The organism is Pseudomonas syringae, assembly GCF_021606685.1.
Lineage (GTDB): Bacteria > Pseudomonadota > Gammaproteobacteria > Pseudomonadales > Pseudomonadaceae > Aquipseudomonas > Aquipseudomonas syringae_R.
In genome coordinates this window covers 1-55,796 of sequence record NZ_WKCB01000024.1, presented here as the reverse complement: position 1 = coordinate 55,796, position 55,796 = coordinate 1, and the positions used below count along the sequence as shown (strand labels likewise).

At 61.5% G+C, this 55,796-nt stretch carries 54 protein-coding genes (1 of these 54 running past the window's edge); 25 read left to right on the top strand and 29 right to left on the bottom strand.

Translation table 11 applies throughout. The features are described 5' to 3' along the window. Positions 1-50, top strand: partial view of a mechanosensitive ion channel domain-containing protein gene (locus GIW02_RS12095; RefSeq protein WP_236410886.1) — the final stretch only. Its footprint begins 2,056 nt before the window's first position; 50 of the gene's 2,106 nt are visible here — the last part of the coding sequence; its start codon lies beyond the left edge, outside the window; its stop codon occupies positions 48-50. Between the two features lie 111 nt (positions 51-161). Here GIW02_RS12095 and GIW02_RS12090 read toward each other — a convergent pair whose 3' ends face one another. Beyond that, entirely contained in the window at positions 162-4,409 is a 4,248-nt protein-coding gene (locus GIW02_RS12090; RefSeq protein ID WP_236410887.1) for a DEAD/DEAH box helicase, read from the bottom strand. A gap of 167 nt (positions 4,410-4,576) precedes the next feature. Between GIW02_RS12090 and GIW02_RS12085 the strand changes: the two genes are divergently transcribed. Continuing rightward, positions 4,577-5,461 carry a sugar nucleotide-binding protein gene (locus tag GIW02_RS12085; protein WP_236410888.1) on the top strand — a complete coding sequence of 295 codons (885 nt, stop codon included), beginning with the start codon at positions 4,577-4,579 and terminating at the stop codon, positions 5,459-5,461. Positions 5,462-5,586: 125 nt separating this feature from the next. Here the strand turns inward: GIW02_RS12085 and GIW02_RS12080 are convergent, their stop codons facing one another. The 5 genes from GIW02_RS12080 to GIW02_RS12060 form a co-directional block, all read right to left on the bottom strand. Continuing rightward, entirely contained in the window at positions 5,587-6,285 is a 699-nt protein-coding gene (locus GIW02_RS12080) for an OmpW family outer membrane protein (protein WP_236410889.1), read from the bottom strand. Positions 6,286-6,505: 220 nt separating this feature from the next. Further along, on the bottom strand, positions 6,506-7,027 hold the full coding sequence (locus tag GIW02_RS12075) for a DUF3299 domain-containing protein (protein WP_236410890.1): 522 nt from the start codon (positions 7,025-7,027) through the stop codon (positions 6,506-6,508). Between the two features lie 11 nt (positions 7,028-7,038). Further along, on the bottom strand, positions 7,039-8,304 hold the full coding sequence (locus GIW02_RS12070; protein WP_236410891.1) for an ABC transporter permease: 1,266 nt from the start codon (positions 8,302-8,304) through the stop codon (positions 7,039-7,041). A 1-nt stretch (position 8,305) separates the two neighbouring features. Continuing rightward, entirely contained in the window at positions 8,306-9,016 is a 711-nt protein-coding gene (locus GIW02_RS12065) for an ABC transporter ATP-binding protein (RefSeq protein ID WP_236410892.1), read from the bottom strand. Positions 9,017-9,166: 150 nt separating this feature from the next. Next, positions 9,167-9,763 (bottom strand): DUF2796 domain-containing protein, encoded by a 597-nt coding sequence (locus GIW02_RS12060; protein WP_236410893.1) that lies wholly within the window; start codon positions 9,761-9,763, stop codon positions 9,167-9,169. Positions 9,764-9,895: 132 nt separating this feature from the next. Between GIW02_RS12060 and GIW02_RS12055 the strand changes: the two genes are divergently transcribed. Then, positions 9,896-10,243: a hypothetical protein gene (locus tag GIW02_RS12055; RefSeq protein ID WP_236410894.1), complete on the top strand. Its 348-nt coding sequence runs from the start codon at positions 9,896-9,898 to the stop codon at positions 10,241-10,243. On the opposite strand, the gene trxA is transcribed toward GIW02_RS12055, so the two are convergent. The 3 genes from trxA to GIW02_RS12040 all read right to left on the bottom strand — a co-directional run bounded on the left by trxA (position 10,240) and on the right by GIW02_RS12040 (position 12,346). Continuing rightward, positions 10,240-11,112 carry a thioredoxin gene (gene trxA, locus GIW02_RS12050; RefSeq protein ID WP_236410895.1) on the bottom strand — a complete coding sequence of 291 codons (873 nt, stop codon included), beginning with the start codon at positions 11,110-11,112 and terminating at the stop codon, positions 10,240-10,242. The two genes, GIW02_RS12055 and trxA, sit on opposite strands and share 4 nt — an antisense overlap. A 125-nt stretch (positions 11,113-11,237) precedes the next feature. Next, the gene (locus GIW02_RS12045; protein WP_236410896.1) at positions 11,238-11,894 is read right to left on the bottom strand and encodes a 50S ribosomal protein L11 methyltransferase; all 657 of its coding nucleotides are present in this window, start codon (positions 11,892-11,894) and stop codon (positions 11,238-11,240) included. Beyond that, on the bottom strand, positions 11,891-12,346 hold the full coding sequence (locus tag GIW02_RS12040; RefSeq protein WP_236410897.1) for a YbaY family lipoprotein: 456 nt from the start codon (positions 12,344-12,346) through the stop codon (positions 11,891-11,893). Before GIW02_RS12040 ends, GIW02_RS12045 begins: the two co-directional genes overlap by 4 nt. Positions 12,347-12,485: 139 nt before the next feature. On the opposite strand from GIW02_RS12040, the gene nrdR reads away from it, so the two are divergent. The 11 genes from nrdR (at position 12,486) to GIW02_RS11985 (ending at position 20,423) form a co-directional block, all read left to right on the top strand. Next, positions 12,486-12,956 carry a transcriptional regulator NrdR gene (nrdR, locus tag GIW02_RS12035; protein WP_236410898.1) on the top strand — a complete coding sequence of 157 codons (471 nt, stop codon included), beginning with the start codon at positions 12,486-12,488 and terminating at the stop codon, positions 12,954-12,956. Next, a complete protein-coding gene (gene ribD / locus GIW02_RS12030; protein WP_236410899.1) occupies positions 12,953-14,089 on the top strand; it encodes a bifunctional diaminohydroxyphosphoribosylaminopyrimidine deaminase/5-amino-6-(5-phosphoribosylamino)uracil reductase RibD in 1,137 nt (378 codons plus the stop codon). Before nrdR ends, ribD begins: the two co-directional genes overlap by 4 nt. A 48-nt stretch (positions 14,090-14,137) precedes the next feature. Continuing rightward, positions 14,138-14,800 (top strand): riboflavin synthase, encoded by a 663-nt coding sequence (locus GIW02_RS12025; RefSeq protein ID WP_017135994.1) that lies wholly within the window; start codon positions 14,138-14,140, stop codon positions 14,798-14,800. A 15-nt stretch (positions 14,801-14,815) separates the two neighbouring features. Next, complete coding sequence (gene ribBA, locus GIW02_RS12020) at positions 14,816-15,907, top strand: bifunctional 3,4-dihydroxy-2-butanone-4-phosphate synthase/GTP cyclohydrolase II (protein ID WP_236410900.1); 1,092 nt, start codon at positions 14,816-14,818, stop codon at positions 15,905-15,907. 88 nt (positions 15,908-15,995) lie between these two features. Continuing rightward, positions 15,996-16,472 (top strand): 6,7-dimethyl-8-ribityllumazine synthase, encoded by a 477-nt coding sequence (ribH, locus tag GIW02_RS12015; RefSeq protein ID WP_003176356.1) that lies wholly within the window; start codon positions 15,996-15,998, stop codon positions 16,470-16,472. Further along, complete coding sequence (gene nusB / locus GIW02_RS12010) at positions 16,469-16,969, top strand: transcription antitermination factor NusB (RefSeq protein WP_101273191.1); 501 nt, start codon at positions 16,469-16,471, stop codon at positions 16,967-16,969. The genes ribH and nusB overlap by 4 nt, the downstream gene beginning before the upstream one ends. An 18-nt stretch (positions 16,970-16,987) precedes the next feature. Next, positions 16,988-17,953 carry a thiamine-phosphate kinase gene (thiL, locus tag GIW02_RS12005; protein ID WP_236410901.1) on the top strand — a complete coding sequence of 322 codons (966 nt, stop codon included), beginning with the start codon at positions 16,988-16,990 and terminating at the stop codon, positions 17,951-17,953. 156 nt (positions 17,954-18,109) lie between these two features. Then, positions 18,110-18,727: a GTP cyclohydrolase II gene (gene ribA, locus GIW02_RS12000; RefSeq protein ID WP_236410902.1), complete on the top strand. Its 618-nt coding sequence runs from the start codon at positions 18,110-18,112 to the stop codon at positions 18,725-18,727. Continuing rightward, positions 18,724-19,143, top strand: a complete 420-nt coding sequence (locus GIW02_RS11995; protein ID WP_236410903.1) for a nuclear fragile X mental retardation-interacting protein 1 — start codon at positions 18,724-18,726, stop codon at positions 19,141-19,143. The genes ribA and GIW02_RS11995 overlap by 4 nt, the downstream gene beginning before the upstream one ends. Beyond that, positions 19,140-19,943: a cobalamin-binding protein gene (locus GIW02_RS11990; protein WP_236410904.1), complete on the top strand. Its 804-nt coding sequence runs from the start codon at positions 19,140-19,142 to the stop codon at positions 19,941-19,943. Before GIW02_RS11995 ends, GIW02_RS11990 begins: the two co-directional genes overlap by 4 nt. A 120-nt stretch (positions 19,944-20,063) precedes the next feature. Next, positions 20,064-20,423: a lipoprotein gene (locus tag GIW02_RS11985; RefSeq protein ID WP_236410905.1), complete on the top strand. Its 360-nt coding sequence runs from the start codon at positions 20,064-20,066 to the stop codon at positions 20,421-20,423. 13 nt (positions 20,424-20,436) lie between these two features. Here the strand turns inward: GIW02_RS11985 and GIW02_RS11980 are convergent, their stop codons facing one another. From GIW02_RS11980 to GIW02_RS11955, 6 genes are all read right to left on the bottom strand, one after another. Next, complete coding sequence (locus GIW02_RS11980) at positions 20,437-22,332, bottom strand: TonB-dependent receptor domain-containing protein (RefSeq protein ID WP_236410906.1); 1,896 nt, start codon at positions 22,330-22,332, stop codon at positions 20,437-20,439. A 141-nt stretch (positions 22,333-22,473) separates the two neighbouring features. After that, positions 22,474-24,372, bottom strand: a complete 1,899-nt coding sequence (gene dxs, locus GIW02_RS11975) for a 1-deoxy-D-xylulose-5-phosphate synthase (protein ID WP_236410907.1) — start codon at positions 24,370-24,372, stop codon at positions 22,474-22,476. Positions 24,373-24,482: 110 nt separating this feature from the next. Continuing rightward, positions 24,483-25,370, bottom strand: coding sequence for a (2E,6E)-farnesyl diphosphate synthase (ispA, locus tag GIW02_RS11970; protein ID WP_236410908.1), 888 nt, complete (start codon positions 25,368-25,370; stop codon positions 24,483-24,485). Then, positions 25,367-25,609 (bottom strand): exodeoxyribonuclease VII small subunit, encoded by a 243-nt coding sequence (locus GIW02_RS11965; RefSeq protein WP_003176346.1) that lies wholly within the window; start codon positions 25,607-25,609, stop codon positions 25,367-25,369. The genes ispA and GIW02_RS11965 overlap by 4 nt, the downstream gene beginning before the upstream one ends. A 176-nt stretch (positions 25,610-25,785) precedes the next feature. Further along, positions 25,786-26,145, bottom strand: a complete 360-nt coding sequence (locus tag GIW02_RS11960; RefSeq protein ID WP_236410909.1) for a MerR family transcriptional regulator — start codon at positions 26,143-26,145, stop codon at positions 25,786-25,788. Further along, positions 26,084-26,728: an NAD(P)H-dependent oxidoreductase gene (locus GIW02_RS11955; protein ID WP_236410910.1), complete on the bottom strand. Its 645-nt coding sequence runs from the start codon at positions 26,726-26,728 to the stop codon at positions 26,084-26,086. Before GIW02_RS11955 ends, GIW02_RS11960 begins: the two co-directional genes overlap by 62 nt. Before the next feature lie 190 nt (positions 26,729-26,918). On the opposite strand from GIW02_RS11955, the gene GIW02_RS11950 reads away from it, so the two are divergent. Beyond that, entirely contained in the window at positions 26,919-28,001 is a 1,083-nt protein-coding gene (locus tag GIW02_RS11950) for a PDDEXK nuclease domain-containing protein (protein ID WP_236410911.1), read from the top strand. Positions 28,002-28,187: 186 nt separating this feature from the next. After that, the gene (locus GIW02_RS11945; protein ID WP_236410912.1) at positions 28,188-29,501 is read left to right on the top strand and encodes a GAF domain-containing hybrid sensor histidine kinase/response regulator; all 1,314 of its coding nucleotides are present in this window, start codon (positions 28,188-28,190) and stop codon (positions 29,499-29,501) included. 50 nt (positions 29,502-29,551) lie between these two features. Here the strand turns inward: GIW02_RS11945 and ycaC are convergent, their stop codons facing one another. The 10 genes from ycaC to exaC all read right to left on the bottom strand — a co-directional run bounded on the left by ycaC (position 29,552) and on the right by exaC (position 39,947). Beyond that, on the bottom strand, positions 29,552-30,184 hold the full coding sequence (ycaC, locus tag GIW02_RS11940) for an isochorismate family cysteine hydrolase YcaC (protein ID WP_236410913.1): 633 nt from the start codon (positions 30,182-30,184) through the stop codon (positions 29,552-29,554). A 414-nt stretch (positions 30,185-30,598) separates the two neighbouring features. Then, positions 30,599-31,369 carry a S24 family peptidase gene (locus GIW02_RS11935; protein ID WP_236410914.1) on the bottom strand — a complete coding sequence of 257 codons (771 nt, stop codon included), beginning with the start codon at positions 31,367-31,369 and terminating at the stop codon, positions 30,599-30,601. A 214-nt stretch (positions 31,370-31,583) separates the two neighbouring features. Beyond that, positions 31,584-32,111 carry an inorganic diphosphatase gene (ppa, locus tag GIW02_RS11930; protein ID WP_003219382.1) on the bottom strand — a complete coding sequence of 176 codons (528 nt, stop codon included), beginning with the start codon at positions 32,109-32,111 and terminating at the stop codon, positions 31,584-31,586. A gap of 109 nt (positions 32,112-32,220) precedes the next feature. Then, the gene (locus GIW02_RS11925; RefSeq protein WP_236410915.1) at positions 32,221-33,036 is read right to left on the bottom strand and encodes a M90 family metallopeptidase; all 816 of its coding nucleotides are present in this window, start codon (positions 33,034-33,036) and stop codon (positions 32,221-32,223) included. 6 nt (positions 33,037-33,042) lie between these two features. Then, positions 33,043-33,699 carry a DedA family protein gene (locus GIW02_RS11920; RefSeq protein WP_236410916.1) on the bottom strand — a complete coding sequence of 219 codons (657 nt, stop codon included), beginning with the start codon at positions 33,697-33,699 and terminating at the stop codon, positions 33,043-33,045. A 364-nt stretch (positions 33,700-34,063) separates the two neighbouring features. Beyond that, complete coding sequence (locus GIW02_RS11915) at positions 34,064-34,522, bottom strand: GNAT family N-acetyltransferase (RefSeq protein ID WP_236410917.1); 459 nt, start codon at positions 34,520-34,522, stop codon at positions 34,064-34,066. 92 nt (positions 34,523-34,614) lie between these two features. Continuing rightward, entirely contained in the window at positions 34,615-35,448 is an 834-nt protein-coding gene (gene eutC, locus GIW02_RS11910) for an ethanolamine ammonia-lyase subunit EutC (RefSeq protein ID WP_236410918.1), read from the bottom strand. Then, positions 35,445-36,839, bottom strand: a complete 1,395-nt coding sequence (locus GIW02_RS11905) for an ethanolamine ammonia-lyase subunit EutB (protein WP_236410919.1) — start codon at positions 36,837-36,839, stop codon at positions 35,445-35,447. Before GIW02_RS11905 ends, eutC begins: the two co-directional genes overlap by 4 nt. Positions 36,840-36,892: 53 nt before the next feature. Continuing rightward, on the bottom strand, positions 36,893-38,326 hold the full coding sequence (eat, locus tag GIW02_RS11900) for an ethanolamine permease (RefSeq protein WP_236410920.1): 1,434 nt from the start codon (positions 38,324-38,326) through the stop codon (positions 36,893-36,895). 100 nt (positions 38,327-38,426) lie between these two features. After that, complete coding sequence (exaC, locus tag GIW02_RS11895; RefSeq protein WP_236410921.1) at positions 38,427-39,947, bottom strand: acetaldehyde dehydrogenase ExaC; 1,521 nt, start codon at positions 39,945-39,947, stop codon at positions 38,427-38,429. 274 nt (positions 39,948-40,221) lie between these two features. Here exaC and GIW02_RS11890 point away from each other — a divergent pair, with 274 nt between their 5' ends. The 6 genes from GIW02_RS11890 (at position 40,222) to GIW02_RS11865 (ending at position 49,290) form a co-directional block, all read left to right on the top strand. Next, entirely contained in the window at positions 40,222-42,132 is a 1,911-nt protein-coding gene (locus tag GIW02_RS11890; protein WP_236410922.1) for a sigma-54-dependent Fis family transcriptional regulator, read from the top strand. 120 nt (positions 42,133-42,252) lie between these two features. Further along, positions 42,253-45,612, top strand: a complete 3,360-nt coding sequence (locus GIW02_RS11885) for a hypothetical protein (protein ID WP_236421874.1) — start codon at positions 42,253-42,255, stop codon at positions 45,610-45,612. 159 nt (positions 45,613-45,771) lie between these two features. Beyond that, a complete protein-coding gene (locus GIW02_RS11880; protein WP_236410924.1) occupies positions 45,772-46,803 on the top strand; it encodes a hypothetical protein in 1,032 nt (343 codons plus the stop codon). A gap of 234 nt (positions 46,804-47,037) precedes the next feature. Next, on the top strand, positions 47,038-48,387 hold the full coding sequence (gene mpl, locus GIW02_RS11875) for a UDP-N-acetylmuramate:L-alanyl-gamma-D-glutamyl-meso-diaminopimelate ligase (RefSeq protein WP_236410925.1): 1,350 nt from the start codon (positions 47,038-47,040) through the stop codon (positions 48,385-48,387). Further along, a complete protein-coding gene (gene ubiX / locus GIW02_RS11870) occupies positions 48,384-49,013 on the top strand; it encodes a flavin prenyltransferase UbiX (protein WP_003219402.1) in 630 nt (209 codons plus the stop codon). Before mpl ends, ubiX begins: the two co-directional genes overlap by 4 nt. Beyond that, positions 49,006-49,290 (top strand): YceK/YidQ family lipoprotein, encoded by a 285-nt coding sequence (locus GIW02_RS11865; RefSeq protein ID WP_236410926.1) that lies wholly within the window; start codon positions 49,006-49,008, stop codon positions 49,288-49,290. Before ubiX ends, GIW02_RS11865 begins: the two co-directional genes overlap by 8 nt. A gap of 147 nt (positions 49,291-49,437) precedes the next feature. Here GIW02_RS11865 and GIW02_RS11860 read toward each other — a convergent pair whose 3' ends face one another. The 3 genes from GIW02_RS11860 to GIW02_RS11850 form a co-directional block, all read right to left on the bottom strand. Next, complete coding sequence (locus GIW02_RS11860) at positions 49,438-50,079, bottom strand: oxidoreductase (RefSeq protein ID WP_236410927.1); 642 nt, start codon at positions 50,077-50,079, stop codon at positions 49,438-49,440. A gap of 30 nt (positions 50,080-50,109) precedes the next feature. Then, on the bottom strand, positions 50,110-51,828 hold the full coding sequence (locus tag GIW02_RS11855) for a C13 family peptidase (RefSeq protein WP_236410928.1): 1,719 nt from the start codon (positions 51,826-51,828) through the stop codon (positions 50,110-50,112). A gap of 219 nt (positions 51,829-52,047) precedes the next feature. Next, complete coding sequence (locus GIW02_RS11850; RefSeq protein WP_236410929.1) at positions 52,048-52,503, bottom strand: MaoC family dehydratase; 456 nt, start codon at positions 52,501-52,503, stop codon at positions 52,048-52,050. Between the two features lie 164 nt (positions 52,504-52,667). Here GIW02_RS11850 and GIW02_RS11845 point away from each other — a divergent pair, with 164 nt between their 5' ends. Genes GIW02_RS11845 through GIW02_RS11835 form a run of 3 tightly spaced genes read left to right on the top strand, consistent with a single transcriptional unit; the run spans position 52,668 to position 54,349 of the window. Further along, positions 52,668-53,021: a CidA/LrgA family protein gene (locus tag GIW02_RS11845; protein WP_236410930.1), complete on the top strand. Its 354-nt coding sequence runs from the start codon at positions 52,668-52,670 to the stop codon at positions 53,019-53,021. Continuing rightward, positions 53,018-53,734, top strand: coding sequence for an LrgB family protein (locus GIW02_RS11840; RefSeq protein ID WP_236410931.1), 717 nt, complete (start codon positions 53,018-53,020; stop codon positions 53,732-53,734). The genes GIW02_RS11845 and GIW02_RS11840 overlap by 4 nt, the downstream gene beginning before the upstream one ends. A 21-nt stretch (positions 53,735-53,755) precedes the next feature. After that, the gene (locus GIW02_RS11835; protein WP_236410932.1) at positions 53,756-54,349 is read left to right on the top strand and encodes an LON peptidase substrate-binding domain-containing protein; all 594 of its coding nucleotides are present in this window, start codon (positions 53,756-53,758) and stop codon (positions 54,347-54,349) included. Here the strand turns inward: GIW02_RS11835 and GIW02_RS11830 are convergent. Continuing rightward, positions 54,343-55,659 carry a bifunctional DedA family/phosphatase PAP2 family protein gene (locus tag GIW02_RS11830; RefSeq protein ID WP_236410933.1) on the bottom strand — a complete coding sequence of 439 codons (1,317 nt, stop codon included), beginning with the start codon at positions 55,657-55,659 and terminating at the stop codon, positions 54,343-54,345. The two genes, GIW02_RS11835 and GIW02_RS11830, sit on opposite strands and share 7 nt — an antisense overlap. Positions 55,660-55,796: the final 137 nt, after the last annotated feature.

The following is a 55,796-nucleotide window of genomic DNA, read 5'->3' as shown; positions in this document are numbered from 1 at the left end:
AGGAATTGCCGGCGTCAGTGGTGTTGACGGAGCAACCCAGGCCTCAATGATGAGGTTGGCTGTTCGGGCGTCATCGGGGGCAAGCCCCCTCCCACAGTTGGAATGCATTTCCAGTGTGGGAGCGGGCTTGCTCGCGAAGAGGCCCTCAACGTCACTCCACTTCAATGCCGGATCAGTTTCTCCTGCACCGCCTGCTGATCCACCTCCAGCAACACCTGCTGCTTGCCTGCCACCCTCACCGCTGCCGGCAAGCCATCCCGATACACAATCCGATTACCGCTCACCGCCGGCACCTTGTTGCCCGGTAACAACGTGCCCACCAGGTTCAGCGGATCCGCCCCACACACGGCAATCAAACTTCCGTCATGCGGCCTGCGTCGCACTTCGCGCAACAACGGGATCGCTTCCGGCAACGCAAACTGTTCCCCCGCCAAGCCACTGACAAAGCGCCCGCCGCGAATTTCGCCGCGTGCTTCCAGACGATGGAACGTACGCAGCAATTCGCGCCAGCTCGGCAGCCAATCCGCCTCGCGCTCCAGCAGGCGCCAGAACACCACGCCGTAGCGGCGCAGCAAGGTCATTGCCACATGTTCCAGGGTCTCTGCCGAGTGTGGCGCCGCCGCGGTTGGCGAGCGGCGAATCAGCGCCCAGCGCCCGGCGTCATCCATGCCGCCCACAAACGCGCCGCGCCCACGGCGGCTGCTGCGCGCCTGGCGTTTGCTGGCCGGCGTGGTCAGTGCGCGCAGGCCGGCAAAGCTGTCGGCATTCACCAGGCCTGCGCCCACCAGTTCCTGCAACGCGCTTTCCAGTTCGCTGCGCAGCAGGTGGGCTTCGTGCACCAGTTCATCGAAAAACAGCGCGCCCTGTTCGCGCAAGGCTCCGTGGACTTTCTGTGCCTTGGGCGACAGCGTGCTGCTGTCGGTCTGCTCGGTCAGCCCCACCCACAGCGGCACCTGTGCGCGGGGCAGCAGTACCACCGGCGTGCTGCGCAGGGCGATGGCGCTGGCCTTGTTGCTCAAACGCGTCCACACCAGCTTGCCGCTGCGGCACAGCTCATCGAGCCAGGTGGATGAATAGTCCTTGAGCCGCGCGCTGAGCAAGTCACTGTCCCAGGCGGAGGTGGCGGCCGCATAGCCTTCGAACTGCCCGACGATCTGCGCCAGCATCGCACTGCCCTGGCCACGGGTACCGTCGGACAGGTGTTGCCAGTCGAACAGGAAACGCATGAAGTCCTGCAACGCCACCGGCTCGATTTCCCGCCGCAGGCGCTTGACCGTGTAGCGATGAATGCGCGCGAGCAAGTGGCGTTCGCACCATTGCTCTTCAGTGGCGTCGGGGCTGAAACGACCGCGCAGCACATAGCCTTCCTGCTCCAGGCGTGCGAGTGCCTGGGTGACGTCGGCCACCGGCAAGGCCAACGGCGCGGCGATCTCCAGCAGGCTCAGCGGGCCGAAGCCACCCAGCCGCGCGCGCAGCACGTCCACCAGCGCCTCATCGTAAGTCCAGGCCTCATCGAAACCCGGCAGCAGCGGCAGGTCGTTGGGATAAATCGCCTGCAGGCAACTCAAGCGTTCCACGGCCACCCATAGCCCGTTACTCAGCTGATGGGCGCGCCCACCGTTGGCCAAGGCGTGCAGCCACTTGGCCCATTGCGGCGTGACTTCGTGGTGAGCGATGCATGCCAGGCTCATCAGTGCTTCATGCATTTCATCCAGGCCATTGGGTGCAGGCCAGGCTTCTTCGCGTACGCCGGCGATGGCTGCGGCATCCAACGCGCCAAGGTCGTCGCCGCTCTGCGGGTCGCTCCAGCGCCGGTTGAGCACGGCCTGGGTGCGGCGCTCTTCCAACGGGGCATCGTCGAGAAAGGTGTAGGGCCGCGCGCTGAGAATTTCTGCAGCCATGGGCGAGGGCGCGGGCAGGTCGCGGCTGATCAGGCGCACGTCGCCCGCTTCCATGCGCCGCAACAGGGCCAGCCAGCCGTCGCTGTCCATGGCTTCGTGCAGGCAGTCGTCGAGGGTTTGCTCCACCAGCGGGTGCTCGGGGATTTCGCGCTCGCCGGCGAGGTTTTCCAGGCAGGCGATCTGGTCGGGAAACACGCTGGCGATCAAGTCTTCGCTTTTCATGCGCTGGATCTGCGGCGCCACCTTGCGACCGCCGGTAAAGCGCGGCAATGCCAGGGCCACACCGGCGTTCCAGCGCCAGCGCACGCCGAACAGCGGCGCGTCCAGCACGGCCTGGATCAGGATGTGTTCAGCGCTGTGGCTGTTCAGATAGCGCCATACCTCGTCCAGCTCGAAACTGTGGCTGGTGGACAGCGACAGCACGATCGCATTCTCACTCGCCGCCGCCTGCAGTTCGAAATTGAACGTACGACAAAAACGCTTGCGCAGGGCCAGGCCCCAGGCGCGGTTGATGCGGCTGCCAAACGGGGTGTGGATGATCAGTTGGGTGCCGCCGGACGCGTCGAAAAAACGCTCCATGATCAACGTGTCCTGGGACGGCAACGCGCTGAGGGCCAGGCGCGCGCGGGCCAGGTAATCGACGATCTGTTCGGCGCTGGCGCGGTTCAGGCCGAGGGTGTCGCTGAGCCAGTCAAGTGCCGGTTGAAGCTCACCGGGGCTGGCGCTGAGCAGCGCGTCCAGTTGCCCCTGCAAACGCGCCACGGCCGCCGACAGTTCGTGACTGCGCCCCGGCGCTTCGCCCATCCAGAACGGGATGGTCGGCGGCTGGCCGTGAGCATCCTCGACGCGCACTTTGCCGGCTTCGATCCGCAGGATCCGGTAAGAGGTATTGCCGAGCTGGAAGATGTCCCCGGCGATGCTTTCCACCGCAAAGTCTTCGTTGACGCTGCCGATGTTCAGGCTTTGGGGCTCCAGCAACACGCTGTAGTCGGCATTGTCGGGGATGGTGCCGCCGCTGGTCACGGCCGTCAGCTTGGCGCCACGGCGGCCGCGCAGGGTGTGGGTCACGGCGTCGCGGTGCAGGTAGGCACTGCGAATGCCCTGGCGCCCGTTATAGCCCTCGGCGAGCATCTGCAGCAGGGCCTGGTAGTGGCGCTCATCCAGCTCGGCGTAGGGCGCGGCGCGGCGGATCAGCGCCAGCAGGGCCGACTCTGACCATTCCCGCGCGCTGACCTCGGCGATGATCTGCTGGGCCAGCACGTCCAGCGGCGCGAGTGGTATGTGCAAGGTGTCCAGCTCGCCCCGGCGCACGCAGTCGAGCAGGGCGGCGCATTCGATCAAATCGTCACGGGTGGTGGCGAACAGGCGCCCCTTGGGTGTGCCGCCGACCTGGTGCCCGGAGCGGCCGACCCTCTGCAGGAAGCCATTGATGGACCCCGGCGAGCCGATCTGGCACACCAGGTCGACATCGCCGATATCAATCCCCAGTTCCAGCGACGCGGTGGCGATCAGCACTTGCAGCTCACCGGCCTTGAGGCGTTGCTCGGCGTCCAGGCGCAGCTCCTTGGCCAGGCTGCCATGGTGGGCGGCTACGGCGGTCTTGCCCAGGCGTTCGCTCAAGTGCCGGGCCAGGCGCTCGGCCAGGCGCCGGGTGTTGACGAAAATCAGTGTCGTGCGGTGTTCGCGCGCCAACTCGGCGAGGCGGTCGTAGACCAGCCCCCACACATCGTTGGCCATCACCGCCGAGAGCGGCACGGGCGGCACCTCGATATCCAGGTCGCGCGGGCGGGCGTGGCCAATATCCACAATGGCGCACTCACGGCCGCTGCCCACCAGAAACCGTGACACCGCCTCGATGGGCTTTTGCGTGGCCGACAGGCCGATGCGGGTCAGCGGCTCGCTGCACAAGCCTTGCAGACGCTCCAGGCTCAAGGCCAGGTGGCTACCGCGCTTGCCGGCGGCGATGGCGTGGATTTCGTCGACGATCACCGTGCGCGTGCTGGCCAGCATTTGCCGGCCCGAGTCCGAGCCCAGCAGCACGTAGAGCGATTCCGGGGTCGTCACCAGGATATGCGGCGGGCGTTTGCGCATCAGCGCGCGGTCTTTTTGTGGCGTGTCGCCGGTGCGCACGGCGGTGCGAATGGCCAGCGGCGGCAGGCCTGCGGCCAGCAACTGCTGGGTAATACCGGTCAGCGGGTTTTGCAGGTTGATCTGAATGTCGTTGGACAGCGCCTTGAGCGGCGACACATACACCACCAGCGTTTCATCCGGCAGTTGCCCGCCGTTGGCCAGGCCCTGTTGCACCAGGTCGTTGAGCACCGCGAGGAAAGCGGTCAGCGTCTTGCCGGAGCCGGTGGGCGCGGCGATCAGCGTCGAGCGCCGTTGGCGGATCAACGGCCACGCCTGGGCCTGGGCGCCTGTCACCCAAGGGAACGTACTGCGGAACCAGGCACTGACGGCGGGGTGAAAGCCGTCCAATACGGTGTCCGTTGATTCAAGAAGGTTCATGTAGTGATTGATGCTGCCCGCTTCAACAAGTTGCAAACACGTACTTTATCCGTGACGGTTGCGCTACAAACCCGCAAAATGCAACGATTCTGGCAACAACCTGCGGCCAGGCTCACACGCCTGCCGATAATTACCATCGTTCCAAACAGACCGGGCCTGCTCAATCTATGCGAATGCGCCTTATGTTACTGGGCGGCGGGAATGCCCTCGGGCAGGCGCTGATTCGCCTGGGTGCAGAGGAAGACATTGGTTTCCTCGCGCCTAAACCGCCCCAAGACGGCTGGGATGCCGCGAGCCTTACCCAATTGCTCGACGATACCCGTCCCGATGCGTTGATCAACCTCGCCTACTATTTCGACTGGTTCCAGGCCGAAGCGGTCAGCGAAACCCGTTTGGCTGCCCAGGAGTTCGCCATCGAACGCCTGGCCGAACTGTGTCAGCACCACAACATCACCCTGCTGCAACCGTCCAGCTACCGCGTGTTCGATGGCTCCCGCGCCACCGCCTACAGCGAAAAAGACGAACCGGTGCCCCTGGGCCTGCGTGGCCAGGCGTTGTGGCGTATCGAGCAGAGTGTGCGCGCCGCGTGCCCGCAGCACGTGCTGCTGCGGTTCGGCTGGTTGCTGGATGACAGCGTCGACGGCACCCTTGGGCGCTTCCTGGCCCGGGCCGAGAAACCGGATGAACTGCTGATGGCAGATGACCGTCGCGGCAACCCGACGCCGGTAGACGATGCCGCGCGGGTGATCATCTCGGTGCTCAAGCAACTCGATTGCGCGGCGCCGCTGTGGGGCACGTATCACTACGCCGGCCATGAGGCGACCACGCCGTTGGCGCTGGGCCAGGCGATCCTCACCGAAGCGCGCAACTTTCACCCGCTGGCGATTGAGTCCCCCACCGCCCAGGCCCACGCGGCCCGGCCGGATGCGAGTGAAGAACCGCAACACGCGGTGCTGGCCTGCAAGAAAATCCTCCACACCTTCGGCATCAAGCCACGGGCGTGGCGCGCGGGGTTGCCGGCGTTGCTGGACCGGTTCTACCGCCACAGTTGAATACACGCACAACTAAATGTGGGAGGGGGCTTGCTCCCGATAGCAGAGTGTCAGTCAACAGTTTCATTGGCTGATCCACCGCTATCGGGAGCAAGCCCCCTCCCACATTGGTTTTGCAGTGTTGCTTAGAACTTGTAGCCGATGCCCACCATGTACACCATCGGGTCCACGTCCACATTGACCTTGGCGCGTGTGCCAGGGGCCACGCCGTTGTTTTCCACGGTGGCCTTGGTGCTGATGTCGATGTAGCGCGCCTGGGCGTTGATCATCCACTTGTCGTTGATCATGTAGTCGGCGCCGATCTGCGCGGCCCAGCCCCAGGAGTTCTCGGCCTTGAAGTTGCTGAAGCCGGCGCCTTGGGCGCGGCTGCCGACGTGTTCGTCGTAGATCCAGGTGTAGTTGATACCGGCGCCGACATACGGCTGGAACGCGGATTTGTTATCCAGTGGGTAGTACACCACGCTCAAGGTCGGCGGCAGGTGTTTCAGGGTGCCGAGCTTGCCGTTGGCCGGGCCGAGTGTGGTGCCCTTGATCTTCACATCATGCTCGAACGGCGTGGCCGCCAGCAGCTCGATACCCACGTGGTTGGTGAGCATGTAGGCGAAGTTCAGGCCCAGTTGGGTGTCGCTGCTCATGGTCGCCTTGCCGTTCAGGTTGGTGCCGGCCAACGGGCCCTGGTCAACCTTGACGTGGCCGCTGTCGGCTTTCGGGTTCACGGTGATTGCACCGGCTCGAACCAGAATGTCGCCCGCTTCGTGAGCGTGGGCGACCGGGGCGGCGAGGGCGAGCGCGAAGAGGGACGCGCCGAGCAGAGACTTGTTCATGGGAGCTCCAAAAGGACGTTTAAAAGTTGTACGTCCAATGGTAAAGATCGTTCCGCGCGATCTTTTGATTCAGCTCAATGAAAGGGTAAACACGGATCAAAAACGTGGGAGCGGGCTTGCTTGCGAATGCGGTGGATCAGTCAATTAATCTGCTGACTGACACTACGCGTTCGCGAGCAAGCCCGCTCCCACATGGGATCTTCAGGGTTGTTGTGCAGGGCTATTCCGGCAGTTCGTAGATATAAATCTTCTCGGCATCCATCTGGTAACCGGCGTCGGCCAGTTCGCTGGTGGACGGTTTGACCTGCATCGCCCCCTCGATCCAATACGGCTGATACAGCTCATCGAGCTTCACGCCGATTTCGCTCTTCACGTGCACGATCTGGTTCGACGGCGGTGGCGGCACATGGATGCACGCGCCGAAATACGGCACCAGCAAAAACTCGGTGGTGCGCCCCTCTTCGCTGACTTCCAGCGGCACGATGTACCCCGGCAGGCGGATATGCTGGCCGTCGAGGCTCTGCACCACCGGCGCATTGGGCAGGTCCTGCTTGGCCGCAGGCGCGGCCTCGACGGACAAGGCATCGGCCATGTTCGACAAGTCGTGCAGCGGTTTCATGTTGGGGATTTCCGGCGGCGCATCCGGCGGGATCATCTCTTGCCAGGACAAATCCTTGGGCTGCTGCTCGGCCCAGGCAGGCACGGCGACCAGCAGCAATAACGCAAACAGAGCGCGACGCATCGAAGCCTTCCTCATAAACGTATCGACAGGCCATCGGCCAGGGATTGTCGATAGGCACGCCACGCGGGCACGCTGCCCATCAACAGCGCTGCGGCCAGGATACCGGCGAGCAACGTCCATTCATATTCGCTGGGCCACGACAGCGGCAGGTCCAGGCCGTAATTGGCCTGCAGATACCCACGCGACGCGGCGATACACACATACAGCAACCCCACGCCGGCGATCACACCAGACAAGGCCAGGGCGAAGGCTTCAAAGATCAGCAGCGTCGCGATGTGCCACGGGCGGGCGCCCACCGAGCGCAGGATCGCCATCTCGCGGCGGCGTTCGTTGAGGCTGGTGAGGATCGCCGTGAGCATGCCGATCAGGCCGGTCAGCACCACGAACAGCGAGATCACGAACAACGCTTTTTCGGCGGTGCCCATCATGCTCCACAGCTCTTGCAGCGCCACGCCGGGCAGGATCGCCAGCATCGGTTCGCCACGGAATTCATTGATCTCGCGCTGCAGCGCGAAGGTGGAAATCTTGTTGTTCAGGCCCAGCATGAACGCGGTGATGGCCTGCGGGGTGAGGTCCATGTTGCGCGCCTGGTCGGCGCTGATGCGGCCTTTGCCCTGGGCCGGCACGCCGTTGTGCCAGTCGATATGGATCGCCTCCATACCGCCGAGGCTGATGTGCAGCGTGCGGTCCACCGGGGTGCCGGTGCGTTTGAGAATGCCGACCACGGTGAAGGGCTTGTCATCGTGCTTGACCAGGCTGACCACCGCCACGCCGTGGGCCAGCACCAGCTTGTCGCCGAGCTTGTAGTGCAGCGCGTCGGCGACTTCAGCGCCGAGCACCACTTCGAACGGGTCGGTGGCGAACGCGCGGCCGCTGGCCAGTTCGAGGTTCTGTTTGCGGCCGTATTGGTAGTGCTCGAAGTAGGATTCGTTGGTGCCCATCACGCGGTAGCCGCGGTGGGAGTCGCCGAGGGAAATCGGAATGGCCCATTTCACCTGTGGGCTGGCGGCGAAGTGCTCGTAGCTGTCCCAGCGGATGTTGTTGGTGGCGTTGCCGATGCGGAATACCGAGTACAGCAGCAGGTTGACCGAGCCCGAGCGCGCGCCGACGATCAGGTCGGTGCCGCTGATGGTGCTGGCGAAACTGTTGCGTGCCTCAACGCGCACGCGCTCCACCGCGAGCAACAGGCAGACTGAAAGCGCGATGGCGAAGGCGGTGAGGATCGCGGTAAAGCGACGGTTAGCCAGGCTGGCCAGGGCTAGACGAAACAGATACATCTCAAACCTCTGCGGGCGTGGCGGCGCGATTGAGTTCGGCCAGCGACAGGTTGCGGTCAAACAGCGGCGCCAGGCTCTGGTCATGGCTGACAAACAACAGGCTGGCGCCCGCGTCGCGGCATTCGGCGAACAACAACTGAATGAAGGCTTCGCGGGCGTCGTAGTCCAGGGCCGACGTGGGTTCGTCGGCGATCACCAGTTCCGGCTGGCCGATCAACGCACGGGCGGCGGCCACCCGTTGCTGTTGGCCGATGGACAGCGAGTCGGCACGGCGCGCCAGCAGGTCTTTATCCTTGAGGCCCAAATGCGCGAGCAAGGTTGCGGCGGCCTGATCGACACTGCCATGGCGCTGCTTCGCCCGCTGCGCGCGCAGCGTCGAAAAATGGCAAGGCAGCTCAACGTTTTCACGCACCGACAGAAACGGCAGCAGGTTGAACTGCTGGAAGATATAACCGGTGTGATCCACGCGAAAACGATCACGGGCGCCGGCGGACAGCTCTGTCAGCTCCTGGCCGAGCAGGCGGATGCTGCCTCGACTGGGCTTCTGCACGCCGCCCAGCAAGCCGAGCAACGTGGTTTTGCCACTGCCGCTCGGGCCCTTGAGAAACAGGGTTTCCCCGGCGTCCAGGCGGAACGCGGGGATGTCCAGCAACTGGGGGTGCCCGGGCCAGTTGAAGCCCAGGTCAGACAGTTGGATCAGTGCTTGGGTCATAGGAAATCAGTGGTCTGGTTTGATTTGGATGATGACACCGATCAAATGTGGGCGCTGGCTTGCCTGCGATGGCTGCGCCGCAGTGTGCCTGATACACCGCAGCGCCTGGATCGCAGGCAAGCCAGCTCCCACAGTGATTGGGTTTTCAGATCAGAACTTCAGGGTAGCGGCCTGTGCTGTTGCTTCAACACCTTGCTGGCCGCTTGGGCCGATCAGTTGTACCTGAATTTTCTGGGTGGCGGGGAAGGTCTTGAACACCTGGGTCAGGTCCAGGTTGCTCAGGGCGGTCGGCGTGGCGCAGGTGAATTGGTAGTGGGCGTGGATTTCGCTGTGGTCGTGATGATGTTCGTGGGCGCCGTCTTTGGCGTCGTCAGCGTGATCGTCATCATCGTGATCAGCTTCCGGCTTGTCACCGAACAGCGGGCTGTTGAGTTCCTGGGAGCTGATCACGCAACCGGCGGCCTTGGGCACGTTGAACAGGACCAGAGGGTTTTCCAGCTGCTTGCGTGCGGCGGCGACCTTGGCTTTGTCGGCGGCAGTGGTCGCCGGGTGTTCGAACCCCACCAGGTTCATCGCCGGGCTGTCCAGCTCAAGCTCCAGCGCCTGGCCGTCGAGCACGGCATTGAGGCGGCCAACGCCGTGTTCGTGGGCGCCAAGGCTGCCGTGTTCATGGTCGTGGTCATCATGAGCGTAGGCAACCGCCAATGGCAGCAGGGCAAACGGCACAGCAAGCAACAGACGGCGCATAAGAAGGCTCCAGGACATGAAATTTATGTTATGTGATCTTATAACAATAGGGCCGAGAGTTTGACCGCCCGCTTGGCGATGCGCAAGCCGCATGGGAGCATGCCTGTCAGAAAAAGTGCAGGAGTACGGACGATGTTGAGAATTCGTGGAACCGTCGGCGACTTGCCGGTGGACTTGACCCTGGAGCTGGACGACGGCGATTGGGCCCGGCTGGGCGCACAGTTGCAGGCCACACCGGTGGCTGCGCCTGCCGCTGCGCCGGTTGCGTCGCCCAAGCAAAATGATGATCTATGGCAGAACGCCCAGGACCTGCTGCGCAACGCCGGCCAACTCAATGGCCTGGAATTGCTCGACCAGTTGGAAGGCTTGGCGGGGGATGCCTCGGCGGGCAAGCGCCTGCTGGTGCGCTTGCGCCATAGCGCCAAGGTCAAGGTCAGCAGCGGCGGTGATACGCCGCTGTACAGCTGGGTCGGCGATTAGTACAGCGCGGCGAACAGCTTGCGCCGGTACACGGTCACCAGCGGGTGGTCGTTGCCCAACAGTTCGAACACCTGCAGCAAGGTCTTGTGCGGCAGGCCTTCGCTGTAGCTGCGGTTGCGGATGAACAGCTTGAGCAAACCCTCAAGCGCGGCGTCGTATTGCTGGCGCGCCAGTTGCTGGATGCTCAACTGATAGGCGGCTTCGTCGTCCTGCGGGTTTTGCGCCAGGCGGCTTTTCAGCTCGGCGGCGTCCGGCAGGTCGGCAGCCTGGCGCAGGAACGTGATCTGCGCCTTGGCCCCGGCGAGGGCGGCTTTGTGATCGTCGCTTTTCACGGCGTCCAGCACGGCCTGGGCTTCACCCAGCTCACCGCGCTCGGCCAGGCAGCGTGCGTACAGGATCAGCGCGGCGGCGTTGGTGTTGTCTTCGCCCAACAGCGCGACCAGCACCGCTTCGGCGTCGCTGATACGGCCTTCGGCAAACAGTGCCTGCGCCTGTTCCAGCGGGTCGGCGGCAGCCGGCGGTGGCATCTGCACATGCGGCTCCAGCAGCTTGCGCACCGCCGACTCCGGCTGCGCCCCGGCAAAGCCATCCACTGGCTGGCCATCCTTGAACAGGACCACCGTCGGCAGGCTCTGAATGCCAAAGCGCGCAACGATGTCCTGCTCAGCCTCGCAATCGACCTTGGCCAGCAATAGCTCGCCCTGATAGCTCTCGGTGATCTGCGCGAGCAGGGGCATCAACGCCTTGCACGGCGCGCACCACTCGGCCCAGAAATCCACCAGCACGGGTTTCTCGAAGGAGTTCTGGATCACCGCCTGGTCAAAATTGGCAGTGGTGACATCGAAGATGTACGGCGAGGGATTGCTCATGGGGCGTCTCGAATAAAGCGGGAATGGGGCAACTATAAGGGCTGGCGCGGTTGGCTGAAAGCTTGGTTGATGAGCTACCCGGAGGAACGCGGCCAAGTGTGGGAGCGGGCTTGCTCGCGATGGCCTCAAGAGCGCCGCGAATGGTACAAGCTCACCTTGCGAAACTCCCACGGCTCGGCCAAGTCCGGCAGGGTCAATGCATCGAGTATCTCCAACCGCTGATACGCCGGGTGCTGAAAGTCGCGCACCCGTGAGTCTGCTACCAGTGCTTCGCGGCCACGGCTGAGGAAGTGGTCCAGCAGCGGCAGGTTCGCCCGGTCGTAGAGCACGTCGGCGACCAGGATCAGGTCGAAGCGGTCGGCTTCGGTGAAAAAGTCCGCCGAATAAGTCAGCTCCACATCATTGAGTTCAGCATTCGCCCGGCAAGACGCCAAGGCCAGTGGGTCCAAGTCGCAGGCCACCACTTCCAGGGCGCCGGCTTTCATGGCGGCGATCCCGGCTACCCCCGAACCTGCGCCAAAATCCAGCACGCGCTTGCCCACGACCCACTCAGGGTTCGCCGCCAGGTACCGCGCCAGCGCCAGGCCGCTGGCCCAGCAAAAGCTCCAGTAGGGTGGTTCATGCAGGATGCGCCGGGTTTCCTCGGGGCTGAAGGCGCGGTCCATGTTGTCCGCATCCAGCAGCCACAACGACAGCGCGGTGCCCGGCAGCGGGCAGGGCACCAGTTGTGCGTCGCCGATCAGTGCGCTCAGCGCGGCTTGCAGGCCCAGCGGTGGCGTCATGGTGCCTTGACGAGTTGCAGGGGGCCGGTGGTCTGGGTGATCGGCTGGGTGATGCGCACGGCGGGCAAGTGCAGGATCAGCTGGCCGGACTGGCTGGCGCGACCGCGCAGCTCAACCCGCGCACCAAGCGGAAAGGCTTGTGGGTTGTAGCGCAGGCGGAAGGCCAGGGGCTGGCCGTTGCCGGTCAGCACGCTGCTGGCCAACAGTTGTTGCGGGCGCGAGCGGTCATCGATTACCAGCAGCGCCATCTCCACTTCGGCGCCGGCGGGCACATTGGTCAGGCTGCCGCTGATTTCACGCTGATAGGCCGGCAGGGGGCCCATATCTTCAATCCCCGGGACTTTTTTCTCCTGCGCGGGCACCGGCTGAGGCGCTGCAGGCTTGGGGGCTTCGCTGCTGCAGGCGACCAGAACACTGAACAAGGTAAGCAAAACAAGTGGTCGTAACTGCATGTACGGCTCCAGGAAGGGCAAAATCCGTGACTTTAAAATATGAAACATAATAGTCAGCCTATATACCGTAAAGGCTATGGCTTGTCTTGCCACGGGGATGCGCTACCATGGCCCTCCCATTTTTTGTTGCCTGCCAACCATGCACTGTCCCTTCTGCGGTGCCAACGACACCAAGGTCATTGACTCGCGTCTGGTCGCCGAGGGCGATCAAGTACGTCGCCGGCGCGAATGCCTGGCCTCTGGCTGCGGTGAACGTTTCACCACCTTCGAAACCGCCGAACTGGTATTGCCCCGTCTGATCAAGTCCGACGGCAGCCGCCAGCCTTTCGACGAAGAAAAACTGCGCGCCGGTATGCAGCGCGCGCTGGAAAAACGCCCGGTGAGTGTCGAGCGGCTGGAAGCGGCGCTGGTGCATATCAAGCACAAGCTGCGCGCCACCGGCGAGCGCGAGGTCAAGAGCCTGGTGGTTGGAGAACTGGTGATGGGCGAGTTGCAAAAGCTCGACGAAGTCGCCTATATCCGTTTCGCCTCGGTGTATCGACGCTTCCAGGACCTCAATGAGTTCCGCGAAGAAATCGACCGCCTGGCCCGCGAGCCTGCCAAAAAATGAATTCACCGTCTGCTGAACAAGCCGTCCTCGACGCCCATTACATGGCCCGCGCCCTCGAACTGGCGCGCAAGGGCCTGTACACCACCCATCCCAACCCACGGGTCGGCTGCGTGATCGTGCGCGATGGGCAGATTGTCGGCGAAGGCTGGCACGAGCGTACCGGCGAACCGCATGCCGAGCCCAATGCCCTGCGCGCCGCCGGTGCCAAGGCCCGTGGCGCCACGGTCTACGTGACCCTCGAACCGTGCAGCCACCATGGGCGTACACCGCCATGCGCCGACGCGCTGGTGAGTGCCGGTGTGGCCCGCGTGGTGGCCGGCATGCAGGACCCGAACCCGGAAGTGGCGGGGCGCGGCATGCAGCGTCTGGCCCAGGCCGGTATCGAGATTTGCAGCGGCGTGCTGGAAAAAGAAGCGCGCGCCTTGAACCCGGGCTTCCTCAAACGCATGGAACACGGCCTACCTTTTGTGCGGGTCAAGCTGGCGATGAGCCTGGACGGCCGCACCGCGATGGCCAGCGGCGAAAGTCAATGGATCACCGGCCCTGCCGCCCGCGCCGCCGTGCAGCGCCTGCGCGCCGAAGCCAGTGTGGTGCTGACCGGTGCCGACACCGTGCTGGCCGACGGCGCGCGCCTCACCGTACGCGCCGCCGAGCTGGGCCTGGACGACGCCACCACCGCCCTGGCGATGTCACGCCCGCCGTTGCGCGTGCTGATCGACGGCCGTTTGCGGGTGCCGCTGAATGCGCCGTTCTTCAAGGCAGGCCCGGCGCTGGTGATCACCTGCGTGACCGCAGAAAACCAGTTCCCCCGTGGCCCCGAGTGCCTGGTGGTGCCGGGCGTCGAAGGCCAGGTCGACCTGCGCTCGGCGCTGGTGGCACTGGCCGCGCGTGGCGTCAACGAGGTGCTGGTGGAAGCCGGCCCTAGCCTGGCCGGCGCGTTTGCCCAGCAGGGGTTGGTGGACGAATACGTGATTTTCGTCGCCGGCAAGTTTCTCGGCTCCGCTGCCCGACCTTTGCTGGATTGGCCGCTTGAGAAACTGGCCGACGCCCCCCAACTCAAGATCACTGAAATGCGCGCAGTAGGCGACGACTGGCGAGTCATTGCCGTCCCGCTATTACCCGCGAGCGTATAATTCTGACCGGGCGCTCAAGTGCCCCGTACCGTTTTCCAGGAGAAGGCCATGTTCACCGGCATTATCGAATCCATCGGCAGCATTCGCGCCATGACCCCCAAGGGCGGCGATGTGCGCCTGCTGGTTGAAACCGGCAAGCTCGACCTCGGCGACGTCAAACTGGGCGACAGTATCGCCGTCAGTGGCGTGTGCCTGACTGTCATCGAGCTACCGGGCAACGGCTTTGCCGCCGACGTCAGCCGCGAAACCCTCGACTGCACCGCGATGAATGACCTCAAAGCCGGCAGCCCGGTCAACCTGGAAAAAGCCCTGACCCCCACCACCCGTCTCGGTGGTCACCTGGTCAGCGGCCACGTCGACGGTGTCGGCGAAGTGGTTGCTCGCAGTGAAAACGCACGCGCCGTGGAATTTCGCATCCGCGCGCCCAAAGAGCTGGCCAAGTACATCGCCCACAAAGGCTCGATCACCGTCGACGGCACCAGCCTGACCGTGAACGCCGTGAACGGCGCCGAATTCGAACTGACCATCATTCCCCACACCCTGAGCGAGACCATCATGGCGTCGTACCAGCCTGGTCGCCGGGTGAACCTGGAAGTCGACTTGCTTGCCCGTTACCTGGAGCGCCTGCTGATGGGCGATAAGGCCGCAGAGCCTGCATCAGGAAACATCACCGAAAGTTTTCTAGCCGCTAACGGCTACCTGAAATCCTGACCAAGGGGGTGCCGCGTGGCGCTCAATAGCATCGAAGAACTGGTTGAAGACATCCGCCAAGGCAAGATGGTCATCCTGATGGATGACGAAGACCGCGAGAACGAAGGCGACATCATCATGGCCGCCGAGGCCTGCAAGGCCGAGCACATCAACTTCATGGCCAAGCACGCCCGTGGGCTGATCTGCATGCCCATGAGCCGTGAGCGCTGCGAGTTGCTCAAGCTGCCGTTGATGGCGCCGCGCAACGGCTCGGGTTTTGGTACCAAGTTCACCGTATCGATTGAAGCGACCACCGGCGTCACCACCGGTATTTCCGCCGCTGACCGCGCCCGCACCGTACAAGCCGCGGCCGCCAAAGACGCCAAGGCTGAAGACATTGTGAGCCCGGGCCACATCTTCCCGCTGATGGCCCAACCGGGCGGCACCCTCGCGCGCGCCGGCCACACCGAAGCGGCCTGCGACCTGGCACGCATGGCCGGGTTCGAGCCGAGCGGGGTGATCTGCGAAGTGATGAACGACGACGGCACCATGGCCCGTCGCGCCGAACTCGAAGCCTTTGCCGCCGAACACGGCATCAAGGTCGGCACCATTGCCGATCTGATTCACTACCGGATGATCCATGAACGTACCGTTCAGCGGATTGCCGAGCAGCCGCTGGACAGCGAACTGGGCCAATTCAATTTGGTGACCTACCGTGATTCAGTCGAAGGCGACGTGCACATGGCCCTGACCCTGGGCACCATTTGCGCCGACGAACCGACCCTGGTGCGCGTGCACAACATGGACCCGCTGCGTGACTTGCTGATGGTCAAGCAACCCGGCCGCTGGAGCCTGCGCGCCGCCATGGCGGCGGTTTCCGAGGCGGGCAGCGGTGTGGTGCTGCTGTTGGGCAACCCGGTGGAGGGCGACGTATTGCTCGCGCATATCCGCGAAACCGCCGAGCACGTCCAGGTCAAAACGCCGACCACCTACAGCATCGTGGGCGCCGGTTCGCAGATCCTGCGTGACCTCGGTGTGCGCAAAATGCGCCTGATGAGCGCACCGATGAAATTTAATGCGATATCCGGTTTCGACCTGGAAGTTGTAGAATACGTGCCCTCCGAATAAAGGCTGGCTTTTTTTGCCCCTTGTTCGCGGTTAAATCATCACTGAGGGACGCACTTTTCGCGTCCCGGCTCTTTAAGAGATTTGTCGAATGACCCTGAAGACCATCGAAGGTACCTTCATCGCCCCCAAAGGCCGCTATGCCCTGGTGGTTGGCCGCTTCAACAGCTTCGTGGTTGAAAGCCTGGTAAGCGGTGCCGTGGACGCCCTGGTTCGCCACGGTGTGAGCGAGAGCGACATCACTATCATCCGCGCCCCTGGCGCCTTCGAAATTCCACTGGTTGCGCAAAAAGTTGCACAGCAGGGTGAATACGCGGCGATCATCGCCCTGGGCGCGGTCATTCGTGGCGGTACGCCGCACTTCGAATACGTGGCCGGCGAATGCACCAAGGGCCTGGCCCAAGTGTCCATGGAGTTCGGCGTGCCAGTCGCTTTCGGCGTGCTGACCGTTGATTCCATCGAGCAAGCCATCGAGCGTTCCGGCACCAAGGCCGGTAACAAGGGCGCTGAAGCTGCCCTGTCCGCCCTGGAAATGGTCAGCCTGCTGTCGCAGTTGGAGGCCAAGTGATTTCCGACGAGAGCGATCGTTTCAACCCGCGTGACGAGCGTCCAGCCGATGCTGGCAAGCCGTCGAAGAGCGAAAAGCGCCGTGCTGCCCGTCAGCTCGCGACCCAGGCGCTGTACCAGCGTCATATGGCCGGCACTTCGCTGAACGAGATCGAAGCGCAGTTCCGCGTCGATAACGACTTCACCTTTGCTGACCAGAGCTACTTCCACGACATCCTGCACGGTGTTCCGGCCAACCTGACCGAGATCGATGCAGCGCTGTCGCCATGCCTGGACCTGACCCTCGAAGAGCTGGACCCGGTTGAACTGGCCGTATTGCGCCTGTCCACCTGGGAACTGCTCAAGCGCGTCGACGTGCCGTACCGCGTGGTGATCAACGAAGGTATCGAACTGGCGAAAGTCTACGGTTCGACCGACGGCCACAAGTTCGTCAACGGCGTACTCGACAAGCTGGCCCCACGCCTGCGTGAAGCCGAAGTGAAGGAACACAAGCGCTAAGCCGCGCTTGAGTTCTCGATGGGCGAGTTTGAGCTGATCCACAAATACTTTGCCGCCGCGCCTTGTGCGCAGGGCGGCGAAGGCATTGCCCTGGGGATCGGCGATGACTGCGCCTTGCTGGCGCTCCCCGCCGGGGAGCAGCTGGCAATCTCCACCGATACATTGGTGGCGGGGGTGCATTTTGCCGACCCCTGCGACCCGTTCCTGCTCGGCCAGCGCTCGCTGGCCGTGGCGGTGAGCGACCTGGCTGCCATGGGCGCCCACCCTCTTGCCTTTACCCTCGCACTCACTACGCCGACCGTCGATGCCGATTGGCTGCAACGCTATGCCGAGGGTTTGAACGCCATGGCGCAAAGCTGCGGCGTCGGCCTGGTGGGCGGCGATACCACACGCGGCCCGCTGAGCCTGACCCTGACCGTGTTTGGCCGGGTGCCGGCCGGGCAGGCGTTGACCCGCAGCGGCGCGCAGCCCGGCGACCTGCTGTGCGTGGGCGGCGAACTGGGCAATGCCGCCGGCGCCTTGCCGTTGGTATTGGGCCAGCGCAGTGCCGACGCGGCGATTGCTGATCCATTGCTGGCGCACTACTGGTCGCCGCAACCCCAGTTGGCCCTCGGGCTGGCGCTGCGCGGCAAGGCCACGTCCGCGATGGATATCTCTGACGGGCTACTGGCCGATTGCGGGCATATCGCCAAGGCATCGGCTGTCAGCCTGTTGATCGAGCGCCAGCGGTTGCCGTTGTCCAAGGCTCTGCTGGCGTTTGTTGGCGATGACGCCGCGCAGGTGGCTGCCCTCAGCGGCGGTGACGACTATGTGCTGGCGTTTACCCTGCCGCCTGTCGAGTTGGCACCCTTGCTGGCCGGTAGCTGGCCGATCCATGTGATCGGCCGGGTCGAAGCGGGGCAGGGCGTGACGTTGCTGGACACCAATGGGCAGGACATCACCCCGGCTGTGCGCGGCTACCAGCATTTTCGCGAGACACCCTGAGGCTGTGACCTGCGCTAACCTCTCTGACGTGCATAGAACCGAGATGAAGGCCAATCGAACCTATTGATCTTTATCAGCGATAATTCAGCTTAAGCGTCTGTAGGAACGTGCTGTTACAATGGCCGCCTTTGTAAAAACTGAACTCAGGAGCACACGGTGCCCGTCGTTTTCGTCGCTGCTTCCAAGCTGCCTACCCCTTTTGCCACGTTCACCATGAATGGCTTTCTCGAAGAAGCCACCGGCCGCGAGCACGTCGTGCTCAGCCTGGGTGATATTGCTGATGGCGCACCGGTTCTGGGTCGTGTGCACTCCGAATGCCTGACCGGCGATGCGCTGTTCAGCCAACGATGCGACTGCGGTTCGCAACTGGAAGCCGCCATGCGCGCTATCGCCCGTGAAGGCCGTGGCGTACTGCTGTACTTGCGTCAGGAAGGCCGTGGCATTGGCCTGATGAACAAGATCCGCGCCTACGAGCTGCAAGATGGCGGCGCCGATACCGTTGAAGCCAACGAGCGCCTGGGCTTTGCCGCCGACCAGCGTGACTACGCGATCTGCCTGCCGATGCTGGAGCATCTGGGTGTTCAGTCGCTGCGCTTGATGACCAACAACCCGCGCAAGGTCAAAGCCTTGACCGAGATGGGCATCACCGTGGCCGAGCGCGTGCCGCTGCACACTGGGCACAACCCGCACAACAAACTCTACCTGGCCACCAAGGCCAGCAAGCTCGACCACATGATGGGCAACGAGCATCAGGGCGAGGTCGACCGCGCGTGACCCGTGGCCAGGTGAAACGGCGACTGTCCTTCAACTGGTGGCAGTACCTGGCCCTGGCACTGGCCCCGTTGTTCGTGATCAACCTGGTGTTTGGCCAGGCCGAGTCCCTGCTGCCAGTGCTGGCCATGCCGTTCTTTATCGCCGGCGTGGCCTCGATGTTTCTGAGCCTGCGTTACTTCAATGGCTATAAACACGCGCTGATCGCCACCTCCAAAGCCCTCGATACCCCTGAAGAACCGGCTGCCTGGATCACCTTGGCGGCCCGTCGGCGCACGGCCTTGCTGGTGGCTGCCGCACCGGCCTGGATCGGTGCGCTGGCGGTGTTCGTCGGCCTGGAAGCGGTGCCGCTGTTTCTGCTGGCGCTGTCGACGATGGTGCTGTTTTACCTCTATCGCATTCCGCGCCAGCTGGGATGAAACACGGCTGGCTGGCGCTGCTGCTGGCATTCAGTGGCCAGGCATTGGCGGTCGAACGTGTGGTCAGCCTGGCGCCGTCCCTGTCTGAAATCGTGATTGAGTTGGGCGCTGCCGACCTGCTGGTCGGCGTACTCGATGGTGGCGAGCGGCCGGTGGCCATAGCGAACCTCCCCTCGGTCGGGCAGTACGGCCAGTTGAATATGGAGCGCCTGCTCAGCCTCAAGCCCGACCTGATCCTCCTCTGGCCCGGTAGCGTTGGCCCAGCCCAGCGTGAGCAGCTGCAACGCCTGAATATCCCGGTGTACGTCGCCGAACCCCACAGCCTTGAACAGCTGACTACCCAGGTCCAGGCTATCGCTGCGCAATTGGGCCGCGAGGACGCAGGCCGACAGCTCGCCACACAGTTGCGTCAGCGCCTGGCCGAACTGCGCCAACGTTACCGGCGTGCCGAACCCTTGCGGGTGTTCTACCAAGTGTGGAACCAGCCGCTGTACACCGTGGGCGGCGGGCAGATCATCAGTGATGCGCTGACGGTGTGCGGCGCGCGCAATGTGTTCGACGACCTCACGCTGCCTGCGCCGCAAGTCAGCGTTGAGTCGGTGTTGCAGCGCAATCCCGAGGTGATTCTGGTGGGGGATCAGCCGCAACTGAACGCGTGGAAGGCCTGGCCGCAGGTAAGCGCGGTGGCTTCAGGGCGATTGCTGCAAGTGCCGGACAAGGGGTTGGAGCGGCCCAGCGCTCAGATGGTCGAGGCCGTGGCGAAACTCTGCCGGTTGATTTCGCCGCAACGCGAACCCTAGTCAGACGCCTTCTCCTACCTGTTATTAAGACTTGTCCGCGATATGGCTGCGGCGGCAGCGAGGTACGCTGCTGCGTGCCGTGCTTGCTGCATGGCAATCTTTCACAGACAGGAGGTGGCCATGCGCCGTTTGATCATCGGTATTTCTACTGCCCTTTTACTGACGGGCTGTAGCACGCTGGAAGGTTTATCAACGCTGATGAATTTCAGCGATCACCCCATTGCCGCAAAGGCCGCCCAAGGCAGCAGAGCCACGAAGCAGGATATCCTGGCGATCCAGCAACCCAAGCGCATTACGCCGATCCGCAACGGCAGCGCGCAGTGTTTTGACTATGAGCTGGAAAACCAAGGCAAGAAAAAGGACCTCTATGTCGGCTTCACCGACGCGGGCCGCGTCAACGCCTACGGCTTCATCACCTGCGCCGACGCCATAAAGGCAGGCTATCTGAATTCCAACGAGCCTATGCGCGAGCGCACTTGAACCGGTGCAGTCGTTATAACGGCGGTGTCCACGTCAGTCCCAGCATCCAGGTCCGCCCCTCTTCGCGGTAGTCCTGGTTATTGGAGAAGTCGGCAGCGTTATAGCTGTAGCGGGCACGCGCGTACTGGCGGTCCAGCAGGTTGTCGACCTTGAGCGAAAGACTCACTTCACGATTGATCGCCCAACTGCTGCGCAGACCCAGCAAGGCATAACCCCCCAGGCGGTTGCGGTTGTCTTCATCGTCATAGCTGCTGCTGATCGCCTGCCAACTGGCGCCCAGCCCGAGTTTGTCGAACTGCCGATCCAGGTCCAGGTTCAACGTGCGCCGTGCACGGCGAGCCAGGGTGTGGCCCGTGTCGCGGTCACGCGGATCGATGATTGAAACGCCCACATTGCCCTGCCAGCCGAACAGCTCCTGCTTGAGCGCTGCCTCGACGCCGTTGACGCGCGCCGACGCCACGTTCTGCGGCTTGCTGGTGCTGTCGAGAATAATCGCGTCGCTTAAATCCGTGCGGTACAGCGAGGCTTCCAGGCGCGTGCTGGCACTCAGTTGGCTGCGCCATTGCAGCTCATAACTCTTTGAGGTTTCGGGCTGCAGGTCGGGGTTGCTGTACTTCGTGTCCGGGTAATAAAGGTCGTTGAAGGTCGGCGCGCGGAACCCCTCGCTGTAGCTCAGCAGCACGTCATTGTCCGGGTTGACCGGCAAGGTCAGGGTGCCGCTCCAGCTGTTCTGCGCGCCGAACTGCTGGTTCTGGTCGCGGCGCAGGCCCAGCTCGGTGGAAAACCAGTCGCCCTTGAAACGATGCTGCACAAAGGCGGCGCGGTTCCAGCGGCTGTTTTCGGTGAAGGCCGTAGAACCGTGGAAACGGTCTTCATACCAGTCGCCGCCGAGGATCAGGCTGTTCTGGTCATTCAGCGTCAGGTCGTTCTGCCAATTGAGCGAGTCGCGGTAGGTGTTGAACACGCTGAAATCGTTGCTAAGGGTGTCGCGCTTGGTGTCGCGGTTCTCGCTGTGGCCCAGCTCCAGGCGCGATTGCCAGCGCTCAGTGAGCGTGGCGTCGACATAGCCGCCGATGCTGCTCACGGTGTAGTCGGTGTAGGGTTTTTGCCCAAGCGTCTGCCCGGTGGCTATGTCAAAGCGGCCGAAGCTGTTGTCGTACTCCGACTTGCCACGGTTATCCAACACGTTGAAACCCACCTCCAGCGCATCGTTGAAGGCATGGCTGAGGTTCAAGCTGAGGGACTGGTTGCGATAGGCATCATGGTCGCCATCGCTGGGGAACGACGCGTGTGTGGAGTTGATACCCGCCGTTTCATCCAGGCTCGCCCCCAGGTTGAAACGCGTCTGTTCGTCGCCGCCGGAGAGGCCAAGGCTGCGCTCCCAGGTCTGGTGGCTGCCAAACCCCAATTTCAGGCGCGGCTGCAGGCCTTGCTCGGCGTTGCGTCGGGTAAACACCTGGATCACCCCGCCAATCGCATCGCTGCCATAGATCACCGAGCGCGAGCCGCGCAGCACTTCCACGCGTTCAATCTGGTCGATGTTCAGGTATTGCAGGCCACTGTCACCGGAGGTGGTATTGGCGATGCGCTGGCCGTCCACCAGCACCAGGCTTTGTGCAGACTTGGTGCCGCGAATGTAGATGCCCGGCAAGCTGCCACGGCCACCGGTGGGCGCGACTTGTACACCGGGAACGCGGCTGAGCAGGTCCGTCACGCTGGTGGGTTGCAGGCGGTCGATGTCGTCGCGGGTGAACACGGTGTTGGCGGCGCTGCTGTCGTTGCGCGCCTGGACCTGGCGGTTGGCGCTGATGACCACGTCGGGGAGTTTGAGGGCGTTATCGCGCTCGAAGGTGTCGGCGAGCAGGTCGTCGGCGGGTAACAACAGCAAGGCAACGTACAGGCGTTTCATGGGCTGTCCATGGCTTTAAAATTGATACAAAACCAATGTGGGAGGGGGCTTGCCCCCGATTGCAGTGTGTCAGTCTCAGTATCTGTGACTGACCCACCGCTATCGGGGGCAAGCCCCCTCCCACATGGTTTAGCCCGGTTTCTACAGGCCGAGCAGCACAAGACGCTCGCGTACCGACGCCTCGATACCGGCCTCATCCAGCCCACACTCAGCCAGCATCTGCGCGGGCTTGGCGTGCTCCACGTACACATCCGGCAAGCCCAGGTGCAGTACCGACTTGAGGATGTTCTCGCGAGCCAGGAACTCACTGACCGCCGCACCGGCGCCGCCCATGATGGCGTTTTCTTCGACGGTGACCAGCAACTCATGGCCAGCGGCGATTTCGCGCACCAAGGCTTCGTCCAGGGGTTTGACGAAACGCATGTCGACCACCGTGGCGTCGAGCTTCTCGGCGACTTTCAGCGCTTCGGCCAATTGCACGCCAAACACCAGGAACGCAGCCTTGCTGCCTTGGCGACGCACGATGCCCTTGCCGATCTCGATCGGGTCCAGGTCTTTGTCGATCACCGCATTCGGGCCATTGCCGCGCGGGTAACGTACCGCGGCCGGGCCGTTGTACAGGTGGCCGGTGCTGAGCATCTTGCGCAGTTCGTTCTCATCGCTCGGTGTCATCACCAGCATGCCGGGGATGCAGCGCAAGTAGGACAAATCGAAGCTGCCGGCGTGGGTCGGGCCGTCTTCGCCCACCAGGCCTGCACGGTCGATGGCGAACAGGACGTCGAGGTTCTGCACCGCCACGTCATGCACCAGCTGGTCATAACCGCGCTGCAGGAAGGTGGAATAGATCGCCACCACCGGCTTGGCGCCTTCACAGGCCATGCCGGCGGCGAAGGTCACGGCGTGTTGCTCGGCAATCGCCACGTCGAAGTAGCGCAGCGGGAAACGCTCGCTGAACGCCACCAGGTCGGAGCCTTCTTTCATCGCTGGCGTCACGCCCACCAGGCGCGGGTCGGCGGCGGCCATGTCGCACAGCCATTCGCCAAACACACCGGAGTACTTAGGCCCGCTGGCCTTTTTGGGCGCAGCGGCGGGGGCGTCCACGGGTTCGAGCTTGGTGATCGCGTGGTAACCAATCGGGTCGACTTCCGCCGGGGCGAAGCCTTTGCCTTTCTTGGTGACGATATGCAGGAACTGCGGGCCCTTGAGGTCACGCATATTGCGCAGCGTGGCGATCAGGGTGGGCAGGTCATGGCCGTCGATCGGGCCGATGTAGTTCCAGCCCAGCTCTTCGAACAGGGTGCCGGGTACCAGCATGCCCTTGGCATATTCCTCGGTGCGACGGGCGATTTCCCACGCGCCTGGCAGACGCGAGAGCACCTTTTTGCTGCCTTCGCGCATGCTGGCGTAGGTGCGGCTGGAAAGGATCTTGGCCAGGTAGTTCGACAAACCACCGACATTGCGCGAGATCGACATGTCATTGTCGTTGAGGATCACCAACATGTTGGCGTCCACTTCCGGCGCATGGTTGAGTGCCTCGAACGCCATGCCGGCGGTCAGCGCGCCATCCCCGATCACGGCAATCGCCTTGCGGTCGCTGCCTTGCAGGCGGGCGGCAATCGCCATGCCCAGCGCTGCACTGATGGAGGTGCTGGAGTGGCCCACGCCAAAGGTGTCGTACTCGCTCTCGGAGCGACGCGGGAAGGCCGCCAGGCCGTCCTTCTGGCGCAGGCTGCCCATGCGCTCGCGGCGGCCGGTGAGGATTTTATGCGGATACGCCTGATGGCCCACGTCCCACACCAGCCGGTCGTCCGGGGTGTCGAACACGTAATGCAAGGCGATGGTCAGCTCGATGACGCCCAGGCCAGCACCGAAATGCCCACCGGTCTGGCCGACCGTGTAGAGCAATTCCAGGCGCAACTCATCGGCCAGGGTTTCCAGCTCGGCTTCACCCAGACGACGCAGGCCGTCCGGCGTGGCAGCACGGTCGAGCAGGGGCGTAGACGGGCGCTTGCGGGGAATCTCTTGAAACGTCGTGGGCATCAGGCGAATCGTTATAGGTATAGAAGAGGCGGCAGTTTACCTCAAGCATCGCAAACTGCCCACGCAGAGCGCCGAACTTGGCCGATATGCGGCGCCAATCGCCGCGGTTATCAGTGGCGGCGTTCGACGATATAGCGCGCCAGGTCGCGCAGTGGCTCGGCCGCCGCGTCGAAAGGTCGCAGGGCATCCAGGGCCTGGTCGCGCAGTTCCAGGGCGTAGACCTTGGCCGCGTCGAGCCCGAGCAGCGCAGGATAAGTCGGTTTGTCCCGTGCGATATCGGCACCCTGGCGCTTGCCCAGGGTGGCGGTATCACTTTCTACGTCGAGAATGTCGTCCTGCACCTGGAATGCCAGGCCGACAGCCCGGGAGTAGGTCTGCAGGGCCGACAATTGCGCGGGTTCGGCGCGGCCGCTGGCCAGGGCGCCGAGGTGCACGGCGGCTTCGATCAGCGCGCCGGTCTTGTGGCGATGCATGTGTTCGAGGGCTTTTTGATCCAGCTTGAGGCTCACCGAACCCATGTCGATGGCCTGGCCGCCGACCATACCGGCGGGGCCGGCGGCGTGGGCCAGTGCGGTGACCATGCGCAGGCGGATCTCGGCGTTGACGCCGCTCAGGGCCGGGTCCAGCAACGCGCTGAACGCCAGGCTCTGCAGGCCATCGCCGGCGAGGATCGCATAGGCTTCATCAAAGGCTTTATGGGTGGTGGGCTGGCCGCGACGCAGATCGTCGTCGTCCATGGCCGGCAAATCGTCATGCACCAGGGAATAGGCGTGAATCAGCTCGACCGCACAGGCCGCGCCATTCGCCTGTTCGGCCGGCGCGCCCAGTGCTTCGCATGCCGCGTACGCCAGCAGTGGGCGCACGCGTTTGCCGCCATTCATCACGCTGTAGCGCATGGCTTCATACAGGCGATTCATTTCCGGGCTTGGCGCAACAAACAAGGGCTCCAGCGCCGCATTCACCCGGGCTTGGCTACTGGCCTGATACGCGTCGATCATTCGGGTTGTTCCGCATCGAAAGGTTCTTCGGCCAACTCCCCGTCACGTTCCAGCAGCACTTGCACCTTCTGCTCCGCCTGCGCCAAAGCGCTCTGGCAGTCGCGGGTCAGGCCGATGCCTTGCTCAAACGCCGTCAGCGAGTCCTCCAGCGACAACTCGCCGTTCTCCAGACGCTCAACCAGGGTTTGCAGGTCGGCGAGGGATTGTTCGAAATCGAGTGCAACTTTTTTGCGGGCCATGGCGGCTATTCCGGTAGACGGTAAACCGGCGCGACACTAGCAGACATGCGGAATCTGGGCAAATGAGGGGGGATGGGCGCCGAGGGGCGTGAGCCGAATAATTGGTTTATTCGGCTCACTAAATGAGCCGATTAGCCGCTGTATTCGGCTCACGGGGGATAATCTGCCTTGGCTGCTTACGAGCAGTAACCTTGCGCCTCCTTTAACTGTGCCTCAAATGCCAGCAACCCCGTGTGCATCCTCTGTAGTTCCGTAATCTGCACCGCCAATTCCTGCTTCTTGTTGGCGATGGCTTGGTCCGCCCGGTCCCAAGGCAAACTATCTCCTCGGTGGTTACCAAGGATTTCCTGCAACTCTTTAAGCTTGAACCCCAACTGCTGCGCGCACTTGATAAACATCAGCAGCTCAACGCTTTGCTCCGAATACACCCGGTATTGCCCCTGGCGCTGTGGCGGTGGCATCAGGCCGATCGCCTCATAGTGACGAATCGCCTTGATGGTGGTGCCCGATAACTGCGCGGCTTTGCCGATGTACATGAAAACTCCCTTTTCCAACTAGTCCGCCGGCCTGCTTCAGCCATTTTTCCCGCTGCGTTGCAGTCGACCCCAGCACCGGCCCGAACATCAACGTCTTGATCGGCTTGATGCCACAAAACGCCAGCGTGGTCTTACGCATCTGATGCACGCCCGGCATGCGATAGAACCAGCGGTAATACCACGGCGGCGTGTCCAGGGTCACCAATAAGTGTGCGGTTCGGCCTTGCAGCAGCTTGTCAGGGAATGCCTTGCCGGCACGGTATTTAAAGGAAAAGCCGGGTAGGAAGATGCGGTCGATAAAGCCCTTCATCAGCGCCGGGATGCCGCCCCACCAGATCGGGAAAACCAACGCCAGGTGAGTGGCCCACAGGATGTCGGATTGGGCGCTGAGCAGGTCGGGTTCCAGCGGTTGGGGCTGGGTGTAGCCGTGGCGCAGGACAGGGTCAAAAGTCAGGTCGCCCAGGCGTAGGACGCGTACCTCATGGCCGGCGATTTTTGCCGCGTGGCTGTAGATGTCGGCGAGGGCGGAGCAAAAACTGGTGTCGGACGGATGGCCGAGGATGACGAGGATGCGTTGGGTCATAGGGATGGGGCCTGAAAATGGGCCTTTCAGGGTAGGGGGTGCTGTATAGGGGAGAGTCAAGGGCAGAGGTCGCAACTCGCCAGCAGGACCTTTCTGCAAGGTGTGCAAGGCCCTTCCTGTTGCGCGCTTGACGCCTTGTGACGGCACCGGTCCCTGACTAGCCTGCTGAAAACTCAAGAGTGAAACAGGCATGAGCGAAACCTCTATCGGCTTGACCAACCCACCGGCAGGTTACAGCGACTGGCTGAGCGATCTCAAAGGTCGTATTCACACCGCTCAACAGCGCGCGACGCTGGCTGTAAACCGCGAACTGGTGCTGCTTTATTGGCACATTGGCCGCGATATTCTTATCCGTCAGGCTGAGCAGGGTTGGGGGAGCAAGGTGATTGATCGCCTTGCTCAGGATTTGCGTGCGGCGTTTCCCAGGATGAAGGGCTTTTCGCCACGCAACCTCAAGTACATGCGTGCTTTTGCGGAGGCGTGGCCAGATACGGAGTTTGTGCAACAGGCTGCTGCACAATTGCCGTGGGGTCACAACGTGGTGTTGCTGGACAAGCTACCTGGCCCGGAAACCCGTCGCTGGTATGTCACTCAAGCGATCGAACACAGTTGGTCCCGCAACACACTGGTGATGCAGATCGAAAACCGTCTGCTGGAGCGCAGTGGCAAGGCGGTCAGCAATTTTGAAAACCACCTGCCCAAGCCGCAATCCGACCTGGCTCGCGAATCCCTTAAAGACCCTTACCGCTTTGATTTCCTCAGTCTGGGCCTGGATGCGCAAGAGCGTGATATCGAAAACGCGTTGATCAAGCATGTCACCGACTTTCTATTGGAGCTGGGCGCGGGCTTCGCCTTTGTCGGCCAGCAGGTGCTGCTGGCTGTTGGGGGAGATGAGTTCTTTGTCGATCTGTTGTTCTATCACCTCAAGCTGCGTTGTTACGTCGTGATTGAACTCAAGACGGGCAAGTTCAAACCCGAGCACCTTGGTAAATTGAGCTTCTACATGGCGGCAGTGGATGCGCAGCTCAAACATCCGCAGGACGGCCCCACCATCGGGCTGCTGCTGTGCAAGAGCAAGAATAAGATCGTCGCTGAGTACGCACTGCGCGATAACGCTCGCCCCATCGGGGTAGCAGAGTATCAACTGGTCGAGTCGTTGCCGGCGGAGCTGCAAACCAGCTTGCCCAGCATTGAACAGATCGAGCGTGAGTTGGCCAGTGATAATGCTCCCGTGCAAATGAAGGCGTCATCCACCCTGGCTGGGAACGAATAATGGCTTAGTGCTTCTAACCACCAACTTCATACGCGCCAATCACCGCCAAAACGTCAAAAAAACCACAATCGACCCCCTGATTTTGCCTAAGAGACGTACGGGTATAAGGTTTTCTTCATTTATCTTGCTGCGCCGTTCTTCCCCACGCATCATCATTTTCCCTGGACCCGACCGCGACGTATGCAGATGCCTCATGTTCCTGCCCCGTTCCCCGCCAATGAGCAAGAGCGCCTCCGGTCCCTGGAACACTTGGGTATTCTGGACAGCACACCTGAGCCGGGTTTCGATGACATTGTGTTGCTGGCGACCAGCCTGTGCGACGTGCCGATTGCGCTGGTGTCGCTGGTAGACAAAGATCGCCAGTGGTTCAAGGCCTGTATCGGCCTGGATGTGCGTGAGACTCACCGCGACCTGGCATTTTGCGCGCACGCCATCCTGTCTCCCGATGAAGTGCTGGTGGTCGAAGACGCAACCCTGGATGTGCGTTTCGAGCACAGCGCGCTGGTACTGGGGCCGCCTTACATCCGCTTTTACGCGGGCGCGCCGATTCGCGACGATCGTGGGTTGGCACTGGGTACGGTGTGTGTCATCGACACCCGGGCTCGTACGCTGACGGTCGCGCAACACACGGCCTTGCTGGCGCTGGCCCGGCAAACCGCCTCGTTGCTGCAATTGCGCTTGCTCAGTGAGCAGCGGGAACTGCGTGCCCGACACCTGGAAAACGAACTCGCCCAAGCCCAGGCGCTGGGGCGCCAGGCCGAACAGTTCATGCACCATGCCAAACGTGTTTCGTCGCTGGGCATGGTTGCGGCCAGCATTGCCCACGACTTCAACAACCTGCTGCAGGCCTTGAGTGCCAGCTTGCAGATGGTGCGGTTGCGCGCGCGCCGGCCGGAGGATGTCGAGCGCTTCAGCGATGCGGGCCTGCAAGCGGTGGATCAAGGCCGGTTGCTGGTCAACCATCTGCTGGCCAGCGTTCGTCACGACAGCCCCAACTTGATGTGCATCGACGTCAACGAGCGCCTCGAGAGTATGCGTGACGTGCTGTTACGCACCGTCTCAAGCGGCGTTGAACTCTCCCTCGACCTGGCGGCAGCCGGTACCGGCGTGTTGTGCGAAGAGGCGCAGTTGAGCGCGGCGGTCATCAACTTGCTGGCGAACGCCCGCGACGCCTTGAGCGGCAAAGGTCGCGTGCACATCAGCTCGCGGCTGGTCAGCGTTGAACAGGACGAAGCGCTGGGCACCGGTAATTACTTGCTGCTGAGCATCACCGACAACGGCCCCGGCATGCCCGATGAGCTGGCCGCCAAGGTCTTCGAGCCGTTCTTCACCACCAAGTGTGCGGGCAAGGGCACCGGCCTCGGGCTGTCCCAAGTGCTGGAATTCGCCCAGCGCGCAGGCGGCACGGTCAAAGTGCAAACCGCCTTGGGCGCTGGCACCACCATGAACCTTTACCTGCGTGCCCTCGGCCGTATCGACGCCAATTTGCCTAACGGCTGACACGCCGAAAGCCTGCTTTTCAGGGCAGGCTTGGGGTCAACCGCGAGTGATTAATCCTTGCGCGCGGTCAGCGCCGAGTAACCGTTCATCAAGTTGCGGTAGTTGGGGATGCGCTGGGACAACAGATTCCCCAGGCCCTCGATATCGTTGCGCCAGTCACGATGCAGCTCACAGGCCACCGAAAACCAATTCATCATCTGTGCACCGGCCTGCGTCATCCGGCTCCAGGCCGCCTGCTGCACCGTGGTGTTGAACGTGCCCGACGCATCGGTGACCACAAACACATCAAACCCTTCCGCCAGCGCCGACAAGGTCGGGAACGCTACGCACACATCCGTCACCACACCGGCAATGATGATCTGCTTACGGCCAGTGGCCTTGATCGCCTTGACGAAGTCTTCGTTGTCCCAGGCATTGATCTGGCCAGGGCGAGCGATGTAAGGCGCGTCCGGGAACATTTCCTTCAACTCCGGCACCAGCGGGCCATTGGGGCCTTGCTCGAAACTGGTGGTGAGAATGGTCGGCAAGTCGAAGAACTTGGCCAGGTCAGCCAGGGCCAGCACGTTGTTCTTGAACTCGTTGGGCGAGAAGTCCTGCACCAGGGAAATCAGACCGGTCTGGTGGTCGACCAGCAGAACAATGGCGTCGTCTTTGTTCAAGCGGTTGTAGGTTGGAGTGCTCATGGTTGAATCCTTTTTTGTTTAAGTGGGTTTGGCGTTGCGTTCAACATGGGCACAGATTAATGGGTTGGGCGTGGGGGATAAATCGGGTGGGAGGCGTCTTACTGTCAACCTGGCGGGGACAATAAGCTTGAGAGGATCAAGTGGCAGATAAAGAGGAGGGAATTGGTTTGATGATGGTATGGAGCAGGGTGGGCGTATTTTACAGGCATTAAAAAGCCGGCTTGTGGCCGGCTTCTCGGGGACTGCTTCAGCTTGTTTTTGACAAACCTCACCAGCCTTCAAATCGCTCAGCCCACGTTGCGTCGGGCTGAATAGTAGGGGCATCAGCGGGAACTCCTCCGCATCGCCGGGCAGGGTGGTTGGCTGTGAAGCCAAACCCTGCCAAATGTGCGGCGCATGATACCCACATTCATTTCAAATGCCCACCTCCGGGTCCGTTTTAGAGCCTTCCCAGCCCAGCAGGTGTTCATCCAGCGGCACCGGCCTGCGGTTGTTCAGGGTGGACCACCAGAACACCCAGCCCAGGATCAGGAAGTTTTGCTCAAAGCGTTGCTCGTGGCTCAGGTATTCATCCGGGTGTTCGCCGGCGTTGTGGCTGCGCATGCGCAAGCCGCCGCCGGGGCGGTTGTAGAGGTATTTGATGCGCAGCATGCCGTCGTGTTCGACGGCGTAGATTTCGCCGTCGGTGATGTGGGTGCGGCCTCTGTCGATGGCGAGGGTGGCGCCTTGTTGAATGATGTCGATCATGCTGTTGTCGACCATGTAGGCGCCCAGCGCGCGGTCGGGGTTTACGTTGAGGGTTTCGAGGGTGTGCAGGGAGACGCGGATACGCTCGCTGGAGGTGAATGAGGCGTGGAGCGGTAATTCCACGTCGATTTTTTCCGGGTGACAGGCGGGGCCTGTGAGGTATTTGCCAGCGTCTTCGCGGGTGGGGAATCCTTTGCGTGTTTCCGGGCCTTCCAGCAGGAAGTTGGCCGGAGGGTGTTTGGGGCCTTCGCCGGTACGTAGCCAACGGCTGGAGACGCAGAGCAGTTCTGCGACTTCGTTGAGTCGGCCCATGGGTACACCGCGTTTGAACCAGTTGTTCACGTGTTGGGGCGTGACACCGCGGTTCTTGGCGAAGTCGGAGGCGGAAAGATGAACTTCCCGTAGCAGTGCTTTTAAGCGATCACCTGATTTATTCATAAACGCAGAGTTTACTGGCCGGAAAAACAGATCAAATAAACCATGCGTTGAGTTGTGCTTGTAGGTTTTTGCTTAGTTGTAGCCTGGTACTGCTTATTTTGTAAGTTGCTAAACGCTCGTTATAAGGCGATGAACTTGTCGTTTAATTTTTTCCACAAAAAAAGCCCCGAATGATCGGGGCTTTTTTGATTGCCAGGGCAATGTGCAGCGGGTATCAGCCTTTGTAGGCGGCAACCGACTTGAGGATCTCGGCGCGGGCGGCGTCTGCGTTGCCCCAACCGTCGATCTTCACCCATTTGCCTTTTTCGAGGTCTTTGTAGTTCTCGAAGAAGTGCTTGATCTGTTCCAGCAGCAGTGGCGGCAGGTCGGTGTATTCCTTCACGTCCACGTACAGCTGCGACAGCTTGTCGTGTGGCACCGCGATCACTTTGGCATCGCCGCCGCCATCGTCGGTCATGTTCAGGATGCCGACTGGACGTGCGCGGATAACCGAGCCTGGTGTAACCGGGTAAGGGGTTACAACCAGCACGTCGAGGGGGTCACCGTCGTCAGCCAAGGTGTTAGGGATAAAACCGTAGTTGGCCGGGTAGAACATCGGGGTGGCCATGAAACGGTCAACGAACAGGCAGTCGCTGTCTTTGTCGATTTCGTATTTGATCGGCGCGTGGTTGGCCGGAATCTCGATGGCGACGTAGATGTCGTTCGGCAGGTCTTTGCCAGCCGGAATCTTGCTGTAGCTCATTGGGCGTTGCCCCCGTTAATTGGCCAAGAAACTTGGCCGGATTGGCCTAAAAGTGGCGGCGATTATAGGCATATTCCGCCGCCGATGCCATGCGCCAGACGTCGTACGGTCATTCGCCCTGTGGCTGATAACGCGGGTCGTGCGCTTGCAGTTGGTGCAGGCGGGCCAGTGGGTCCTGGCGATAAAAGCGGCTCAGTTGGGCGTACACCTGTGGATAACTGTTGACCAGTAAATCCGGGGCGCTGAAAAAATATTCGCTGGTGACGGCAAAGAATTCCGCCGGGTTTTCCGCCGCGTAGGGGTCGATCTCGGTGTCGACGTCCGGGTTGGCATCCAGCTGGCGATTGAGGTCATCGAAGGCGCTTTGCATCACGCTGGCCCATTCTTGCACGCGCATGTCGTGGTGCAGCGGTGGCAGGCCGTTGGCGTCGCCGTTGAGCATGTCGAGCTTGTGCGCCAGTTCGTGGATCACAAGGTTGTAACCTTCCCACTGGCCGCTGGCGAGTACGCCGGGCCAGGCGAGGATCACCGGACCCTGTTGCCAGGCTTCGCCGCTGTGTTCGCCGTCCCACTCGTGTTCGATGCCACTGCTGTCGCGATGGCGCTGGGGGCTGACGAAGTCGTCCGGGTACAGCACGATTTCGTGGAAGCCCTGGTACCAGTCGAGGTCGCCGAGGTGCATCAGCGGCAACTGCGCCTGGGCGGCGAGCAGCAGGCGTTGCTCCTGGTGCAGCTCCACGCCGGGCAGGGCGGTCAGGTATTTTTCGGCGAGGAACACCACGCAGGCTTCACGCAGCCACTGGTCCTGCTCGGCGCTGATGCCGTCGAGAAAGGTCAGGTGGTGGCGCACCCGTTGCCAGGTGTCATCGGCAATCGGGTGCTTGGCCAGCAGGCGCCGGCGACGCCAGGCGCTGAGGGACCACATCGCAGGTTACTGCGGCTTGGCTTGGGAGGAGGTGCGGCCAAAACGGCTACGGAACACGCCAATGATCATCGGCACCAGCGACAGCAGAATGATGAACACCACCAGCAACGACAGGTTTTTCTTGATAAACGGCACGTTGCCGAAGAAGTAGCCCAGGGTCACCAGGCCGCCGACCCAGAGGATGGTGCCCAGTACGCTGAACCCAAAGAACCGTGGGTAAGGCATTTTCGCGATACCGGCGACGAACGGCGCGAAGGTGCGCAGGATCGGCAGGAAGCGCGCCAGGGTCACGGTTTTGCCGCCGTGCTTATCGTAGAAGTCGTGGGTTTTTTGCAGGTAGTCGCGGCGGAAGATTTTCGAGTTCGGGTTGTTGAACAAGCGTTCGCCGACCGTTCGCCCGATCACGTAATTGGTGCTGTCACCGAGGATCGCCGCCAGCATCAACAGGCCGCCCAGCAAGACCGGGTCCATGCCGCCGCCTGCCGCTACGGCGCCTGCGATAAACAGCAAGGAATCACCCGGCAGGAAGGGCATGACCACCAGGCCGGTTTCGCAAAAAATGACCAGAAACAGAATGGCGTAGATCCACGGACCGTAATTGGTTACCAGCAGGTCGAGGTAGACGTCGAGATGCAGGATAAGGTCAAGCGGGTTGAAATCCATGGATGGCACCTGTGTGAATGGCCCGACTCAGCAGGCCCGTGCGGAAGCTCGGGTAATAAGGCTACAAGTGTATGCCGCTTTTCTTACAACCCTGAAAGGTCCGCATTATACGGATTGAGAGGTGAAAAGCCTGCTGGTTTTGTAGCGGGGGATGTCGCAGTCGGCGGGTCATGGCGCGTCGCCTTCCCGTGGCGAGCGAGCTTGCTCACGTGGGGCTGCGCAGCGGCCCCAAAATCCAGGTAACGCTGTTTGCCTGGAAGTGTGCGGGGTGGTTAGTGGGGCTGCTGCGCAGCCCGACGCGAGCAAGCTCGCTCGCCACAAGGGCTTATTCGCGCCTCCAAAAAAACAGGTTCGTTAGAAAAGGTCAGTCTTCGCTGATCGGCAAGGTGTAGTTCTTGAACTCGGTGTCCTCGCGAAACCCGATTGACTCGTAGGTCTTCTGTGCCACTTCATTGTCACTGCTGGTCGACACCCGCAACCGCACGGCATGGGTTTCCTTGGCCATTTTCTTCGCCGTGCGCATCAGGTTGTCCGCCACCAGCTGGCGGCGCGCATCTTCGGCGACGTAAATGTCATTCAGGATCCACACGCGCTTGAGCGACAGCGACGAAAAGCTCGGGTACAGCTGGCAAAACCCAAGCAGTTTCTTATCGTCATCATCGGCCAGAGCCAGGTAGATCACCGATTCCTGGCGGCGCAGGCGTTTTTCCAGAAAGGCTCGAGAGGAATCCGGGAAGGGCAACGCCCCATAAAACTCGCGGTATTTGACGAACAACGGGGTCAACAGGTCCAGGTGTTCCAGGGTCGCTTGAGTGATCCGCATGCCAGGCCTCAACTTCCAAATGGGGTATGACCACGCGAGCGGCCGTGACTTGATGCTGCCTAAAGACGCGAAAAAGCGCAATCGTGCGGGTATCAGTCGGTGGGTGGGCTGAGCAGGAAATTGCCCTTGATCAAATCCGGGTCGTCGGATTCGATGGTCTGCACCTGTGCCTCGTCCTTGAGATTGACCCCCGACAGCTGCCGGCGACACGCCTCCTTCATCAAGTACAGCAAACGATGGGCCGCCATGCCATAACTCAAGCCCTCCAAACGTACATTAGAGATGCAGTTGCGATAAGCATCGGTGAGGCCGACCTTGGGGTTGTAGGTGAAATAAAGGCCCAGGCTGTCGGGCGAACTGAGTCCAGGGCGCTCGCCGATCAGGATTACCACCATCTTGGCGCCAAGCAATTGCCCGATTTCATCAGCGACGGCCACACGGCCCTGTTCCACCAGGATCACTGGCGACAAGGACCAGCCCTCAGCGTGGGTCTGTTCCTCCATGCGCGTAAGAAACGGCAAGGTATGTTTATGCACAGCCAGCGCAGACAAACCATCGGCCACGACGATCGCCAGGTCCACACCCCCCGGGTTGGCTTGGGCATGGTCGCGCAGGCTCTGCGCCGACTCATCACTCAAGCGCCGCCCCAGGTCCGGGCGTTGCAGGTAGCTGTGCCGGTCGGTGGCCGCGCTGTGCAGCAACAGGCTCTCGCGCCCGCGTTCCGCCAATTGGCTGCTCAGGCCTGCATGGTCGAAGGGCAGGTGCACGGCGTCCCGCGCCTGGGCATGGGCAAACTGGAAATCAAGCTGTGCGCTGGTGGGGATACTGGTACCGGTACGGCCCAAGGCAATTCGCGCGGGGGTCAGGCGGCGCAGTTCCAGCCACGGGTTGTCGGGCAAGTCTGGTTGCACGGTAGGCTCCTTCATCCCAAGTGCGCCAAGGCGTGGCGAAATGCCGGTGGCAGGCTGTTGCCGAACTGCACCTTGCCGTCGGCTTGCGTGAAGATGCCCATCTTGGCCAGCCACTGTTCAAACTCCGGCGCCGGCTTTAAACCCAATGTTTGGCGGGCGTACAGGGCGTCGTGGAACGAGGTGGTCTGGTAGTTGAGCATGATGTCGTCGGAGCCGGGGATGCCCATGATGAAGTTGATCCCGGCCACGCCCAGCAGGGTCAGCAGGGTATCCATGTCGTCCTGGTCGGCTTCGGCATGGTTGGTGTAGCAGATGTCGCAGCCCATCGGCACGCCCAGCAGCTTGCCGCAGAAGTGGTCTTCGAGGCCGGCGCGGATGATCTGCTTGCCGTTGTACAGGTACTCGGGGCCGATAAACCCTACGACTGTGTTTACCAGAAACGGTTTGAAATGTCGGGCCACGGCGTAGGCACGGGTTTCACAGGTTTGCTGGTCGACGCCAAAGTGCGCGTTGGCCGACAAGGCGCTGCCCTGGCCGGTTTCGAAATACAACAGGTTCTGGCCCAAAGTGCCGCGATTGAGGCTCAACCCCGCGTCGTAGCCTTCCTGCAGCACGTTCAGGTTGATGCCGAAACTGGCATTGGCCGCTTCGGTGCCGGCAATCGACTGGAACACCAGGTCCAGCGGCACGCCGCGGTTGATGGCTTCAATGGAGGTGGTGACGTGGGTCAGCACGCAGGCCTGGGTCGGGATCTCATAGCGTTGGATGATCGCGTCGAGCATTTCCAGCATGGCGCAGATCGAGGCGATGCTGTCGGTGGCCGGGTTGATGCCGATCATGGCGTCGCCGTTGCCGTACAGCAGGCCGTCGAGAATGCTCGCGGCAATGCCCGCCGGTTCATCCGTGGGGTGGTTGGGTTGCAGGCGGGTCGACAGGCGCCCACGCAGGCCCATGGTGCCGCGAAACCGGGTGACCACGCGGATCTTCTGCGCCACCAGCACCAGGTCCTGCACGCGCATGATCTTGGACACGGCGGCGGCCATTTCCGGTGTCAGCCCGGGCGCCAATGCGCGTAGGGAATGTTCGTCGGCCGCGTCGCTGAGGAGCCAGTCGCGCAGGCCGCCGACGGTGAGGTGGCTGACGGCGCTAAACGCCTGTTTATCGTGGGTGTCGATGATCAGCCGGGTGACTTCATCGCTTTCGTAGGGGATCAGCGCTTCTTCGAGAAAATGCTTCAGCGCAATATTGGCCAGGGCCATTTGCGCGGCCACACGCTCGCCGTCGTTCTGCGCGGCCACACCGGCGAGGAAGTCTCCGGAACGCGCGGGGCTGGCCTTGGCCATCACGTCCTTGAGGCTGTCGAAGCGGTAGGTCTGTGTACCCACCGCGTGGGAAAAGCTTGCCATACAGTGTCTCCTTGACGACGCAGGCAGCGGCCTGCGTCGAGGTTTACGGCATTTCAGTGCAAGGCGGCCTCTGCGGCCTGGATCGCCGCTAATTCCTCTTCGGGCGTGCCTGCTACCAAGTGATGCCGGCTGTAGAAAGCAAAGTAAGCAATTAATACTCCATAGATGATCGCGGCGCCAATCACCACCCGCGGATCCACCAGAAACCCCGCCACCACGGCCACGCAGGCCAGTACCAGGGCCACACCGGAGGTAAAGATGCCGCCCGGTGTGCGGTATGGACGGTCCATTTTGGGGCGACGAATGCGCAAGGTGATGTGCGCGGCCATCATCAGCACGTAGGAAATGGTCGCGCCGAACACGGCCACCAGAATCAGCAAATCGCCTTGGCCGGTCAGCGACAGGCCGAAACCGATGATGCCGGGGATCACCAGCGCCAGCACCGGCGCCTTGCTCTTGTTGGTCTGGGACAGCTTGCGCGGCAGGTAGCCGGCGCGCGACAAGGCAAAGATCTGCCGCGAATAGGCGTAGATGATCGAGAAAAAGCTGGCGATCAAGCCCGCCAGGCCGACCAGGTTGACGAAGCTGCCCATCCAGGTCGAACCGCCGTAGGACAGCGCTAACGCTTCCACCAGCGGGTTGCCGGATTTGATCAGCGCGTAGGTGCCGGCGCCGCCGGGTGCGATCACCAGAATCAGCAAGGCAAAACTGGTGAGCACCACAATGGCGCCGATCAGGCCGCGGGGCAGGTCGCGTTTGGGGTTCTTGGTTTCTTCGGCGGCCAGGGGCACGCCCTCGACGGCGAGGAAAAACCAGATGGCATAGGGGATCGCCGCCCAAACACCGACGTAGCCGAAGGGCAGGAAGGTGCTAGCGCCCTTGGCTTGGGTGACGGGGATGTCGAGCAAATTGGCGACGTTGAAGTGCGGCACCATCGCCACCAGGAACACGCCCAAGGCAATAGCGGCGACGGCGGTGATCACAAACATCAGCTTCAGGGCTTCACCCACGCCGAATATGTGGATGCCGATAAAGATGATGTAGAACGCCAGGTAAATCATCCAACCGCCGATGCCGAACAGCGACTCGCAGTAAGCGCCGATAAACACCGCAATGGCGGCCGGGGCGATGGCGTATTCGATCAGGATGGCGGTACCGGTGAGGAACCCTCCCCAAGGGCCAAAGGCGCTGCGGGCAAAGCCGTAGCCGCCGCCGGCGGTAGGGATCATGGAAGACAGTTCGGCCAGGGAAAAGCACATGCACAGGTACATGGTGGCCATCAGCAATGTGGCGAGGAACATACCGCCCCAGCCACCCTGGGCCAGGCCGAAGTTCCAGCCGGCGTAGTCGCCGGAGATCACATACGCAACGCCGAGGCCGACCAGTAGCACCCAGCCGGCTGCGCCTTTTTTAAGTTCGCGTTGTTGGAAGTATTGAGAGTCGACTTTTTCAAAGTCGACGGAGGATCCAGTAGGTTCGCTAGGCATGGGAAGTACCTTTCATTGTTATTTTTTTTAACTCGGCCTCTGTGTGCCGAATGCAATTCGCAAGTACTTATGAAGATCCAAATGTGGGAGGGGGTGTTAGTTAGAAGAAACCGAGCGGATTGATGTCGTAGCTCACCAGCAAGTTTTTGGTCTGCTGGTAGTGATCCAACATCATCTTGTGTGTCTCACGGCCCACGCCGGATTTTTTGTAACCGCCAAACGCGGCATGCGCCGGGTACAGGTGGTAGCAGTTGGTCCACACGCGGCCCGCCTTGATCGCCCGGCCCATGCGGTAGGCGCGGTTGATGTCGCGGGTCCACACGCCGGCGCCCAGGCCGAACTCGGTGTCGTTGGCAATCGCCAGGGCTTCGGCTTCGTCCTTGAAGGTGGTGATGCTCACCACCGGGCCGAAGATTTCTTCCTGGAACACGCGCATTTCGTTGGTGCCCTTGAGCAGGGTCGGCTGGATGTAATAGCCGCCGGCCATGTCGCCGGTGAGCTTCTCGACCTTGCCGCCGGTAAGCAGTTGCGCGCCTTCGCCCTTGGCGATTTCCAGGTAGGACAGGATCTTGTCGAACTGCTGCTCGGACGCCTGGGCGCCGACCATGGTGTCGGTGTCCAGCGGGTCGCCGCGTTTGATCGACTCGATCTTCTTCATCACCACTTTCATGAAGTCGTCGTAGATCGACTCTTCCACCAGTGCACGCGACGGGCAGGTGCACACTTCGCCCTGGTTGAAGAACGCCAGCACCAAGCCTTCGGCGGCTTTTTCGATGAACGACGGTTCGGCTTTCATGATGTCGGCGAAGAAGATGTTCGGCGACTTGCCACCCAACTCAACGGTGGACGGAATAATGTTCTCGGCCGCCGCGTGCATGATGTGCGAGCCCACCGGGGTGGAGCCGGTGAAGGCGATCTTGGCGATGCGCTTGCTGGTGGCCAGGGCTTCGCCGGCTTCCTTGCCGAAACCGTGCACCACGTTCAGCACGCCCGGTGGCAGCAGGTCGCCGATCACTTCCATCAGCACGTTGATGCCCAGCGGGGTTTGCTCGGCAGGCTTTAGCACCACGCAGTTGCCGGCGGCCAGGGCTGGGGCGAGTTTCCACGCGGCCATCAGCAGCGGGAAGTTCCACGGGATGATCTGCCCGACCACGCCCAGCGGCTCATGGAAGTGGTAGGACGCTGTGTGTTCGTTGATTTCGGCGCTGGTGCCTTCCTGGGCGCGGATGCAACCGGCGAAGTAGCGGAAGTGGTCGGCCGCCAGCGGGATGTCGGCGTTGAGGGTTTCACGCACGGCCTTGCCGTTGTCCCATGTTTCAGTGATGGCCAGCAGTTCGAGGTTCTGTTCGATGCGGTCGGCGATTTTCAGCAGCACCAGCGAGCGATCCTGGGCCGAGGTCTTGCCCCAGGCGTCGGCGGCGGCATGGGCGGCGTCGAGCGCTTTGTCGATGTCTTTGGCAGTGGAGCGCGGGAATTCGGCGATAGGCTTGCCGTTGACCGGCGAGGTGTTGGTGAAATAGTTGCCATCAACCGGCGCAACGAATTCGCCACCAATGTAGTTGCCGTACTTGGCCTTGAACGAAACGATCGCGCCGTCAGTACCGGGGTGTGCGTAACGCATGGTGGATTCTCCTGGCTTTTATGTTTATTGGAGTGCAGCGCTGTGGCTGCGCTTGATAAAGCGTAGAGCAAAGGTTGGGCCACTGCTTTGCCGGCCAGCGAAATCAAGGGGTTGGGGTGTGTTGCAGGGCGTTGCTGTCACGCGATCGAGACAGGCCGGGTGACAGTTTGTGCCAGAAACGGTACAGCCTGTGACCGGTGGGTCGGCCTGGGATTGCAATGGTCGCAGGGCTGGGGGATGCTGGCCGTTCTCACGCAGGGAGAATAATAAGAACATGCACAACGATCATTTCAGTCGCCATGCCCAGCAAGTCCTCACGGTGGCGCGCGGGCGCGATCCCTCCAGCGATCCCTCCATCGCCCGGTCCTGGCTGCGTTGCCTGGAGGATTACCACCTCGACCCTGCGCAGACCATGGCCCCCACTGTGCTTGAGCACGCCCGCCTGCTGGAAAGCCGCGAACGCTTGCAGCAGGTGCTGAGCATCGCCGGGAGTGAGATGAACAGCCTGCACCAACAGCTTTCGGGGGCTGGCCACGCCGTGCTGCTGACCGATGCGCGTGGGGTGATCCTCAACTGTGTGACCGCGCCGTCCGAGCGCAAGATCTTCGAACACGCCGGGCTGTGGCTGGGTGCCGACTGGAGCGAAGCGTGCGAAGGCACCAACGGCATCGGCACCTGCCTGGTGGAGCGCCAGTCGTTGACCATTCATCGCGATGAGCATTTTCGTGGCCGCCATACCGGGCTGACCTGCTCCGCGAGCCCGGTGTTCGACCCCCATGGTGATTTGCTGGCGGTGCTCGACGTGTCCTCGGCGCGCGATGCAGTGTCGCGCCAGAGCCAGTTTCACACCATGGCGCTGGTGAACCTGTCGGCCAAGATGATCGAAAGTTGTTACTTCCTGCGCCATTTTGAACACCACTGGTTGCTGCGCTTTCACCTGCAGGCCGAGTCGGTGGGCCTGTTCAGCGAAGGGCTGCTGGCGTTCGATGGCGAAGGGCGGGTGTGCGCGGCGAACCAGAGTGCGCTGAACCTGCTGGGGCAGGTGCGTGGCGGCTTGCTGGGGCAGCCGGTGGAGGCCTTTTTCGAGTGCTCGCTGGACCAGTTGCTCGGCCGTGCGAGCGCGAATGCCACGGCCAGTTGGCCGCTGCGTACCCGTGATGGCCGCCCGTTGTTCGCCGCCTTGCGTGGCCAGGCGCGCAGCCTGCCGGCGCCGATGGCCAAGCCTGCGCCCACGCCATCGCGCGTGCCCGGTATCTGCATGGGCGATCCGGCCCTGCAAAACGATTTTCGTAAAGCACTGCGTGTCTTCGAGCGTGACGTGCCGTTATTGATCCATGGCGAAACCGGCTCCGGCAAAGAGGCATTCGCCAAAGCCGTGCACCACGCCAGCCAGCGCGCGGACAAGGCGTTTATCGCCCTCAACTGCGCAGCCATCCCCGAAAGCCTGATCGAGAGCGAGTTGTTCGGCTATCGCGGCGGCAGTTTCACGGGCGCCCGCAAAGAGGGCATGCAGGGCAAGTTGCAGCAGGCCGACGGCGGCACCTTGTTCCTCGATGAAATCGGCGACATGCCCCTGGCGTTGCAGACACGTCTGTTGAGGGTGTTGGACGACCGAGTGGTGGTGCCCATCGGCGGTGAGCCCCAGGCGGTCGATGTGCGCATCATCAGCGCGACCCATAGGGAGTTGCTGGGTCGCGTGCAGGCCGGCAGCTTTCGCGAAGACCTGTATTACCGCCTCAACGGGCTGGAAGTTTCGTTACCGGCGCTGCGTGATCGCAGTGACAAATCCCAGCTGCTGGATTTTCTATTGGAGGACGAAGCCGGGCCGCAGAACGTACTGCTCGATGTTGCTGCGCGTCAGCAACTCCTGGCCTTTGCCTGGCCTGGCAACGTTCGGCAGATGCGTACCGTTTTACGTACGTTGGTGGCACTGACCGAGGATGGCCGGGTCGAGGTGCAAGACCTGCCGGCGAGCATTCGCCAAGCCCGAGCGCAAGCACCCGATGAGCCTCTGGACCTGCCGCTTGAGCACGCCGAGCGCCTGGCCTTGCTTGCCGCGCTGGAGCAGCAGCGCTGGCATATGACCCACGCCGCGGAGCAGTTGGGTGTCAGCCGAAATACCCTTTATCGCAAGTTGCGCAAGCATGGGATTACCCGCCACCGATCGGCATGCCCGCTCGCGTAAACGCCGACCAGTTGCAATGTCCTGTGGCATCTTCGTAAGTCGCCCGATGTGCGCTTTGTAGAGTAACTGACCACTCAATGTAGGAGCAGCGAACCGCTGCCCTCACATTGAGGTGTTTGAATGACGAGTATTTCCAGTTTTCCTACAGTCTCTGATTTTCCCTCCTATGGGCGCGAGCAGGCCGCAGCCCCCGCCATACCGGCACAGAATGAGCCCATACCGACGAGCACGCCTGCGCCTTCCCCTGGCACAGAAGGCGACAGCGCTCGAGCAAGGCGCCATGCAGAGCAGCCTGACAATCTCCAAACCCGCGCGGCGGCTGACGCCCAGTTGACGAAGGCATTTGGAGCGGCGCTGCTGGCCCGCTTCTTTCAAACGTCAGTGAACCCACCCAATGTCCGGGTCCCTCCCGAGTCCACCCTAGGTCGTTGGCGCGGGCTGTTGGACAGTGCACTTCGCGCCCCGGGGTTCCTGGCCTGGGCGAAGGCGCAGGGGCTTGATACGACGGCCCTGACACTGTGCCCTTCGAAAGGTGAAATTACCGGCTTTGCAGGCGGTAAGAAGCTTACATTTTCTTTGACGGACGATTCGGGATGGGCCGAGGTTTCACGAACACTCCTGGAGACGGCCAAGGCATTGGCACCTGAGCCCGAACAAATATTGCGTTGCCCATGGCCGTCAGGCGAGGTGCCGTGGGATGTCGTGGGGAAGTTTTACCATCAGCCTTTTGATAGCGGGCCGGCGCAAGTAGCTAAGTACCGCAAGATACTGATCAACAATCCGGACTTTGAATTTCCGCCTTTGCCTTTTGCGTCATTGCGATCTCCGCAGGCATTGATGGAGCAGCAAACGGCGCTGGGGGATGACATTAACGCGCACACGCTGGTGACGGCGCTGGAGTCTCAGCTCGATGACGCCAATGGCAAGATCGACCTGAGCAAGGTCATGCTGCCTGTCCATCCGAGCTCTTCGTACGTCGAGTCGTTAGATGAGCCGGTCGCACAGGTGCGCGCCGATCAACTGATTAAAGCCTACGACATGTATGTGCCCGAGAATGCTGCGCAAGCGTGCAACCTGGCCCATATGCTCTCTTTCGACCTTGCCCACAGGGCGCCGAGTGCAGATCGCGGCTGTGCACTGCCTTTGACCCGGCTGACGGAGGCGACGACCTTGGGCCGTGACCTGCAGGCGCAGGTGAGAAAAGTGGTTGAGCAGTGGAAGGCCCAGGACCCCGTCCAGGCCTCATCGGATCAGACCGGACCTGGCGCTTTGAGTCTGCTGGGGCGGTTGATGCGCCACCTGCCGGAGAACACCCGAAAGATGATCAGCACCAATCCCGCGGCGGCGCTGGATGAGCTTATCCGGTCGCCGCAAGCGAACGCCTTGGGTAAACAAATACAGGAAGAGCTGGATGGGCTGCAAACACCCACCAGTAGCATTGAGTATGTGAGTGCCGCGCTCGCACTCGACCTGGACCCGGCAGGAGGGGCATTACGGCATAGCCCGGCGGGTTACGCGCTATACGGTAAGCAGAATATCGGCGCTTCGCCCGCGCAGATCATCAGTCGATTTACTCGTCATCTTGAAGGCAAGGTCGGGGTTGAAATGGCGCCGATTGCGGCGCGTTTATTGTTGTCGATCTCGGCCCCCGAGTTTTTGGCCAAGGAGATGCCGCCCAACCTTGTTTATGGTTCGCATACATGGGCAAGTTACTCCATCGAAGCATTGCGCATCGAAAAGAAGGTCCCGAGTGCTGTGGCGAACATGACGTTCAGCCAAGTGATGCTGTTTGGTCAGACCGTGCCGGTTTCAGAAGACGGGGAGCGTCAACTGGTAGAGGTCAGGCGCGGCCCGGTGACAGATTGGGGCGTCGCCAATGGGGTGATCAACGCGAGGGCGGATAACGTTTATTCAGCGATAGATTACAACCTGTCGGTCAAGGCGATGGTCAAGCAACAGAAGGAATTGGGGTGGGCATCCGAGGCCTTGAAAGCCTCGCAACCTACCCGAAAAGAGCTGGCGCTCCAGGAGCTGAAAAGGGTATTTGGAGAAAACATAGAGTTCGAGAAGAAGGTTATTACAGACCGTGATGAAGTGTGGCCGGATATCGTCCGGTACTCGCTGTTGGATATCTACATGTCCGGGCACTTGGGGCAGAAGGTCTGGGAGTCAAGTGATGAAGCCGCTGTACCGTATAACACCATGCGGCGTGATTTTCATAAGCTGGATTCGGATATAACCGGGGCATTTGAGCGAGCGTTCGACAAGTTCTTGGCGCGGCGCAAAGAGGCCATGAGTGTTGTGTTCAGGTATCACCTTTCACTAATGCCTGTCGCGGATCAGGCAGTTTTTGATAACGCCGATATCAGTTTTCTTTCGCTGCGTAAGCCATATGATAAAAGAGTGCTGGCGAAGGTCGGGAATCATGAAACGTTCAAGTATGTGAGCACTAAGCCAAGCCCGGAAGACGTCGAAAAATTAACAGGGCGTTTTGGCGTGCTGATCCAAGCGGATCGAGGGGCGGGTGATATTCACTATTACAGCTATTTCCCCGGTCAGGCAAAGCTAGTCAAAGAGCCTGGGTTGGAAAAACCCTTGGTGAGTCGACCACAAAAGGCGTGGAAGAGCCCGGGTATCAATGGCGTATCGCGTAATGATACAGGGGATAATCTAAAAATTGATTTGCGTCCTTTTTATGGTGAGCCTGCGCAGGGCGAGGGGGCGAGATCCCAAATATTAGTCGAGCAATTAAGTGCACCCAATACAGACCGTTTGTCTGCTCAAGTTCCGTCTGATTTGGCAGAGAATCTCCCGGGCCGTTATTTCTCTAAACGCAGTCTAGCGCTGGGTGTGCCCGTGAGCGAATACTTCACCCACGGCATTGATAGCCATAGAACTAAAGCAAAAGGTGTCACGCAACGAGAGCAGGAAATAAAAACCAATAGAAAGTTGGATGAGATTTTTCTCAGTCTTGCGCCGTTCTATGACGGTGTGGTCGCGGCCATCAATGGGAATGTCTCAGGTGCTGTTTTTGACCTTGGGTTCGATGCGTTGGGGTTTCTGATTCCTGGATCCAAAGGCGTTCATGCTGCCTTCAAGTCGGGTCGGGGGGTACTCAAGGCTATCGGCAAAGGGGTTGTCAAGGGCATCATCTCGTCTGTGGGGGTGGATGATTTAATTGATGCACCAAAAAATATTTCCAAAGGGTTAAAGGTGGTTGAGCGAGCTGGGGATAAGGTGCTCTCCAGTGTGCAGAAAGTGCTGCCTCTGGGTATCAAAAGTTTCGATGCACATAAAGTGTATAAGCATAAGGACGTTGTCAGTGATTTCTACTATAAGCTCGGTGGTCGTTCTGAGCGAATGGGGCCTGTCACTGCGATATTTTTATCGGGTAGTTGGTATGCTTACAACGCGTTAACAAAAACACCGCATGGTGTGCAGTTAACGCAGTACGCAATTATTCAAGCAGTAGCGCATTAAGCGGTACGAGGTTGTCTGTGTGCGCAAAGTGGCTTCAGCACATTGGATGGGTTTTTTCCGAGTTAGTATTTTTTTTGGAACGCTATAAGTGCTATCGCCACTTATAGAGTGGAGGAAATGGATGGCTTCCTAATGTCAATCAATCATTAGGTGAATCATATGAGCGTTGTTAATTCGGCACTGCCGAACTTGCCTTTCTTTCAATCGCAATCGGCTTCTCAAGTACTCAGCAAGCCTGCTGCAGAAAACCCACGGCCTCCGGCAATGGAGGTCAGCGCACAGAGCGCTGTAAGTACACTTGCTTCTATCGAACATGAGATGTTTGTAAGTGAGGGCGATCGTTTCAATAGAGACAAACGTGGGTTCAGCAAAATTTTAAAAAAGAAAAAAGTAGACGTCCCTGAAAATGGTAAGGCCACAGATGCGTCTGGCCTTCTAAAGGCAGGTACAAGTAACTCTGCAGGGGCGGCGAGTAAGCTTGATGCAGAGATTGCCCAGGAACAAGCCAACTTTAAACCCAAGGACGACTACGCCAGCAAACTCGGCGAGGAAAAGGTCGTAGAACCCGCGCCCAAGACCTTCCTTTCGACCCTGGAAATTCCACCTTCGAAGGTGAACGGTAAAATAGTTGAAGACTTTTCCAGTACCCGCCTTGCGAAAGCAGACACGGAATTGGCTGAGGCAGTAGCGGATACCAAGGTGGATTTGGAACCGGTTAAAAAGAAGCTCTCGGATACTAAGAAGGCCTTGCTTACGGCAGGCGTTGTCGCAACGGTTACTGCGGTAGGAGCCTTAGTCACGAAGGGCATCGAAAAAGCATTTACTGATTCGCCAGCGGATGTGGTTAAAAAAGGCTTTTCCGAAACACGCATCGTAGATCAGCTTCAGCGGGATGTTTTTGGCGCTACCGATATGCTGGGTCGCATTACGGGGGCCGAGCCCGTACAAGGCAGCTTGGTATGGGCGTCAAAAACCAACGAGGAGCGTATGACGTGCCTTGAGTCTATAACTATCGCTTTAGAGAAAGACTTTGAAGTGCTGGCCAAAAATTACGGCATTCCAACTTCATTCTCGACGTCGCGTAGCGAAGACCCTGACATTGCGGTGCGCGCAAAAGTCATTGAATCCAGGCTGGCTGTGATCACCGCCATAGGTCACGAAGTCGCGCTCAAGATCAAACCGACTGCGTAACAAGGCAGTTTTTACCGTGTGACTGACGGCTGGCCCGCCAGCCGCGCACAGCCTTGACCCAGAATGTCGTTGTATTCGATGAAGCTGCGTGCACGCGGCATCCATCGGATGCGACGGCATTTTTTTGTGCCGATAAATGGCTGGGCCCGCCACTCACGCCTGAACGGTCACTGCTAAAGAGTGCGATTTCCCCCTCCCTGCGCTAACCTGCCTCGATGTTTTACGAGGTCGACTATGCACATTCATATTCTGGGTATCTGCGGTACGTTCATGGGCTCGATGGCCGTGCTGGCCAAAGAGTTGGGCCATCATGTGACGGGCTCCGATGCCAATGTTTACCCGCCGATGAGCACGCAACTGCAAGCTCAGGGCATTGAATTGACCCAGGGCTACGACCCGGCGCAATTTGACCCGGTCCCGGACCTGGTGGTGATCGGCAATGCCATGTCGCGTGGCAACCCGGCGGTCGAGTACGTACTCAATAAAGGTTTGCCTTACGTGTCCGGCCCGCAATGGCTGGCCGACCATGTGCTGCAAGGCCGCTGGGTGCTGGCGGTTGCCGGTACCCACGGCAAGACCACCACCAGCAGCATGCTCGCCTGGGTGCTGGAGCATGCGGGCATGAGCCCGGGCTTCCTGATCGGCGGCGTGCCACAGAATTTCTCGGTGTCGGCGCGTCTGGGCGATACGCCGTTCTTCGTGATTGAAGCCGACGAATACGACAGCGCCTTCTTCGACAAGCGCTCCAAGTTCGTCCACTACCGCCCGCGTACGGCGATCCTCAATAACCTTGAGTTCGATCACGCCGACATCTTCCCCGACCTGGCTGCCATCGAGCGTCAGTTCCACCACTTGGTGCGCACTATCCCGAGCGAAGGCCTGGTGATTCACCCGACCACCGAGCCCGCTTTGCAGCGTGTGATCGAGATGGGCTGCTGGACACCGGTGCAAACCACCGGTGCGGGCGGGCAGTGGCAGGTCAAGTTGCTCAGTGAAGACGGCTCCCGGTTTGAAGTGCTGTTTGAAGGCGAGGCCCAGGGCATCGTTGAGTGGGACATGACCGGCCAGCACAACGTCGCCAATGCTCTGGTGACCCTGGCGGCCGCGCGCCATGTTGGCGTGGTGCCAGCGATGGGTATTGCCGCGTTGAGCGCCTTCAAGAGCGTGAAGCGCCGCATGGAGAAGGTCGCCGACGTGAATGGGATTACCATCTATGACGACTTTGCCCACCACCCAACGGCCATTGCCACCACGCTGGATGGCCTGCGCAAGCGCGTCGGCGATGCGCCGATCATCGCCATTGTGGAGCCGCGCTCCAACTCCATGAAGCTCGGTGCCCACCGTGACGGTTTGCCCGAAAGCGTCAACGATGCCGACCAGGCGGTGTGGTACGCGCCCGCCAACCTGGGCTGGGACCTGCCGGCGATTGCTGCGCTGTGCACGGTGCCGTCGACAGTCTGTGATTCGATCGAGGGCATCATTGAGTTCGTGCAGCAACAAGCCAAGCCCGGCACCCACGTGGTGGTCATGAGCAACGGCGGCTTCGGCGGCCTGCATGGCAAGTTGGCCGAGGCGCTCAAATGAGCGGCCCGGAACGCGTCACCCTGGCGATGACCGGTGCATCCGGCGCGCCTTATGGCCTGCGCTTGCTCGATTGCCTGGTGCGCGAGGACCGTGAGGTGCACTTTCTGATCTCCAAGGCCGCGCAATTGGTGCTCGCTACCGAGACGGATGTAGCACTGCCGCCCAAGGTGCAGATGATGCAAGCCTTCCTCACTGAGTACACCGGTGCGGCGGCGGGGCAGATCAAGGTTTACGGTAAAGAGGATTGGATGTCGCCGGTGGCTTCCGGCTCGGGCGCGCCGGCGGCGATGGTGGTGGTGCCGTGCTCCACCGGCACCCTGTCGGCGATTGCCACCGGGGCCTGCAACAACCTGATCGAGCGTGCGGCGGACGTGACGTTGAAGGAGCGTCGCCAGTTGATCCTGGTGCCGCGTGAGGCGCCGTATTCGAGCATTCACCTGGAGCACATGCTCAAGTTGTCGAACATGGGCGTGACCATCTTGCCGGCGTCGCCGGGCTTCTACCATCAGCCGCAGACCATTGATGATCTGGTGGACTTTGTGGTGGCGCGAATCCTCAACCTGCTGAATATTCCTCAGGATATGTTGCCGCGTTGGGGCGAGCACCATTTGAGCAGCGATGAATAAGGCGCTGCTGGTGGTGTTGGCGCTGCACCTCACGGGTTGCGCCACCGCGCGCACCTTGGATGCTGCGCAACCCGGCGCGCCGGTGGTGTATGCCGGCACGCGGCTGGATCTGTATGCCATCAACGGCGGCTGCTGCGCCAAGGACCGCTTTGGTGCCGAGGCGCCGAGCTATCCGGGTGTCGACCTGCCAGCCAGCGCGTTGCTCGACACCTTGCTGCTGCCACTCTCGGTGTTGACGGTGCTCGGGGTTGGGTTCAACGCAACGGGCGGGCTGTAAGCCAGTCTTGCCGACACCCAGAACCCAATGTGGGAGGGGGCTTGCCCCCGATGGCGGTGGTTCAGTTGATTAATTCATAACTGATACACCGCCATCGGGGGCGAGCCCCCTCCCACATTTGGATATTTGTAAGGTCTTTAGATCGGCTTATTTACCGAGCTTGCGCAGCTCATCCGACTCCACCACGCGCACGCCATCCTGCTCTTCGAGCGCCAGGCGCCACATGGCCCTGGCCAGTTCACATACTTCGATGCCGCGGTACTTGCCCGGAATCAACCGCGACAACGGCCCGGCCAATTGCTCGGCCAGGCGTGGTTCGAGGCGTTCGCCGAGCAACAAGGACGGCCGCACGATGGTCAGTTGCGGCCAGTCCTGAGCCTTGAGCGCCTGTTCCATTTCGCCCTTGACCCGGTTGTAGAAAATCGAGGATTTCGGGTCGGCGCCAATCGCGCTGATCACGATCAGGTGCCGCGCGCCCATTTCCCGTGCGCGTTGGGCAAAGGCCACGACCATGTCCAGGTCGACGGCGCGAAAGGCGGCTTCGGAACCTGCCTGTTTGATGGTGGTGCCCAGGCAGCAAAAGGCGATATCCACCTGGCCGCTCAGCTGTGGCAAGAACACCGCCGGATCGCCCACCGGGTTTTCCAGATGCGGGTGTTCGGCCAGGGGCTTGCGGCTGGGTGCCAGCACGCGGGTCACGGTGGGTTCGTTAAGCAGGCGGTCGAGCAGGTGTTCGCCGGTGAGGCCAGAGGCGCCAGCCAGCAAGATATGCTGAGGTGTCAGGTACATGGTGTTTCCCCCCTTATTACACGTTACAGCTTAGTTGCCTTTGGCTTCCTTGCTATTCATTGAGACGCTTTCGAGCGCCTTTCGTGCCTGCTGCTTGCGTAATAATTGCCAGTGGGCGATCACGCCTTTGGGGGCCCAGATCTGCGGTTCGGACGGCTCGAAGTTGTCCGCCTGTTCGCGCTCGGACACATGCAACTGCGCCAGCTTGAAGGCTTGCTGCAGGTCGTCGGTCTGGTTGAAGGCTTGGGCGAAGAGGGCGTCGCCGAAGTAGGTGAAGTCGGCTTCCTCGGAACAACCGAAGGACACACGGTCGGCGCGCGAGGCGGTCATGATCAGAGTGCGTTCGTCTTTGAGGGCCGGGATGAAACCGCCGGAATAGCAGGCGGAAATCACGATGATCTTGTCACGGTTTTTCAGCGGCGTGAGCACGGCGGCCAGCTCGTCGGCGGGCAGGTCGGCCAGCTCCATACGCGGTTGGTCCAGCACCAGTTCGTGTTCGTGGGTGCCGTGGCTGGTCAGGTAGATAAACACCAGGTCTTCCGGGCCGCTGCGTTCGGCCAGGGTTTGTACCGCGCGGCGCAGGCTTTCGCGGGTCGCCAGAGGGCGGTCGGCGATATGGTCGCGGTGGTTGACCAGGCGGATCTGCCCGTGCGCACCGAAACGGGTGGCGAGCATATTGCTGACGTAATCGGCTTCGCGCAGGAACACACTTTGTTTGCCATCGCCGGCCACGGCCAGGGTGTACAGCTCCACCGCCGCGGTGGACGCAGGCACAGCGGCGAGGGCGGCATCGAGCAAGCGCCCCTGGGCCAGCACGCCGAGTTCCAGCGGGTCGGGCAACAGCTTGCCGTCGGCGTCACGCACGCGCATGCCGTTGACCCAAGTGCCGGCCTGTACGGTGCCATCGGTGAGCACCAGGGTGCCTTTGCCTTGATAGTTGTCGCTGTCGAAGCCGCCGATGTAGAAGCTGCCGTCGGTGAGGTTCAAGCGGCCATCGCCGGTAAAGCGCCAGTCGCTGAACTGGCCGACGTAATGGCTGCCGTCCACACCGATCAGCTCGCCCTTGCCGCTCAGGGCGCCTTCCTTGAACTGGCCGATCCACACGTCGCCGTCGGCGTTCTCATAGCGGCCCTTGCCGTTGAGCTGGTTCTGTTTGAACTGGCCGACATAGATGTCGCCGTCGGCGCTGTTGAAGGTGCCGTTGCCTTCCAGCTGGCCATCCACGAAGTGGCCGCTGAACTGGTTGCCGCTGTCGTCGTTGCGCTGGCCTTCGCCGTTGGGCTTGCCGTGGGCGAACTGGCCCTGGTACTGGCTGCCGTCGGCCAGTTCCAGGCGGCCGAGGCCGGAATACTGGTCGTCCTTGAACTCGCCGCGGTAGGTCATCTGGCCCTCTTTGAGGGTGCCTTCGCCGTTGCGCCGACCGTTCTTGAACCCGCCCACATAGTGGCTGCCGGCGGTGGTCAGGCTGCCCTGGCCATCGAACAGGCCTTGCTGGAACTGGCCTTTATAGACTTCGCCATTGCTGCCATGCCATTCCCCAGTGCCGTGCCACTGGCCTTTATCGAACTGGCCGGCGTACCAGCTGCCGTTGGGGTAGTCCACGCGGCCCTGGCCTTGCAGCAAACCATTGACCACATCGCCCCGGTAGCGGCCGCCATCGGGCAGGCGCGCATCGGGCGGCAACAGCGATTCGCCATCTCCGCAAGCGGTGAGCAACAGGGCAAGGGCTAGGGGGGCGAGTGGGCGCATAGCGGGATCCGGATAAGTGAGCGCCGAGTATGCCGCAGCTGTGGATTTCATACATGAATTTGTGGCGGCATTTGGGGCGGCTGCGCCGCCCAACGCGGGCAAGCCCGCTCGCCACAGCAAGCCCGCTCGCCACAGCAAGCCCGCTCGCCACGACAAGCCAGCTGTCACAGCAAGCCCGCTCGTCACGACAAGCTTGCTTGCCACGATGTTGGCCTGGGTTTACACGAAGTAGAGCGACAACGACTCTGCTACGTAAGCGGGTTTTTCCTGGCCTTCGATTTCCAGGGTGGCGGTGGCCTTGAGCAGCCATTGGCCGGGCTTTTTCTCGGTCACATCGGTGAGGGTCACGTTCAGGCGCACCTTGGAGTTGACCTTCACCGGCTGGATGAAGCGCACGCTGTCCAGGCCGTAGTTGACCGCCATTTTCAGGCCGTCAGGCACGATCAGGATGTCTTCCATCAGCTTGGGCATCAAAGACAGCGACAGGAAACCGTGGGCGATGGTGGTGCCGAACGGTGTTTGCGCGGCCTTGACCGGGTCAACGTGGATGAACTGATGATCGCCGGTAGCCTCGGCGAACAGGTTGATACGTGCCTGGTCGATGGTGAGCCATTCGGAACGTCCGAGTTCCTTGCCGACATAGTCTTTGAGCTGCGCTACGGGTACATAGGGCATTGCGTCTCTCCTTGGTTCATCGGTGCTGTTGTTATGGGGTACAGAGAACCAATGTAGATCATCATGGGCAATCAGCCCGGTCAACCCACCATGCTTTTGGCGAATGCCGAAGCATAGGGCGGGCATGCTTATAATGCGGGCTGGCTTTGAAGGGGGGAGAGCGGATGCTGTTACGCGGGCTGACATGGCTGGTGCTGTTTCAATTGATCGGCACGGCGATCAACCATTTATTCTTGCCGGTGCTGCCGGGGCCGATCATTGGCCTGCTGCTGATGCTGGGCTTTCTGGTGTGGCGCGGCGAAGTCGGCGAGCCCCTGAGCCTGGCCGCCAGCAGCCTGTTGCGCTACTTGCCGTTACTGCTGGTGCCGCCGGCGGTGGGGGTGATGGTGTATGCCAAGGACATCGCCGCCGACTTCTGGGCCATCGTCGGTGCTCTGGTGCTGTCGCTGGTGATTGCCATGGGCTTTGTCGGCGTGCTGATGCAGCAGATGGTCAAGCGCAAGGAGAAAGATCAATGATCTTCGACTGGCAGGGCGCCTGGACCGCCGTGATTCATCACCCGCTGTTCGGCATCGGCATTACCCTCGGCGCTTATCAACTGGTGCTGGCGGGCTTTGAGAAAACCCGCTGGATTTTCCTGCAGCCGGTGCTGGTTTCCATGCTGCTGGTGATTGGTGTATTGCTGACCTGCGGCCTGAGTTACGCCGAGTACCGCAAGAGCACCGAGATCATGGGCATCCTGCTCGGCCCCGCCACAGTGGCCCTGGCGGTGCCGCTTTATCTGAACCTGCGGCGGATTCGCCAATTGTTCTGGCCGATTTTTACTACGCTGGTGGTAGGTGGCGTGTTGGCCACGGGCCTGTGTGTGCTGCTGGGCTGGTGGTTTGGTGCCGAACACATGATGTTGATGACCATGGCGCCCAAGTCGGTCACGTCGCCGATTGCCATGCTGGTGGCCGAACAGATCGGTGGCGTGGCTGCGTTGGCAGCCGTATTTGTACTGATCACTGGGGTGGTCGGTGCGATGATTGGCCCGGCGTACCTGACGCGCCTTGGGGTGCACAGCCCCGAGGCGCGCGGCATGGCCCTGGGCATGACCGCTCACGCCGTCGGCACGTCGGTGGCCCTGCAGGAAAGCGAAGAGTGCGGCGCCTTTGCAGCGCTGGCCATGAGTCTGATGGGCGTGGCCACGGCGGTGTTCCTGCCGCTGGCTGTGTCGGTGATTGTTTAAACCGGGTTTAAGGAAACCTTTATGAGTCTGGCGCTGTTCCCGCTCAATACCGTGCTGTTCCCTGGCTGCACCCTCGACCTGCAACTGTTCGAGGCGCGCTACCTGGACATGATCAGCCGCTGCATGAAAAAGGGCGAAAGCTTCGGCGTGGTGTGCATCCTCGATGGCCAGGAAGTGGGCATGGCCCCGGATGGCTACGCGCTGATCGGCTGCGAAGCGCTGATTCGCGACTTCAAGCAGCAGGACAACGGCCTGCTGGGGATTCGTGTCGAAGGCGGGCGCCGCTTCCGGGTGCGCGACGCCGGTGTGCAGAAGGACCAGCTACTGGTGGCCGAGGTGCAGTGGCTCGAAGAGCTGCCGGACCAGCCGCTGGAAGAAGAGGACGCTGACCTGCTGGCCCTGCTCCAGGCCTTGGCCGAGCACCCGATGGTCGCCTCGCTCGACATGGACGCCCACGCCGAAGGCCAGCAAGCCCTGGGCAATCAGTTGGCGTATTTGCTGCCGTTCACCGAGGCCGACAAGATCGACCTGCTGCAGCTCGACGATCCCCAGCAGCGGCTGGATGCGATCCAGATGCTGCTGGACGAGCTGCAAGGTGAACTCTTCACTCAGTAGGCATAGCGCAGCAGGGCGTGGGTGGTGCCGGTCAGCGCGATAAAGCCCAGCACCGCCACCAGTGCCGGCAGCAGCAGCCACCAGGTTTTCTGCGACATGGGCGGCAGCGGGCTGCGGTACTGAATAAGGCTCAGGCTGAACGCGCACACGGTCATCGCCAGCAGCGTGCCGGCGAGGATGTCGGTGGGCCAGTGAGCGCCCAGGTACACCCGCGACAGGGCGATGAATGCTGCGGGAATACAGCCCATCAGCATCCAGGTCAGGCGCAGCCGTGTAGGTTGCCCGCGACCGGCCAACACCGCCAGTGCCAGGAAAAACGCAAACGCGCCGGACGCGTGGCCGCTGGGCATGCTGAAACTGGTCAGAGGGTCTGTAAGAATTTCCGGCCGACCACGTGCGAAAAACAACTTTGTGCCGGTATTGATCACCGCCGCCCCGCCCAGGGTGGCGCCGACAAACAGCGCATGACGCCATTGCCGCGCCAAGAACAGCAGGCCGGTGAACACGGCGCTGGCGAAGAACATCTTTTTGAACTCGCCCAGTTGGGTGATCCGAACCATCACCTCATCCAGCCACGGGCTGCGGTGTTCCTGCACCAGGGCGCTGAGGCCCTGGTCGAAATCGTTGAGGTGGGGATAGCCGATAAACAGGGCGATCAACAGCACCAGGCTGGCGCAACCGATCCACACCGTGGTGCGCCGATGGCCGCGCAGGCTGCTGTTCAAGCTCAGACCCAGCACCACCGCCAGGCAGGCCGCGACAATCGCCGCCTCCGGCCAGAACCCTTCCGGTAGTGGCAGGCGGAACGCGGCGCCGGCGGCCCAGCCCGGCAGTATGTAGGCCACCGACCAGCCGGCGGCGGCCAGCAGGCTCACGGCGGCAAAGCGCGGGAACGGCATGTCGCACATGCCCGCCACCATCGGCAACATCGGGCGCAACGGGCCGATGAATCGGCCTACCAACAGGCTGGCGATGCCGTACTTGTGAAAGTAGGTTTCGGCGCCGTTCATCCATTCCGGATGGTGACGCAGGCCCGGCAGGCGCCGGATGTTCTGGTGGAAATGGCGACCCAGGTAGTAGGAAACCGCATCACCCAATAGCCCGCCGAGGAAACCCAGCAGCAGGGTTTCGCTCAAGGACAGCGCACCGCTGCCGGCGAGGGCGGCAATGGCAAACAGCAACACCGTGCCCGGCACGATCAGCCCGACGATGGCCAGGCACTCCACGCAGGCGACGATAAACACCGCTACCGCCAGCCATTCGGGGTTCAGGGTCAACCAGCCAGTAATGCTATCGAGCCATTGGCCCATACAAACTTCTCCATATATGTAATACAAAATCTGAGACGGTGAAGATCAACTGTGGGAGCGGGCTTGCTCGCGAAGGCGGCGTGTCAGTCGATGCATCCAGTGGCTGACACACCGCCTTCGCGAGCAAGCCCGCTCCC

Excerpts from the sequence above, each read along its gene's own strand:
- thiL (WP_236410901.1), top strand. The coding sequence starts at position 16,988 with ATGGGCGAGTTTGAGCTGATCCACAAATACTTTGCCGCCGCGCCTTGT.
- GIW02_RS12085 (WP_236410888.1), top strand. The coding sequence starts at position 4,577 with ATGCGAATGCGCCTTATGTTACTGGGCGGCGGGAATGCCCTCGGGCAG.
- GIW02_RS11955 (WP_236410910.1), bottom strand. The coding sequence starts at position 26,728 with ATGACCCAACGCATCCTCGTCATCCTCGGCCATCCGTCCGACACCAGT.
- GIW02_RS12025 (WP_017135994.1), top strand. The coding sequence starts at position 14,138 with ATGTTCACCGGCATTATCGAATCCATCGGCAGCATTCGCGCCATGACC.
- trxA (WP_236410895.1), bottom strand. The coding sequence starts at position 11,112 with ATGAGCAATCCCTCGCCGTACATCTTCGATGTCACCACTGCCAATTTT.
- GIW02_RS12040 (WP_236410897.1), bottom strand. The coding sequence starts at position 12,346 with ATGCAGTTACGACCACTTGTTTTGCTTACCTTGTTCAGTGTTCTGGTC.
- eat (WP_236410920.1), bottom strand. The coding sequence starts at position 38,326 with ATGCCTAGCGAACCTACTGGATCCTCCGTCGACTTTGAAAAAGTCGAC.
- GIW02_RS11830 (WP_236410933.1), bottom strand. The coding sequence starts at position 55,659 with ATGGGCCAATGGCTCGATAGCATTACTGGCTGGTTGACCCTGAACCCC.
- GIW02_RS12055 (WP_236410894.1), top strand. The coding sequence starts at position 9,896 with ATGTTGAGAATTCGTGGAACCGTCGGCGACTTGCCGGTGGACTTGACC.
- GIW02_RS12070 (WP_236410891.1), bottom strand. The coding sequence starts at position 8,304 with ATGTATCTGTTTCGTCTAGCCCTGGCCAGCCTGGCTAACCGTCGCTTT.
- mpl (WP_236410925.1), top strand. The coding sequence starts at position 47,038 with ATGCACATTCATATTCTGGGTATCTGCGGTACGTTCATGGGCTCGATG.
- GIW02_RS11885 (WP_236421874.1), top strand. The coding sequence starts at position 42,253 with ATGACGAGTATTTCCAGTTTTCCTACAGTCTCTGATTTTCCCTCCTAT.
- GIW02_RS11925 (WP_236410915.1), bottom strand. The coding sequence starts at position 33,036 with ATGTGGTCCCTCAGCGCCTGGCGTCGCCGGCGCCTGCTGGCCAAGCAC.
- GIW02_RS11920 (WP_236410916.1), bottom strand. The coding sequence starts at position 33,699 with ATGGATTTCAACCCGCTTGACCTTATCCTGCATCTCGACGTCTACCTC.
- GIW02_RS11935 (WP_236410914.1), bottom strand. The coding sequence starts at position 31,369 with ATGAATAAATCAGGTGATCGCTTAAAAGCACTGCTACGGGAAGTTCAT.
- exaC (WP_236410921.1), bottom strand. The coding sequence starts at position 39,947 with ATGCGTTACGCACACCCCGGTACTGACGGCGCGATCGTTTCGTTCAAG.
- GIW02_RS12090 (WP_236410887.1), bottom strand. The coding sequence starts at position 4,409 with ATGAACCTTCTTGAATCAACGGACACCGTATTGGACGGCTTTCACCCC.
- GIW02_RS11840 (WP_236410931.1), top strand. The coding sequence starts at position 53,018 with ATGATCTTCGACTGGCAGGGCGCCTGGACCGCCGTGATTCATCACCCG.
- dxs (WP_236410907.1), bottom strand. The coding sequence starts at position 24,372 with ATGCCCACGACGTTTCAAGAGATTCCCCGCAAGCGCCCGTCTACGCCC.
- GIW02_RS11945 (WP_236410912.1), top strand. The coding sequence starts at position 28,188 with ATGCCTCATGTTCCTGCCCCGTTCCCCGCCAATGAGCAAGAGCGCCTC.
- GIW02_RS12065 (WP_236410892.1), bottom strand. The coding sequence starts at position 9,016 with ATGACCCAAGCACTGATCCAACTGTCTGACCTGGGCTTCAACTGGCCC.
- GIW02_RS12060 (WP_236410893.1), bottom strand. The coding sequence starts at position 9,763 with ATGCGCCGTCTGTTGCTTGCTGTGCCGTTTGCCCTGCTGCCATTGGCG.
- GIW02_RS11850 (WP_236410929.1), bottom strand. The coding sequence starts at position 52,503 with ATGCCCTATGTACCCGTAGCGCAGCTCAAAGACTATGTCGGCAAGGAA.
- ubiX (WP_003219402.1), top strand. The coding sequence starts at position 48,384 with ATGAGCGGCCCGGAACGCGTCACCCTGGCGATGACCGGTGCATCCGGC.
- ispA (WP_236410908.1), bottom strand. The coding sequence starts at position 25,370 with ATGATCGACGCGTATCAGGCCAGTAGCCAAGCCCGGGTGAATGCGGCG.
- GIW02_RS11950 (WP_236410911.1), top strand. The coding sequence starts at position 26,919 with ATGAGCGAAACCTCTATCGGCTTGACCAACCCACCGGCAGGTTACAGC.
- GIW02_RS11880 (WP_236410924.1), top strand. The coding sequence starts at position 45,772 with ATGAGCGTTGTTAATTCGGCACTGCCGAACTTGCCTTTCTTTCAATCG.
- GIW02_RS11860 (WP_236410927.1), bottom strand. The coding sequence starts at position 50,079 with ATGTACCTGACACCTCAGCATATCTTGCTGGCTGGCGCCTCTGGCCTC.
- GIW02_RS11965 (WP_003176346.1), bottom strand. The coding sequence starts at position 25,609 with ATGGCCCGCAAAAAAGTTGCACTCGATTTCGAACAATCCCTCGCCGAC.
- GIW02_RS11835 (WP_236410932.1), top strand. The coding sequence starts at position 53,756 with ATGAGTCTGGCGCTGTTCCCGCTCAATACCGTGCTGTTCCCTGGCTGC.
- GIW02_RS11845 (WP_236410930.1), top strand. The coding sequence starts at position 52,668 with ATGCTGTTACGCGGGCTGACATGGCTGGTGCTGTTTCAATTGATCGGC.
- GIW02_RS11990 (WP_236410904.1), top strand. The coding sequence starts at position 19,140 with ATGAAACACGGCTGGCTGGCGCTGCTGCTGGCATTCAGTGGCCAGGCA.
- GIW02_RS11890 (WP_236410922.1), top strand. The coding sequence starts at position 40,222 with ATGCACAACGATCATTTCAGTCGCCATGCCCAGCAAGTCCTCACGGTG.
- GIW02_RS11915 (WP_236410917.1), bottom strand. The coding sequence starts at position 34,522 with ATGCGGATCACTCAAGCGACCCTGGAACACCTGGACCTGTTGACCCCG.
- eutC (WP_236410918.1), bottom strand. The coding sequence starts at position 35,448 with ATGAAGGAGCCTACCGTGCAACCAGACTTGCCCGACAACCCGTGGCTG.
- GIW02_RS12080 (WP_236410889.1), bottom strand. The coding sequence starts at position 6,285 with ATGAACAAGTCTCTGCTCGGCGCGTCCCTCTTCGCGCTCGCCCTCGCC.
- ycaC (WP_236410913.1), bottom strand. The coding sequence starts at position 30,184 with ATGAGCACTCCAACCTACAACCGCTTGAACAAAGACGACGCCATTGTT.
- GIW02_RS11980 (WP_236410906.1), bottom strand. The coding sequence starts at position 22,332 with ATGAAACGCCTGTACGTTGCCTTGCTGTTGTTACCCGCCGACGACCTG.
- ribD (WP_236410899.1), top strand. The coding sequence starts at position 12,953 with ATGAATTCACCGTCTGCTGAACAAGCCGTCCTCGACGCCCATTACATG.
- GIW02_RS12045 (WP_236410896.1), bottom strand. The coding sequence starts at position 11,894 with ATGACGCCACCGCTGGGCCTGCAAGCCGCGCTGAGCGCACTGATCGGC.
- ribH (WP_003176356.1), top strand. The coding sequence starts at position 15,996 with ATGACCCTGAAGACCATCGAAGGTACCTTCATCGCCCCCAAAGGCCGC.
- nrdR (WP_236410898.1), top strand. The coding sequence starts at position 12,486 with ATGCACTGTCCCTTCTGCGGTGCCAACGACACCAAGGTCATTGACTCG.
- GIW02_RS11865 (WP_236410926.1), top strand. The coding sequence starts at position 49,006 with ATGAATAAGGCGCTGCTGGTGGTGTTGGCGCTGCACCTCACGGGTTGC.
- GIW02_RS12075 (WP_236410890.1), bottom strand. The coding sequence starts at position 7,027 with ATGCGTCGCGCTCTGTTTGCGTTATTGCTGCTGGTCGCCGTGCCTGCC.
- GIW02_RS11985 (WP_236410905.1), top strand. The coding sequence starts at position 20,064 with ATGCGCCGTTTGATCATCGGTATTTCTACTGCCCTTTTACTGACGGGC.
- GIW02_RS11855 (WP_236410928.1), bottom strand. The coding sequence starts at position 51,828 with ATGCGCCCACTCGCCCCCCTAGCCCTTGCCCTGTTGCTCACCGCTTGC.
- GIW02_RS11905 (WP_236410919.1), bottom strand. The coding sequence starts at position 36,839 with ATGGCAAGCTTTTCCCACGCGGTGGGTACACAGACCTACCGCTTCGAC.
- ppa (WP_003219382.1), bottom strand. The coding sequence starts at position 32,111 with ATGAGCTACAGCAAGATTCCGGCTGGCAAAGACCTGCCGAACGACATC.
- GIW02_RS11960 (WP_236410909.1), bottom strand. The coding sequence starts at position 26,145 with ATGTACATCGGCAAAGCCGCGCAGTTATCGGGCACCACCATCAAGGCG.